Raw genomic sequence first — 55775 nt, 5'->3', positions numbered from 1 at the left:
GTGGATGCAGGCAACGCAGCAGGCACATCAGCAGCAGCGAGCCGCCCAGGGCGAGCGCAGCCACCCAAAGTTCAGGCCCAAGGCACTGGCGCAGCACAAGGCCAAACGCACCTGCCACGGCATAGCTGCCCACGACCGGCCAGGGCTGGGCCAACGGCCCGGAATGCACGGCGAACACCAGCACCGCCGAGGCGGCCAGCGGCCCCAACAGGTGTAACGCGATGCCAGGCCCGTAGGCAAGGCTGGTCAGCCAGCCGGCGAGAAACAGGCCAAGCGACGCACCGATACCGGCGCGTAACCACTGTTTCGGTGGAATGTTCAACGGCGCCGGCAACAGCCGCTGCAGACGACTTTGGGGATGCATGGCAGACATTTGCTCATCGAGATCTGTAGTTTTTTTGCTGAAAAAAGCCCAGCCGAATCGCACTGGGCGTCGTACCCCAAGGCGATACTTAGAGGGGCTCCGTCCTTGGAGAGATGGAAACCGCAGGGTTTCGCGAGAACGGAGTGTGCCGAGCGCAGCGGCTGAGGGCTAATTCAAAAAAATGCCGATCAAATGCAATTTTTTTGATGGAGGCGTCAGGATTTTCCCCAATGGCCCTAGCCCAGTTACACAGCCCGCTGAACACGACGATCCGGCAGCTCGAGGCTGACCCGCAAGCCGCCCAAGGGGCTTTGCTGCAGTGCCAGTTGGCCGCCCCAGGCTTCGACGATATCGCGCACGATGCCCAATCCCAGGCCATGACCGTCGACTTGCTCATCGAGCCGAGATCCTCGCTCCAGCACCTGCGAGCGCTGGGCCTCAGGAATCCCCGGGCCGTCGTCATCGACCCACAGTCGATACCCCTCCGCGCTCGTGGCGATACCCAGGCGAACCTCGCTGTCAGCCCATTTACAGGCGTTGTCCAGCAAGTTGCCAAGCAGCTCCAGCACGTCCTCACGGTCCCACGGCAATAGCAGGCCAGGCGGCACGTCGCGTTGAAGCTGCAGGCCGTCGCCGTGGATCATGCCCAGTGTCGCCAGCAGCCCTGGCAACTCGGCGTCGCAGTCGAACTGCGCACCGGGCAAGGCATCGCCCGCCAGCCGTGCGCGGTTCAGCTCGCGGGCCAGGCGCTGCTGAATCTGCTCAAGTTGCTCGCGCAATTGCGCTTGCACTTCGGGGCGATCACGCAGGCGCTCGCTGGAGGCCAGGCTGAGCAATACCGCCAGCGGCGTCTTCAGCGCATGGCCGAGGTTGCCCAAGGCATTGCGCGAGCGGCGCAGGCTGTCTTCGGTGTGGGCGAGCAAGTGGTTGACTTGATCTACCAGCGGCGCCAATTCAATCGGCACGGCAGCGTCCAGCTGCGAGCGCTGGCCCTGTTGCAATTGGGCGATCTGCCGACGTGCGCGTTCCAGCGGGCGCAGCGAACGGGTGACGGTGATGCGTTGCAGCACCAGGATGATCAGCAAGGCCACCAGGCCCATGCCCAGGCCGATCTGCTGCAGGCGGCGAAAACCGTCGCGCACGGGCGAGTAATCCTGGGCGACGCTGATCGAGATGTCCTGGCCCAGGCGTCGGTAATCCGCGCGCAGGGCCAGCAGCTGTTGCCCTTCGGGGCCTAGCACATGGCTGTCGGAAAGGCCGGGGGCAGCCGGCTTGGGCATGTCCAGGTCCCACAATGAACGCGAGCGCCAGGTGCCGTGCTCGAAATCGATACGAAAGTAATAGCCGGAGAACGGTCGCTGGTAGGCTGCCGACACCCGGCGCTCATCCAGCTGCAGGCCGGACGGCCCCCGTACCAAGGCCACCAGCAGGTTTTCGCTTTCCTTGCGCAGGCCGTTTTCCAGATAGCGCTGCAAACCGGCCTCGAACAACCACAAGGTCAGCTGCGCGAGGACCACGCCAACCACCACCAGCACGGCCACCAGACCCAGGCTCAGACGTGCCTGGATCGATTTCATCCGCCGCTCCCGGCATAGCGGTAACCCTGGCCACGGCGCGTCTCGATCACGCTGCGGCCAAGCTTGCGGCGCAGGTGATTGACGTGCACTTCGAGCACGTTGGAATCGCGCTCGGTTTCACCGTCGTAAAGGTGCTCGGCCAAATGGCTTTTGGAAAGGATCTGCTGTGGGTGCAGCATGAAGTAGCGCAACAGGCGGAATTCGGCGGCCGTCAGCTGGATGTCGACGCCCTCGCGGCTCACGCACTGGCGGCTCTCGTCCAGGTGCAGGCCGGCAGCCTCCAGCTTTGGCTGATTGGCCAGCCCCCTGGCGCGGCGCAGCAATGCCTGGATGCGCAATTGCAGTTCTTCAGGATGAAACGGCTTGCTCAGGTAATCGTCAGCGCCGGCTTTGAGCCCCTCGATGCGTTCGGCCCATGACCCGCGCGCGGTAAGGATCAATACCGGCGTCGCCAGGCCAGCGGCGCGCCACTGCGCCAGCACCTCCAGGCCCGGCACCCCCGGCAGGCCAAGGTCGAGAATGATCAGGTCGTACGGTTCGCTCTGGCCCTGGTACACCGCATCGCGGCCATCGGCCAGCCAGTCCACGGCATAACCCTGACGCTGCAAGGCGGTACTCACTTCGTCGGCCAGCGGCACATTGTCTTCGACAAGCAACAAGCGCATGTCAGTCGTCTTCCTCGTCTTTGAGCAGCGCCCCGGTGCTGGCGTCGAGCTTGACCTCGCGCACCACGCCATCTTTGGTCAGCAGCTCGACTTCATATTCGTAGCGCTCGTCATCTTCTTCCAGCTCTGCCTCCAGCAAACGCGCCCCGGGGTGACGCCCCAGGGCGGTTTCAAGCAGTTGCTCGAGCGGCAGGATGACGCCCTTCTGGCGCAGCTTCAGGGCCTCGTCCTGGTCGAGATCCCGGGCCGCGGCCAGCGAGCAGACGGCCAGCAACGTCAGTGCCAGGTAGCGTGCAGGCCGCAGCAGGCTGATCATCAGTTGTCGCGCTCGTCCTTGAGGACTTCACCGGTCTTGGCATCCATGTCGACATCCCACTCGACGTTCTGCGCGTCACGCAGTTCGACCTTGTAGATGTAGCGGCCGTATTCGTTCTCCAGCTCCGAATCGGTGACAGTGGCGCCTGGGTGCTTGGCCACGGCGGCGGCCTTGAGCTCGTCGAGCGACTTGATAGTCTTGGCGTTGACCAGCTTGACCACTTCGTCAGGCTGCACATCCTTGGCGAAGGCAGCGTTGGCGCCCAGGGTCAGGGCAGCGGCAGTGAACAGGGCAGTCAGGGTTTTCATAGGTGTTCTCCGTAAGAGACGTTGGAAGTTGTCTACGGGGTTAAGACTATCCAGCGGTCCTTAATTCAACCTGAAAGCAACGGCCGGCATGATAACGTACGTCACCCGGCCTGTCGGCCACCCGCCTTCGAGATTTGCCATGAGCGCCATTCACATCAAGTTTCCCGCCCTGACCTTCAAGGCCGGACAGCGGGCGTTGCAGCACATTCGTGACAAAGGCCTGCTGGCAGCGGATGTCGGCGTGCTGCCAGGCGCCGCCGGTGGGCCCAAGCCGCTGGGCATCCAGGGCCTGGACCTGGCGCTGTTTGGGCACTGGTTGCCGTCGGCGCCGCGCCAGCGCGCCTTGATCGGGGCCTCGATCGGCTCGTGGCGCTTCGCCAGTGCCTGCCTCGAGGACCCGGTGGCGGGTATCCGGCGGCTGGGCGAGTTGTATACCGAGCAGGACTTCGCCAAAGGCGTCACCCCGGCGCAGATCAGCCAAAGCTGCCAGCGCATGCTCGACGAGCTGTTGCAGGGGCGCGATCAGCAGATTCTCGACAACCCGCATTACCGCTTGAACATTCTGGTAGTCAAAAGCCATGGCCAGCTCGCCCACGACCACCGTGGCCGCCTGGGCGTGGGCCTGGGTTCGGTGATCGCCAGCAACCTGCTGGGGCGCTCGCGCCTGGCCCGGCACTTCGAGCGCATCATCCTGCACGATGCGCGCAGTGCGCCGCCGCTCGACACCCTGACCGACTTCCCTTCGCGCTGCCTGCCATTGGGCCTGGATAACCTGCGCCATGCATTGCTGGCGTCAGGCTCGATCCCGATGGTGATGCAAGGGGTGCGCGATATTCCTGGCGCAGGCTCTGGCACCTATCGCGATGGCGGCCTGCTCGACTATCACCTGGATTTGCCTTACCAAGGCAATGATCTGGTGCTGTATCCGCACTTCACCGACAAGGTCGTGCCGGGCTGGTTCGACAAGGCACTGCCCTGGCGCAAGGGCGATGCCACGCGCCTGCAGAATGTGCTGTTGATGACGCCATCGCCGCAGTACCTGGCTGCACTGCCCTACGGCAAGTTGCCCGACCGTAACGACTTCAAGCGCTTCATGGGTGATGCGGCAAGCCGCAAGCGCTATTGGTACAAGGCCATCGCCGAAAGTCAGCGTTTGGGCGACGAGCTGCTGGAGTTGATCGCCACCGGGCGCTTGCACCAACAGCTGCAAGCCTTGTAGCGGGCATGCTGGTAGACTGCGCGCATTAACGATTCACAAAGAGTTGAAAAGCGTGGAAATCTTCAAGGAATTTACCTTCGAATCGGCGCATCGCCTGCCTCATGTTCCTGACGGCCACAAATGCGGCCGTTTGCACGGTCACTCGTTCAAGGTGGGTCTGCACCTGACCGGCCCGCTCGACCCGCATACTGGCTGGATTCGCGATTTCTCGGAAATCAAGGCGGTGTTCAAGCCGATCTACGAGCGCCTGGACCACAACTACCTGAACGACATCCCTGGTCTGGAAAACCCAACCAGCGAGGTGCTGGCCAAATGGATCTGGGATCAGGTCAAGCCATTGCTGCCTGAATTGTCGAAAGTGCGTATCCACGAAACCTGCACCAGTGGCTGCGAGTACACCGGCGACTGAAGCCCGGTGCAGCAGGCATTGCGCCGGCCTGCTGCACAGCGCGGCGGTTCAGGACTGGCTGGTGACATGGGGCTTGCTGATGATCTGCATGGCGACCATGCCCTCTTCGCCTTGATGGACATTGAGGAAGATCGCGCCATCGCGCTCATGCCGACGCAAGGGTTTGCCGCCGGGGACCAGTAGCCGCATGTTGTAGCGGCGCTGGCCTGAGGTCGGGCCCAGGCGCGGCATGCCATCGATCGTCCACAGCCGCGCTTCGGGCGCAAGCTCGGCGCCACGAACGTGCGACGCCTGCCAGATGCCCGCATACCCGGAGGCTTTCGACGCGCTGTAGTCCAGCGTCCATGCGCCGATGCTCCAGACCCGATCCACAGGGCGGATCTCGTAGTAGCGCGGCTTGTCGTCAGTCGGCGTACCGCGCGTGTACGCGCCGAACCAGAAAAGCTCCCAGAACTGCAGGGTCGGTGTGGTGTAGAGGTTGGGCTCGAGGTTTTTCACCCATCGACCTTGTGCTTCGCACTGCAGGTAGCGGTCGTGGCTGTCGCGTGCATGACGCCCACCGGTCTGCACCCAGACGGCGGCAAGCTGGTGTTTCACCTGCTCCCAGGCGTCCACGTTGATGCGCTGGCTACCCTGCCACCAGCAGCGGGCAAGAAAGGTGTCGTTCGGGCTGTAGATGAAGTTGCTCATGCTGACTCTCCACGTCAGATTCGAGAACCTCAACGCTAAGCGCCCCGCGCCGGCCTTATCAGCCGGAAGCCATCACTCGAGCGTCTGCTGAAGGAACGCCGGAGCGATATAGCGCTGGTAGTGGGCTTCGGAGAGCAGGAAGAACTCACGGTCGATGGCGTCGCGCAACTGCGGCAGTTCCCACTCGCGAAACTCCGGCAGCAAGGCCATGCCGTAGGCTTCAAGGTCGCGAATCATGCGGGCACCGCGCGCAATCAGCTGATACGCCCAGCAGTACTCGGACTGCTGCTCGACGAAACGGATCGAGCGCTGCTGCAATTGCTGACGCAGCAGGCCTTTGTCGAACACCTCGAGCTTGGCCATCATCACCTGCACCAACAGCTGCTCCAGGCGCAGCCAGACCGCACGTTTCTGCTGGTCGTCGTAGCCGTTCCAGTGGATCACTTCGTGGTGAAAGCGCTTGCAACCGCGGCACACGGTGTCGCCGTAGACGGTTGAGCAAAGGCCGACGCACGGCGTCTTGATGGACTGGTTGGACATTGGAAAACAACGGCTTGGCGGGGGAACACCGGGCCATGTTAGCCCTTTGTCTAACCAGGGTCACCCGTTAAAGTGATGCCCTGCGCCTTACCTTGGCGATTTTTTTGCCGTAGAATCATCCGGCCTTTTCAAAGGCAACAATGTCCGTTGGAAGCTGTTTTCAAAGCGTCACGAGCACAGTTCATCCGGTAGAACGGCGTTGGCCCGGGCCATGCAACCCTCGCATGCCCGCGCCAGCCCTCATCAGCTCCCGTTCTGCAGGCGTAAAACTTTGAAAGCAGCTTCTGTAAGGATTCTTTGCGACCCAGGCTGGGCGGCCCACAAAGCCGTCACTGCGCATGGGTGCATCGAATGCTGGATGAGCGTCCCGGACCCCCTTTAGGGACCACTGATGAGGGTAATAACTGTGCTTGAAGCCTACCGCAAACACATCGAAGAGCGTGCCGCCCTGGGTATCGTGCCCCAGCCGCTGAACGCCGAACAAACTGCAGGCCTGGTCGAGCTGCTGAAAAACCCGCCGGCCGGCGAAGAAGCCTTCCTCGTAGACCTGATCACCAACCGCGTACCGCCAGGGGTCGACGAAGCTGCCTACGTCAAGGCCGCTTTCCTCTCCGCCGTGGCCAAGGGCGAAGCCCAATCGCCGCTGATCGACCGCAAGCATGCCACCGAACTGCTCGGTACCATGCAGGGCGGCTACAACATCGAGACGCTGGTCGCGCTGCTGGATGACGCCGAATTGGGCGCCGTCGCGGCCGAGCAGCTCAAGCACACCCTGCTGATGTTCGACGCCTTCCACGATGTGGCCGAAAAAGCCAAGGCCGGCAATGCCCACGCCAAGGCCGTGCTGCAGTCCTGGGCCGCTGGCGAATGGTTCACCTCGCGTCCTGCCATCGCCGACAAGTACACCCTGACCGTGTTCAAGGTGCCTGGCGAAACCAACACCGACGACCTGTCCCCTGCCCCGGACGCCTGGTCGCGCCCTGACATCCCGCTGCACGCCCTGGCCATGCTGAAAATGGCCCGTGACGGCATCGAGCCGCAGCAACCAGGCTCGGTCGGCCCGCTGGCGCAGATCGAAGCCATGCGCGCCAAGGGCTACCCAGTGGCCTACGTTGGCGACGTGGTCGGTACCGGTTCTTCGCGTAAATCGGCCACCAACTCGGTGCTGTGGTTCTTTGGCGACGACATCCCGAACGTGCCGAACAAGCGTGCCGGTGGCTTCTGCTTCGGCACCAAGATCGCCCCGATCTTCTACAACACCATGGAAGACGCCGGCGCCCTGCCGATCGAATTCGACTGCACCGACCTGGCCATGGGCGACGTCATCGATGTCTATCCGTTCAAGGGCGAAGTCCGTCGTCACGGCAGCGATGAGCTGGTTACCACCTTCGCGCTGAAGACCGAAGTGCTGCTTGACGAAGTCCGTGCTGGCGGCCGTATTCCGCTGATCGTCGGCCGTGGCCTGACCGAAAAAGCCCGTGCCGAGCTGGGCCAGGGCCCATCGGAGCTGTTCAAGAAGCAAGAACAGCCTGCCGACACCGGCAAGGGCTTCACCCTGGCGCAGAAGATGGTCGGCCGTGCCTGCGGCCTGCCTGAAGGTCAGGGCGTACGCCCAGGCGCCTACTGCGAGCCGAAGATGACCACCGTCGGCTCCCAGGACACCACCGGCCCGATGACCCGCGACGAGCTCAAAGACCTCGCCTGCCTGGGCTTCTCGGCTGACCTGGTCATGCAGTCGTTCTGCCACACCGCGGCGTATCCGAAGCCGATCGACGTCACTACCCACCACACCCTGCCAGACTTCATCCGCACCCGTGGCGGCGTGTCGCTGCGTCCAGGCGACGGCATCATCCACAGCTGGCTGAACCGCATGCTGATGCCCGACACCGTGGGTACCGGTGGCGACTCGCACACCCGCTTCCCGATCGGCATCTCGTTCCCGGCAGGTTCCGGCCTGGTCGCGTTCGCCGCTGCCACCGGCGTCATGCCGCTGGACATGCCGGAGTCGATCCTGGTCCGCTTCAAGGGCAAGCTGCAGCCTGGCATCACCCTGCGTGACCTGGTACACGCCATCCCTTACTACGCGATCCAGCAGGGCCTGCTGACCGTCGAGAAGAAGGGCAAGAAAAACGCCTTCTCCGGCCGCATCCTGGAGATCGAAGGCCTGGACGAGCTGACTGTCGAGCAAGCGTTCGAGCTGTCCGACGCGTCCGCCGAGCGTTCCGCTGCTGGCTGCACCATCAAGCTGCCGGAAAAAGCCATCGCCGAATACCTCAAGTCCAACATCACCCTGCTGCGCTGGATGATCGGCGAAGGCTACGGCGATGCCCGGACTCTGGAGCGTCGTGCCCAGGCCATGGAAGCCTGGCTGGCCAACCCTGAGCTGCTGTCGGCCGACGCCGATGCCGAATACGCTGAAATCATCGAAATCGACCTGGCCGACGTCAAGGAGCCTGTGCTCTGCGCCCCGAACGACCCGGACGATGCCCGCCTGCTGTCTTCGGTCCAGGGCGAGAAGATCGACGAAGTGTTCATTGGCTCGTGCATGACCAACATCGGTCACTTCCGCGCTGCCGGCAAGCTGCTGGAGAAGGTCAAGGGTGGCATTCCAACCCGTCTGTGGCTGGCCCCGCCGACCAAGATGGACGCCCACCAGCTGACCGAAGAAGGCTACTACGGTATCTACGGCAAGGCCGGTGCGCGCATGGAAATGCCAGGCTGCTCGCTGTGCATGGGTAACCAGGCGCGCGTGCAGACCGGTTCGACGGTGGTGTCGACCTCGACCCGTAACTTCCCGAACCGCCTGGGCGATGCGACCAACGTGTACCTGGCCTCGGCCGAACTGGCCGCAGTCGCCTCGATCATCGGCAAACTGCCGACCGTCGAGGAGTACATGCAGTACGCCAAGGACATCGACAGCATGGCTGCCGACGTCTACCGCTACCTGAGCTTCGACCAGATCGCCGAGTTCCGCGAAGCGGCTGCCAATGCGCAGATCCCGGTGGTTCAGGCCTAAGGGCAGCGGCGAGCTTCAAGCTGCAAGTTGTAAGTAAAGGCCCCGGCGAATGCCGGGGCTTTTTTATGCGCGTTATCTAGAAGCTGTCTTGGGGGATGCGCACCCAGCCTTCCATCAATACGCGTGCGCTTCGGCTCATGATCGCCTTGGTGACAGTCCACTGGCCGTCGACCTGGCGCGCTTCGGCGCCGACGCGCAGGGTGCCGGAGGGGTGACCGAAGCGCACGGCGCTGCGCTCGCCGCCGCCAGCGGCAAGATTGACCAGCGTGCCTGGGATAGCGGCGGCGGTGCCGATGGCTACAGCAGCGGTGCCCATCATCGCGTGGTGCAGCTTGCCCATCGACAGGGCACGGACCAACAAGTCGATGTCGCTGGCGTTCACCACCTTGCCGCTAGAGGCCGTGTAGTCGCTCGGCGGCGCCACGAACGCGACCTTGGGGGTATGCTGGCGCCCTGCTGCCTGATCGATGTGCTCGATCAGGCCCATGCGCACGGCGCCATGGGCGCGAATGGCCTCGAAGCGCTGCAATGCCAGGGCATCGCCGTTGATCGCCTCTTGCAACTCGGTACCGCTATAGCCGAGCGCGGCAGCGTCGATGAACACGGTTGGGATACCGGCATTGATCAGGGTCGCTTTGAACGTACCAACACCAGGCACCTGCAAATCGTCCACCAGGTTGCCAGTGGGGAACATCGCCCCGCCTGCGCCCTCTTCATCGGCCGCTGGGTCGAGGAACTCCAGTTGTACTTCTGCGGCTGGGAAGGTCACGCCATCGAGCTCGAAATCGCCGGTTTCCTGCACCTCACCCTCGACGATCGGCACATGGGCGACGATCGTCTTGCCGATGTTGGCCTGCCAGATACGCACCACCGCCACGCCGTTGCGCGGGATCCGCGCCGGGTCGAGCAGGCCGTTGGCGATGGCGAACGAGCCGACCGCCGCCGACAAGTTGCCACAGTTGCCGCTCCAGTCGACGAAGGGCTGGTCGATGGCAACCTGGCCGAACAGGTAGTCGACGTCATGATCGGCCCTGGTGCTTTTGCACAGGATTACCGTCTTGCTGGTGCTCGAGGTGGCGCCGCCCATGCCATCGATCTGTTTGCCATAGGGATCAGGGCTGCCGATGACGCGCAGCAGCAGCGCGTCGCGCGCAGGGCCTGGCGTCTGCGCAGGCTCCGGCAAGTCTTGCAGGCGCAGGAAAACGCCCTTGCTGGTGCCGCCACGCATGTAGGTGGCGGGAATCTTGATCTGCGGTGCATGTGCCATGGTGAGCTGTTCTCTTTGCAATGGATAGGCGCAAAGGGCTGCCAGGCAGCCCTCTGCGCGCCGCTACACGGTCGATTCGAGGAAATCCTGGGCAAAGCGTTGCAACACCCCGCCCGCCTCGTAGATCGAGACTTCCTCGGCGGTGTCCAGCCGGCAGGTGACCGGCACCTGCAACTGCTCGCCCGTGCGCCGGGTGACCACCAGGGTCAAGGTCGCCCGCGGCTTGCGCTGGCCAAGCACGTCGTAAGTCTCGCTGCCATCCAGGCCCAGGGTGTTGCGATCGGTGCCCGGCTGGAACTCCAACGGCAGCACACCCATGCCTACCAGGTTGGTGCGGTGGATGCGCTCGAAGCCTTCGGCAACGATCGCCTCGACGCCGGCCAGGCGCACGCCTTTGGCCGCCCAGTCACGCGAGGATCCCTGACCATAGTCGGCCCCGGCAACGATGATCAGCGGTTGCTTGCGCTGCATGTAGGTTTCAATGGCCTCCCACATGCGCGTCACCTGGCCTTCGGGCTCGATGCGCGTCAACGAGCCCTGCTTCACGCTGCCGTCGGCGTTGCGCACCATCTCGTTGTACAGCTTGGGGTTGGCGAAAGTGGCGCGCTGGGCGGTCAGGTGATCGCCACGGTGGGTGGCGTAGGAGTTGAAGTCTTCCTCGGGCAGGCCCATCTTCGCCAGGTATTGCCCGGCTGCGCTGTCGAGCAGAATGGCGTTCGAAGGCGACAAGTGATCGGTAGTGATATTGTCCGGCAACACCGCCAACGGCCGCATGCCGCGCAAGGTTCGCTCACCGGCCAAGGCGCCCTCCCAGTAAGGTGGGCGGCGAATATAGGTGCTCATTGGCCGCCAATCGTACAGCGGCGCCACTTGCGGCCCGCGATCCTCTTCGATGGCGAACATCGGGATATAGACCTGGCGGAACTGCTCAGGCTTGACCGCCGCGCGCACGACTGCATCGATTTCCTCGTCGCTGGGCCAGATATCCTTGAGGCGGATCGGCTGGCCATCGACCACGGCCAGCACGTCTTTTTCAATGTCGAAGCGGATGGTGCCGGCGATCGCGTAGGCCACCACCAGTGGCGGCGAGGCGAGAAACGCCTGCTTGGCGTAAGGGTGGATGCGGCCGTCAAAGTTACGGTTTCCCGACAACACGGCGGTGGCGTACAGGTCGCGGTCGATGATCTCCTGTTGGATCTGCGGGTCGAGCGCACCCGACATGCCGTTGCAGGTGGTGCAGGCGAAAGCGACGATGCCAAAGCCCAACTGTTCGAGCTCGCGTTCAAGCCCTGCCTCCTGCAGGTACAGCTGCACCGCCTTGGAACCCGGCGCCAGCGACGACTTGACCCAGGGCTTGCGCACCAGGCCCAGGCGGTTGGCGTTGCGCGCCAGCAAGCCGGCGGCGATGACATTGCGTGGGTTGCTGGTGTTGGTGCAACTGGTGATCGCCGCGATGATCACGGCGCCATCGGGCATCTGCCCCGGCACATCCTGCCAGGCACCGGCGATGCCCTTGGCCGCCAGGTCGCGGGTGGCGACACGGGCATGCGGGTTGGACGGGCCGGCCATGTTGCGCACCACGCTCGACAGGTCGAAGCTCAGGGTGCGCTCGTATTCGGCCTGGGCCAGACTGTCGGCCCACAGGCCGGCGACCTTGGCGTAGGTTTCGACCAACTGCACCTGCTGATCATCGCGACCGGTCAGCCTGAGGTAATCGATGGTCTGTTGGTCGATGGCGAACATCGCGGCGGTGGCGCCGTATTCCGGGGCCATGTTGGAGATCGTGGCGCGGTCGCCCAGGGTCAATGCGCTGGCTCCGTCACCGTGAAACTCCAGGTACGCACCGACCACCTTCTGCTGACGCAGAAACTCGGTCAGGGCCAACACCAGGTCCGTGGCCGTGATGCTGGGCGCCAGCCGGCCGGTCAGGGTCACGCCAACGATTTCCGGCAAGCGCATCCAGGAGGCGCGACCGAGCATGACGTTTTCTGCTTCAAGGCCGCCGACACCAATGGCGATTACCCCCAAGGCATCGACATGGGGCGTGTGGCTGTCGGTGCCGACACAGGTGTCGGGGTACGCCAGGCCATGATCGCCATGGATGACCGGCGACATCTTCTCCAGGTTGATCTGGTGCATGATGCCGTTGCCTGGCTGGATCACGTCGACGTTCTTGAAGGCTTTCTTGGTCCAGTTGATGAAGTGGAAACGGTCCTCGTTGCGGCGGTCTTCGATGCTGCGATTCTTCTCGAAGGCTTGCGGGTCATAACCGCCGCATTCCACCGCCAGCGAATGATCGACGATCAGCTGCACTGGCACCACGGGGTTGACCTGGGCCGGATCGCCGCCCTTGTCGGCAATGGCATCGCGCAGACCGGCCAGGTCGACCAGGGCGGTCTGCCCGAGAATGTCGTGGCACACCACGCGTGCCGGAAACCACGGGAAGTCCAGGTCGCGCTTGCGCTCGATCAGTTGGCCCAGCGAGGCATCGAGCGTGGCCGGATCGCAGCGTCGTACCAGGTTCTCGGCCAGGACTCGGGAGGTATAGGGCAAACGGTCGTAGGCGCCGGGCTTGATCGCATCGACCGCCGCACGGGCATCGAAATAGTCCAGGGCAGTACCTGGCAGGGGCTTGCGGTATGCAGTGTTCATAGGCTTCAGGCTCGGTCACGGTATTCGGTATGCAGGTCTGGCCCCCAGGGCTGCTGCGCAGCCCCGGGAGCCTATGCCTTAGCGCTGCTCGATTGGCACGAACTGGCGCTGCTCGACGCCCACATACTCGGCGCTTGGGCGGATGATGCGGTTGTTGGCGCGCTGCTCGAAGACATGCGCGGCCCAGCCAGTCAGGCGCGAGCAGACGAAGATCGGCGTGAACAGCTTGGTCGGGATGCCCATGAAGTGGTACGCCGAGGCGTGATAGAAGTCGGCGTTGGGGAACAGGCGCTTCTGCTCCCACATGGTCCGGTCAATGGCCTCGGACACCGGATACAGCACGGTGTCGCCAGCCTCATCGGCCAGCTGCCTGGCCCAACCCTTGATCACCTCGTTGCGGGGATCGGACTCTTTGTAGATCGCGTGGCCGAAGCCCATGATCTTGTCCTTGCGTTCGAGCATGCGCAGCAGTTCATTGGTGGCCTGCTGTGGGCTCTGGAAGCGCTCGATCAGCTCCATGGCCGCCTCGTTGGCACCGCCGTGCAACGGCCCGCGCAACGTGCCAATGGCGGCCGTGACACAGGAATACAGGTCCGACAAGGTCGAGGCGCAGACCCGCGCAGTGAAGGTCGAGGCATTGAATTCATGCTCTGCATAGAGGATCAGCGACACGTTCATTACCTTGACGTGCAACTCGCTCGGCTGCTTGCCGTGCAGCAGATAGAGGAAGTGGCCACCCAGGGTTGGCTCGTCACTGCTGCAATCGATGCGCACCCCGTGGTGACTGAAGCGATACCAGTAGCACATCACTGCCGGGAACAGCGCCAGCAGGCGGTCGGTTCTGTCGCACTGGGCCTCGAAGGTCAGCTCCGGCTCCAGGGTACCGAGCACCGAACAACCGGTGCGCATCACGTCCATCGGATGCGCATCGCGCGGGATGCGCTCGAGCACCTCCTTGAGCGCCTGCGGCAATTCGCGCAGGCTCTTGAGCTTGTGCTTGTAGTCGGCAAGCTCGGCCTGGCTGGGTAGTTCGCCGTACAGCAGCAGGTAGGCGACCTCTTCGAATTCGGCACCAGCGGCCAAGTCACGAACATCGTAGCCACGGTAGGTCAGGCCGGCGCCGGCCTGGCCGACGGTGGACAGTGCAGTCTGGCCGGCCACCTGGCCGCGCAGGCCTGCACCACTGAGAACTTTTGCTTCGGCCATGGTGTTTCTCCTTTCTTGAACTTGTTATGGAAAATCGGGCTTATCGGCAGTTGCTGCCTGGCTTGCTCGCGGGTTGGTGGCGCGCAAGCCAGAACCGGTTCAGGCTTTTTTCTGGGCGAACAACGCATCCAAACTCTGCTCGAAGGCGTGGTAGCCGATGGCGTCGTACAGCTCCATGCGCGTCTGCATGGTGTCGATCACATTCTTTTGCGTGCCATCCCGGCGCAAGGCGCTGTAGACATTGTCTGCGGCCTTGTTCATGGCGCGAAACGCCGACAGCGGGTAGAGCACCAGCGACACATCGACCGACGCCAGCTCCTCGGTGGTAAACAGCGGCGTGGCACCGAACTCGGTGATGTTGGCCAGAATCGGCGCCTGCACCCGCTCGGCGAAGGTCTTGTACATGGCAAGCTCGGTAATCGCTTCGGGGAAAATCATGTTGGCCCCGGCTTCGACGCACGCTGCAGCGCGATCCAGAGCAGCGTTCAAGCCCTCCACCGCCAGCGCATCGGTGCGCGCCATGATCACGAAGCTGTCATCGCTGCGGGCATCGACCGCTGCCTTGATGCGGTCGACCATCTCCTGCTGCGAGACGATTTCCTTGTTTGGCCGATGACCGCAGCGCTTGGCCCCGACCTGATCCTCGATATGGATGGCCGCCGCGCCGAACTTGCTCATCGAGCGCACGGTACGGGCCACGTTGAAAGCCGAGGCGCCGAAGCCGGTGTCGACATCAACCAGCAACGGCAGGTCGCAGACATCGGTGATGCGCCGCACATCGGTGAGCACATCGTCCAGGTTGCTGATGCCCAAGTCCGGCAGCCCCAGCGAGCCTGCTGCCACACCGCCGCCGGAGAGGTAGATGGCCTTGAAGCCGGCACGCTTGGCCAACAGGGCATGGTTGGCGTTGATCGTGCCCACCACTTGCAGCGGATGTTCGGCGGCAACGGCGTCACGAAAACGCTGTCCAGGGGTGCTGTGCTGAGTCATTGATCACCTCGAAGGTCATTGTTGTTGGCGTCCTGGTAGTGACGCTCGATGTTGCGCTTGGATGCGCCGATATGACGGCGCATCAGCAGCTCGGCCAGCTCGCCGTCACGGCTTTCGATGGCATCGAGGATGCGGTGGTGTTCGCTGAAGGCCTGGCGGGGCCGGTTGGGCGTGGCGGAAAACTGGATTCGGTACATGCGCACCAGCTGATACAGCTCGCCGCAGAGCATCTTCACCAGGGTCTGGTTGCCACTGCCGTGGATGATCCGGTAGTGAAAATCGTAGTCGCCTTCTTGCTGGTAGTAACCCAGCCCGGCCTGGAACGCGGCGTCGCGCTCATGGGTCTGCAGTACCGCCCGCAACTCGTCGATGTCGGCCTGGCTCATGCGCGCGGCGGCCAGGCGGCAGGCCATGCCTTCAAGCGATTCGCGAATCTCATACAATTCGATCAGCTCGGCGTGGCTCAGTGACACCACCCGCGCGCCGACATGTGGCACCCGGACCAACAGGCGCTGACCTTCCAGGCGGTGGATCGCCTCGCGCAGCGGTCCGCGGCTGATGCCGTAGGTACGCGCAAGCTCTGGCTCGGAAATCTTGCTGCCCGGCGCGATGTCGCCTTTGACGATAGCCGCCTGGATGCGCCGGAAGACATGCTCGGACAAGGTTTCCGTATCGTCAGACGCGGCGGGTCTGGGGGTGGTGAGGTCCAGCATATTGTCGACACCTTGAAGCACACTTTTACTGAAACTAGCGAATCAGAGGCTTGCAGTCAAAGGCAAAATCGACATTGTCGACAATCGTCTAATCGCGAACTAAGCCCGCCCCGGCGTTGTCTGAACGCGGCGCGCTGGCGTCAAGACGTCGGCGTGATAGAATGCCGCGCTTCCAACGGAGCAGGGAGCGCGTTTCTGTCGCCGATTCATGTTGTCGACAGATGAACGAGCAAGCGTGCGCAGTCGTTGCCAGTCACCTTTGCCCCACAATCTGCCCAGCTCACCGCGCCAGGACTATGAGACTTACACCCGTCATTCTGCTGTTATGCCTGACCCTGCTACCGGCCCTTGGCCAGGCAGCAGGCAAGACCGTGTACGGTCTGAACGAATACGCCCGGCTGGGCGATCTTGACCTGGAGGTCGCTGCCAAGCTCGACACCGGGGCCAAGACCGCCTCGCTCAGCGCCCGCGATATCAAGCGCTTCAAACGCAACGGCGAAAGCTGGGTACGCTTCTACCTGGCCATCGATGCCGCCCATTCGCACCCGATCGAGCGCCCGTTGGCACGCGTCAGCAAGATCAAGCGCCGCGCTGGCGATTACGATGCACAGTCCGGCAAGGCCTACACCGCGCGCCCAGTCATCGAGCTGGCTATCTGCATGGGCCAGGCCCGGCGCACCATCGAGGTCAACCTCACTGACCGCAGCGCCTTCCAGTTTCCGCTGTTGATCGGCTCCGAGGCGCTCAAGCACTTCGACGCGCTGGTCGACCCAAGCCTCAAATACGCGGCCGGCAAACCTGCCTGTGCCACCGACGCTCCCAAAGCAGAGTAATCCCGATGCGCTCTCTTACCCTCCATTTGAAAGTCCTGATCACCGTGCTGGTGCTGCTCGGCGTGGCGGTCACGGCTTATCAGATCCTCGTGCTGGGCATTCCGGTCACCGAAGACGAAACCGACGACCTGTGGAACATCGACGCCAAGGTCGAGTTCGTCGCCAGCACCAAGGATCCGGTGAAGATCCAGATGTTCGTGCCGCCGCTCAATCGCGACTACGTGAGCCTCAACGAGAGCTTCATCTCCAACAACTACGGGGTCAGCGTCAACCGCGCCGACGGTAACCGCAAGGTAACCTGGTCGGCACGTCGCGCCAGCGGCAACCAGACCCTCTACTACCGTTTGGTGCTGACCAAGCGCTACAGCAAGGAAAAGGCCACGGTCAAAGGCCCGACCTTCCGCGACAGCCTGGCCATCGAAGGCCCCGAGAAAATCGCCGCCGAGGCGCTGATGGCGCCGATCCGCCAGCATTCGGCGGATGTCGAGACCTTCGTCAGCGAAACCATCAAGCGGGTCAACAACCTCAACGACGACAACGTCAAGCTGTTGCTGGGCGGCGACACTTCGCCGATGAAGAAGGCTCAGGTGATCGACCTGTTGCTGTCGATCGCCCACGTGCCGATGGAAAAAGTCCATACCATCCGCCTGGTCGCCGATACCCCGCAAACCCCAGAATTGTGGCTGCGCAGCTTCAACGGCAGCGACTGGCTGTACTTCAACCCCGACACCGGCGAGCAGGGCCTGCCGAACGATCGCCTGCTGTGGTGGACTGGTGACGACAACCTGATCACCGTCGATGGCGGCAAGAAGGCCAATGTCACCTTCAGCATGAACAACAGCGAGATGAACGCCATCCGCCTGGCCAAGCTGACCGACGAGAACACCGACGCCGATTTCCTCGAGTATTCGCTCTACGGCCTGCCCCTGCAGACCCAGCAGACCTTCATGATCATGGTGATGATCCCGATCGGCGTGCTGGTCATTCTGGTGCTGCGCAACCTGATCGGTATCCAGACCCTGGGCACCTTCACCCCGGTGCTGATCGCGCTGGCCTTCCGCGAAACGCAGTTGGGCTTTGGGATCGTGCTGTTCACGGTGATCACCGCCCTGGGTCTGTCATTGCGCTCGTACCTCGAGCACCTGAAGCTGCAAATGCTGCCGCGCCTGTCGGTGGTGCTGACCTTCGTCGTGGTGCTGATCGCCGCCATCAGCCTGTTCAGCCACAAGCTGGGCCTTGAGCGCGGGCTGTCGGTGGCGCTGTTCCCGATGGTGATCCTGACCATGACCATCGAACGCCTGTCGATTACCTGGGAAGAGCGCGGCGGTGGCCATGCCATGAAGGTCGCGATCGGTACCTTGTTCGCCGCCTCGCTGGCGCACCTGTTGATGATGGTGCCGGAGCTGGTGTACTTCGTCTTCACCTTCCCGGCCGTGCTGTTGATCCTGGTGGGCTTCATGCTGGCGATGGGTCGCTACCGCGGCTATCGCCTGACCGAGCTCGTACGCTTCAAGGCATTCCTGAAGAAGGCTGACGCCTGATGTATGGCCTGATCAAGACCTGGAAAGCCCTGGAGGCCCGGGGCATCATGGGCATCAACCGGCGCAACGCGGACTATGTGCTCAAGTACAACAAGCGCAGCCTGTACCCGATCGTCGACGACAAGATCATCACCAAGGAGCGCGCCCTGGCGGCCGGTATCCATGTGCCGGAAATGTACGGCATCATCGAGACCGAGAAGCAGATCGACAAGCTGCACGAGATCATCGGCGGGCGCAGCGACTTCGTCATCAAGCCGGCCCAGGGTGCCGGCGGTGACGGCATCCTGGTGATCGCCGACCGCTTCGAGGACCGTTACCGCACGGTATCGGGCAAGATCATGAGCCACGAGGAAATCGAGCACCAGGTCTCGAGCATCCTCACCGGCTTGTACTCGCTGGGCGGCCACCGCGACCGCGCGCTGATCGAATACCGGGTGACCCCCGACCAGATCTTCAAGAGCATCAGCTATGAGGGGGTGCCTGACATCCGCATCATCGTGCTGATGGGCTATCCGGTCATGGCCATGCTGCGCCTGCCGACCCGCCAGTCCGGCGGCAAGGCCAACCTGCACCAGGGCGCCATCGGTGTCGGCGTCGACCTGGCCACAGGGGTGACCTTGCGCGGCACCTGGTTGAACAACATCATCAGCAAGCACCCGGACACCACCAATGCGGTGGACGGCGTGCAGCTGCCAAACTGGGACGGCTTCATGAAGCTGGCCGCCGGTTGCTATGAGTTGTGCGGGCTGGGCTACATCGGCGTGGACATGGTGCTGGATCAGGACAAAGGCCCGTTGATTCTCGAACTCAACGCCCGCCCCGGCCTGAACATCCAGATCGCCAACGACACCGGCCTGACCCAGCGCACTCACGCTGTCGAGGCGCACATCGAGGCGCTGGCCAAAGACGGCATCAGCGAAGATGCCGAGCAGCGGGTGCGCGTTGCGCAGAGCCTGTTCGGCCACGTGCATCCACACTGACCACTGGCGGCCGCTTCACCGGGTTGGCATGCACCCGGTGAAGCGGCCCGGTGAAACAGGCCGCTTAATGTCGTCCTGACGCTAGGCGCCATCCATGCACGGGTCTACAATCGGCCTCTTCGCTTTTACATCGCCGTCCCTACTGATGCCGACCTGCACGCTTCACCCCCTGCCCTACCAGCCTGACCCCGCCGTCTATTTCGCCCGCCTGCGCCAGGCGCCAGGGGCGATCCTGCTCGACAGCGCTCGCCCTGACGCGACGCGTGGTCGCTTCGATCTATTGAGCGCCTGGCCCTTGCAGCACCTGCAAGTCGCGTCAGAGGAAGACGGCCGCGCTTACCTGCAGCGACTGCGCGCAAGCCTGTTGCAGCTGGGTGATGCGCAGTTACCTACTGGTGTCGAGCTGCCCTTCGCGGGCGGCCTGATCGGCTACTTGAGCTATGATTTCGGCCGACGCCTTGAGCAGCTGCCGCATCAGGCGAACGACGACCTGGGCTTGCCCGATGCGCAGCTTGGCCTGTATGCCTGGGCGCTGATCACCGACCACCAGCTGTGCACCAGTCAATTGGTGTTCCATCCCGCCCTGGCGCTCACCGAACGTACTCGCCTGACGACGCTGTTCGACGCTGCCGACACCTCGAGCTGCGGGGATTTCCACCTGCTGGCGGCGATGCGGGGCGACCTGCAGGCCGAGCAATACAAGATGGCTTTCGATCAGGTGCAGCGCTACATTCAGGCCGGCGACTGTTATCAGATCAACCTCACCCAGCGCTTTCGAGCACCATGCCAGGGCGATCCTTGGCGGGCCTACCAGGCCTTGCGCCAAGCCTGCCCTACGCCGTTTTCCGCGTACCAGCAGCTGGCCGATGGCAGCGCGCTGCTGAGCTTTTCGCCAGAGCGCTTCATCCGCGTCAGCGAGGGCCAGGTGGAGACTCGCCCGATCAAGGGCACCCGGCCGCGCGCGGACGACCCTGCCCAGGATGCGCGCAATGCCGAGGAGCTGCTGCACAGCAGCAAGGATCGCTCGGAAAACCTGATGATCGTCGACCTGCTGCGCAACGACCTCGGACGCACCTGCGCCATCGGCTCGGTGAAGGTGCCGGAGCTGTTCAGCCTGGAGAGTTACCCCAACGTGCACCACCTGGTCAGCAGCATCACCGGGCAACTGGCCGCGGACAAAGACGCGCTGGACCTGATCGGCGACAGCTTCCCCGGCGGCTCGATCACCGGCGCCCCGAAGATCCGCGCCATGCAGATCATCGACGAGTTGGAGCCAACGCGGCGCGCCCTGTACTGCGGCTCGCTGCTGTACGTGGACGTGCGCGGCGAGATGGACAGCTCGATCGCTATCCGCAGCTTGCTGGTCAGGGACGGTCAGGTCAACTGCTGGGGCGGCGGTGCGGTGGTGGCTGACTCCAACTGGCAGGCCGAATACGAAGAATCGATCGCCAAGGTCCGCGTCCTGTTGCAGACCCTGCAAAGCCTTTGAGCCTGCCGGCCAGGCGTCTACCTGGCCATTTTTTGTTACCATCCCCTCATTACGAGCGCACAGCGCCATAGCCAAGATGGAAACCGCCTGATGAGCCTACCTTTCGACGTCGCCGCACTGGCCGCGACCTACGCCAGCAAGTCCCCGCAGGACATCCTCAAACTTGCGTTCGATCACTTCGGTGACGACCTGTGGATTTCCTTCAGTGGTGCCGAGGACGTGGTGCTGGTCGACATGGCCTGGAAGCTGAACAAGCAGGTCAAGGTGTTCAGCCTGGACACCGGCCGTTTGCACCCTGAGACCTACCGTTTCATCGATCAGGTGCGCGAACACTACAACCTGCCGATCGAGATCCTCAGCCCGGACCGCACCAAGCTCGACCCGTTCGTCAAGGAAAAGGGGTTGTTCAGTTTCTACCGCGACGGCCATGGCGAGTGCTGCGGCATCCGCAAGATCGAGCCGCTGCGCCGCAAGCTGGCCACGGTCAGCGCCTGGGCCACCGGCCAGCGCCGCGACCAGAGCCCTGGCACGCGCAGCCAGGTGGCAGCACTGGAAATCGACAGCGCGTTCTCGACCCCTGAGCGCACCTTGTACAAGTTCAACCCTCTGGCGCAGATGACCAGCGAAGAAGTCTGGGGTTACATCCGCATGTTGGAGCTGCCGTACAACAGCCTGCATGAACGCGGCTTCATCAGCATCGGCTGCGAGCCCTGCACCCGCCCGGTGCTGCCGAACCAGCACGAGCGCGAAGGTCGCTGGTGGTGGGAAGAGTCGACCCAGAAAGAATGCGGCCTGCACGCCGGCAACCTGATCGGCAAGGCTTGAAGCTGCAAGCTGCGAGTTTCACGCCTCAAGAGAAAAGCGGCCTGCGAATGGGCCGCTTTTGCTTGTAGCTTGAAACCTGTAACTGTAGCTGCCTAGTGCACAGGCAGTTCGACGCCTTCGAAGAGCTCTTCGAGCTCTTGCTTGTTGTGGCACTGGATTGCCTTGGCCATGACTTCGCGGGTCAGGTGTGGAGCGAATTTTTCGATGAAATCGCACATGAAGCCACGCAGGAACGTGCCGCGGCGAAAGCCAATCTTGGTGATGCTGGCCTCGAACAGCTCGCTGGCATCCAGCGCCACCAGGTCGCTGTCGAGCTTGGTATCGACCGCCATCTTGGCCACGATACCCACGCCCAGACCCAGGCGTACGTAGGTTTTGATCACGTCGGCATCGGCTGCGGTGAACACCACCTTCGGCGTCAGGCCACGGTGGTTGAATGCCTCGTCCAGCTTGGAGCGGCCGGTGAAGCCAAACACGTAGGTGACGATCGGGTACTCGGCAACCGCTTCGAGGGTAAGCTTCGGCAGCTTGGTCAGCGGATGGCCCTGGGGCACCACCACACACCGATTCCACTTGTAGCACGGCATCATGATCAGGTCACCGAACAGCTCCAGCGCCTCGGTGGCGATGGCGAAGTCAACGGTGCCGTCAGCGGCCATTTCGGCGATCTGCATCGGTGAGCCCTGGTGCATGTGCAGGGACACTTCCGGATACTGCTTGATAAAATTGCTGATCACCGGGGGCAGTGCGTAACGGGCCTGGGTGTGGGTCGTGGCGATCGACAAGGTGCCTTTTTTCTCGTTGGAGAATTCCTGGGCAATCTGCTTGATGCTCTCGACCTTGCGCAGGATCTCCCCGGCCGTATTGATGATGCGCTCGCCAGCAGGCGTGACGCGGGTCAGGTGCTTGCCGCTGCGCGCGAATACCTCGACCCCCAGCTCGTCCTCGAGCAAGCGGATCTGCTTGCTGATCCCCGGCTGCGAGGTGTACAGGCTCTGCGCCGTCGCGGAGACGTTGAGGTCGTGGTGCGCCACTTCCCAGATGTAGCGCAGTTGTTGAAGCTTCATAGGTATCCCTCGAATCAGCGGTAGGTCAGCGGCAGCAGGCAGCGACGGGATATAACTATATTAGTGGTTGTGGAAATAAAACTAGAACTATTTTGTTACATGCCCTTGGGAAATTTCCTACCGCCGACTTCACACTTTCCTCCTACCGAGGTGCTGGGAAAGCGGCACCATGTACACCGGAACCGGTGACAGTTGCAGCAGCCGCACCGCTGTTCGGCCAATGGGCACGTCGACACCCGCCCCGGCGCTGTGACTGCCGAAGATCAGCAGGTCGACGCTCAGCCGCTGGGCCTGGTCGAGGATGACCTGGGCCGGATCGCCCTGACGCACGCGCATCGCCTTGATCAGGGCGAGGTCAGCAGCTTCGCCCAACTCGTCACGTAAGTTCTCCAGCACCCGCTGCTCGATATTGGCCATGACGGTATTGACCCCCTCGCTGTGCAGGGTGTCCAGGGTTTGCTCATCCAGGTAACTTTGCAGCAATGACTCGGCGAACTGCCCCATCGGTTCCACGGCATGGATGACATAGAGCTCGGCGCCGAAACCGCGCGCCAAGGCCAAGGCGTGCTGCAGGACAAACGGGGCGTACACGCCCAGGTCGGTGGCGTACAGCATGGAGCGGATCATTCGACCTCCTCGACTACCGTTGCGGCAGAGCAAGCTTGAGCTTAGCAGCGCGCCGGACCCGCGTTCAGCCGTCCAGCGTACTGCTGCTGCGGCCTGAACAGACTCAGGCGCTACGCCGGGCGCGCTCGATGAAGCGCAGCGCCTGGTACAGCATGCGTACCTGCGCCAGCTCGCAACCTGCGGCCTGGGCCCTGGCAAGCGGCTCGGCGTAGATCGCCTGCAACTCCAGTGGCCGCTGCTGAACGTGATCGTGGTACATGCTTGGCCAGTAATCGGGCATCTGCTCGGTGACACGCAGCAGGTGGTCGGCGTAGCCATCAGGCAGTGGATGACCGCAGGCAGCGGCGCCTTGCGCGACTTCGGCCATCAGGGTCCGGATCAGCTGGCGGCTGTCGGCGTCACTCATCAGCGCGCTGGTGCTGGCGCCGAGCAGCACCGATAGGCCGTTGTAGGGCACGTTCCACACCAGCTTCTGCCAGCGCGCCTGGCCCAGGTCGGCCATGGCCTGGGAATCCACACCCGCGGCGCGGAACAACGCGGCACCGGCTTCGACGAGCGCCGCGCCGGCATCGGCCGCTGGCCCGCTGTGATAACCCAGGTTGACCGCACCCAGGGCCTGGTGGCGAATGACCCCCGGCGCCTGCCGGTCGACGCAGATAAAGCACAGACCGCCCAGCAGGTGCAGGTTCGCGGGCAAGTCCGCGCGCAGTTGCTCCTCCATGCCCAGGCCGTTCTGCAGCAAGACCACCTTGGCATCACGGGCAGCCGCCTGCACGATCAACGGCGCGAGCTCGGTATTGCTGGTGGCCTTGGCCCCGATCAACAGCCAATCGCAAGGCGGCATGTCTGCCGCATTGGCATAAGCCTGGACATTCAGCTGCACGCTCCCGTGCACCGCGCTGTCGATCGTCAGGCCGTGCTGGCGCACCACGCCATACTCGCTGCGCAGCAAGAAGTGCACATCGAACCCGGCGCGCGCCAGCATCACGCCGTAGAAGCCGCCAATCGCGCCGCTGCCAATGATGCCGATGCGTTGCTTACGAAGGGTCATGCTGCTCTCCATCTGGGTTAGGCTGCCTTTTTTACACCTTTTACCGTGGCTTTGCGCAAGGTGACTGTCAGTAAAGACGCCAGCGCCAGGGAAAAACCCTGGAACGCGTAGCCCAGGCCATTGTCGCGCACCCTTTAACGCGCTAAGGTTCGGCTCCCCGCTGCGAACATTCTTGCTGCTGGGCCGCACGGGGATTGCTGGCGGCCGGCACCGTGACCTGACGAGTAACACGATGGCTGATTTACCGATCGACGACCTAAACGTTGCCTCCAACGAGACCTTGATCACCCCCGATCAGCTCAAGAAGGAAATACCCCTCAGCGCCAAGGCCCTGCAGACTGTCACTGCCGGCCGGGAAGTGGTGCGCAACATCCTCGACGGCAAGGACCACCGCCTGTTCGTGGTGATCGGCCCCTGCTCCATCCACGACATCAAGGCTGCCCACGAATATGCCGAGCGCCTCAAGGTGCTGGCCGCCGAGGTGTCCGACACGCTGTACCTGGTCATGCGCGTGTACTTCGAGAAACCCCGTACCACAGTGGGCTGGAAGGGGCTGATCAACGACCCGTACCTGGATGACTCGTTCAAGATCCAGGACGGCTTGCACATTGGCCGTCAGCTGTTGCTGGACCTGGCCGAGATGGGCTTGCCCACCGCTACCGAAGCGCTCGATCCGATCTCGCCGCAGTACCTGCAAGACCTGATCAGCTGGTCGGCCATCGGTGCGCGCACCACCGAATCGCAAACCCACCGGGAAATGGCCTCCGGCCTGTCTTCGGCAGTCGGCTTCAAGAACGGCACCGACGGCGGCCTGACCGTCGCCATCAATGCCTTGCAATCGGTGTCCAAGCCGCATCGATTCCTGGGCATCAACCAGGAAGGCGGGGTATCCATCGTCACCACCAAGGGCAATGCCTACGGCCATGTGGTGCTGCGCGGTGGCAACGGCAAACCGAACTATGACTCGGTCAGCGTCGCGCTGTGCGAGCAGGACCTGGCCAAGGCCAAGATCAAGCCCAACATCATGGTCGACTGCAGCCACGCCAACTCCAACAAGGACCCTGCCCTGCAACCGCTGGTGATGGAGAACGTCGCCAACCAGATCCTCGAAGGCAATCAGTCGATCATCGGCCTGATGGTCGAGAGCCACTTGAACTGGGGCTGTCAGTCGATTCCGAAGAACCTCGACGACCTGCAGTACGGCGTGTCGGTCACTGACGCCTGCATCGACTGGTCGGCTACGGAGAAGGCGCTGCGCAGCATGCACGCCAAGCTCAAGGATGTGTTGCCGCAGCGTCAACGCGGCTGACATGAAAAGGGGCTCGCCGCCTGCGCCGATCAATCGGCGCAGGCGGCGAGCCCCTTTTGGTGATGCCTCAGGCCTTGCTGGAGTGGCGCTGCTGGCGCTCCATGTAACGCTCGACATAAGAGCACGACGGAATCACCGTATAGCCCATTTGCTCGGCGTATTCCAAGGCCTTCTCGGTCAGCGCCGCGGCGATGCCACGACCGCGCAGTGCGTTGGGCACGAACGTGCGGTAGATATCCAGCGTCTGCTTGCCCAGGTCCATATAGGTCAGGTAAGCACGATGACCGTCCACATTGGTCTCGAACTGATGACCGGCCTGGTCATGGTGGATGGTCAGCGCTTCACTCATCACTACTCCTCGCAGGCCTTTCTGGCAGACCTTGGCCTTAACCGATGTGGTTGATCCGGCGGAGGAACCTCAACGCCACCTCTTGCCCCTTGGACCCCAGGCCCACTGCAATCGTTCGACCGCGCGGGGCCACCCTGAAATAGTAGGCGGCGCAAGCGGGAATACTCAAGGTAGCAACTGTTAAAAAGTAGCAGAGTGCCGTGTCGCGGCGGGCTCTGATAACAGGACAACAGCGCCGGATGTTGTAGCAGATAAGACGATCAGAGACAGTTCGAGTCACTTTTAGTTCACACAAAAAGTTGCCGAACAACAAACGCTTGGCAGCGATGCGCGATTTTTTTGCACTTCACCGTCAGGCATGTTGTCAGGCCTGCCTCGAGGAACATTTTTTTTGCAGTTCTTGCGCTCAGTCAGTTTACTTACTACAAGTAATGGGTACTATGTACGCCGGCCAGTTTCTCTTTTCCGAGAGATGGCTCTTTAATTGAAAGTCCTTGAAGGGGAACACGATGAACAACGTTCTGAAATTCTCTGCTCTGGCTCTGGCCGCAGTTCTGGCTACCGGTTGCAGCAGCGTATCCAAAGAAACCGAAGCTCGTCTGACTGCGACCGAAGACGCAGCAGCTCGCGCTCAAGCTCGTGCTGACGAAGCCTACCGTAAGGCTGACGACGCCCTGGCCGCTGCTCAGAAGGCTCAGCAGACCGCTGACGAAGCCAACGAGCGCGCTCTGCGCATGCTGGACAAAGCCAGCCGCAAGTAATAATCCTCACGGATTGTTATACAGCCGACCCCACCTGTGGGGTCGGCTTTTTTATTGCCTGAACAGGCTCCCAGGCATGAAAAAACCCGCTGCAGGCCAGGGCCTGGAGCGGGCTCTTAGAGCGGCGCAGTAGCCTTACTGCAACTCGGGCGGGATACTCGACATCATCGGTGCTGGCGCCTCGCTACTGTTTGGCACGGCTATTTCCACGGGCATGCCATCCTCAGCTGCGACCACGTCGCGGACCATGTCCCAGTTCATGCGCAGGTTATTGGCCAAGTCCTCGCGCTTGAGCAACGCATTGATCACCGCAGTGTGCTTGTCGACCACCGATGGGTTGCCGTTATCATCCAGTGGCGTATGCGCTTCAAGATACACCTTGCCACCACTGACACCAAACTTGTAAGGCTCGTTGATGATCCGCACCGGTGTACCGACCGGGACCATCTTGGACAACTCCAGCACATTGTTGTTGAGCATACGGAAGCAGCCGTGGCTGGTGCGCATGCCAATGCCGAACTTCTTGTTCGAGCCGTGAATCAGGTAGCCTGGCACGCCGAGGGTGAACTTGAACGGCCCGAGCGGATTATCCGGCCCTGCCGGTACGACCGCAGGCAGAATGTCGCCGTCCGCGGCATGTTCGGCGCGAATCGATGCCGGAGGCGTCCAGGTGGGGTTCGGCGTCTTGGCGATGATCTTGGTGTTGGCCACAGGCGACCCCCAACCCTCGCGGCCAATCCCCAGCGGGAAGGTGTGCACCACGTTTTGATCTTTGGGGTAGTAGTACAGGCGGTATTCGGCCAGGTTGATGACGACACCTTCGCGCGGACCTGGCGGCAGGATGTAGCGGGTCGGCAGGATGATCTCGGTGCCAGCACCTGGCAGCCACGGATCGACACCAGGGTTGGCCGCGATCATCTCGAGGTAGCCGAGGTCATTGGCGGTGCCGATATCAGCGAAGGTGTCTTCGTACTTGGCCTTGATCACTTGCACCTGCCCGACAACGTCTTCACCGGGTGGCGGCAGGGGCAATTCCAGCGCGGCAGCAGGGCCTGCTACCAGCAGGGCGGCCAGGGTCAGGCGACGGGTGACGGCGGGAATGCGCGGCAACATCCGGGAAATCCTTCGAAAGCGGGTCAAGAGGCCCGATTGTACACCCGCCTCGGAGCAAGCGGGAGGCATCGGGGCCCCACATGGGTTTCAGATGATCAATGGCCGGCGGAGTTCCACCGCGCAGGCCCGTCTCACAGCTCAGGCCAGATCGGCCGCATGCCACGGCGCTGGGCATCGAGGATCGCCCGGCATAGATCACACAGCCGACCATCGCGATAGATGCCGCGCGGCACCCCGGACCAGCGCGGCTGGGCCGGCAGCAAGCCGCCGCACAGGGTGCGGTCGACCGGCACGCCGAGTTCAAGCTGACGGGCCACCAGGTGGACGCGAATTTCCTGGCAGGCGAACAGGTCGAGCTGCTCGTCAGGCTCGATCAGTTGGTAGGCATACAAGGACCAGGCAGGGCGCGGCATTGGGGGCTCTCGAAACGGGGGGCGCAACATTAGCCGAAAGCCGCCCCCGTTTAAAGCGTCACAGCAAGGGTTTTATCGCCGGCCAGGCATTTTCCAGCAAGCGCTGTTGCGCGCCTTGTGCCGGGTGAATGCCATCGGCTTGCATCATCTGCGGTACGCCGCCGACCCCTTCGAGAAAGAACGGCACCAAGGGCACCTGTTTCTGCTCGGCCAGGTGCTGGTAGACGTCGGCAAAGGCGCTGGTGTAGCGCACGCCATAGTTGGGCGGCAAACGCATACCCAGCAGCAGCACCTTGGCCCCTGCCTGACGCGCGCTGTCGATCATCGAGGCAAGATTTTGTTGCAATTGCGCGGGCGGCTGCCCTCGCAGGCCATCGTTGCCGCCCAGCTCAACCACCACCAAGCTTGGCTTGTGCACAGCAAGCAGCGCCGGCAGCCGCGCTTGCCCGCCTGCACTGGTGTCGCCACTGATCGAAGCATTGACCACCTGGGTGTCGAAACCTTCCTGGCGCAACTGGGTCTGCAACAAAGAGACCCAACCCTGACGGGTATCCAGGCCAAAACCTGCGCTGATACTATCGCCGACAACCAGCAACGTCCCCGCCGCCGCACTCTGGGCCAGGCAAAACAGGGCCAGACCGGCACTCAACCACCCTACTCGCATCGGATTCTCCATGGGCCCCAGCATTCTCGTTGCGCAGCACCTTAGCAAAGTGGTCAGCAGTGCGGAAGGTGAGCTGACCATCCTGCACGCCCTCTCGCTGGACCTGGCCCGCGGTGACAGCCTGGCTATCGTCGGCGCTTCGGGCTCGGGTAAATCCACCCTCCTCGGCTTGCTCGCCGGGCTCGACCGGCCGAGCGCCGGCAAGGTCATCCTCGCCGGCCATGACCTCGGCCCGCTGGATGAAGACCAACGAGCCAGGGTGCGCGCCGAGCACGTCGGTTTCGTCTTTCAGTCGTTTCAGTTGCTCGACAGCCTCAATGCCCTGGAAAACGTGATGCTGCCGCTGGAGCTCGATGGCCGCGACGATGCCCGCCAGCAGGCCCAGACCCTGCTCGAGCGGGTCGGCCTGGGCCAGCGCCTGAGCCACACGCCGCGCCAGCTCTCAGGTGGCGAACAACAACGGGTGGCGATCGCCCGTGCGTTCGCCGCGCACCCGGCCGTGCTGTTTGCCGACGAGCCGACCGGCAACCTCGACAGTCATACCGGCGAGCGAATCAGCGACCTGTTGTTTCAGTTGAACCAGGAACGCGGCACCACCCTGGTGCTGGTCACCCATGACGAGCGTCTGGCCCGTCGCTGTCGGCGCCAGATCCGTCTGGATGCAGGCCGCTTGGTCGGGCCGGTGGAGGCTTGATGAAGCACATGCCGCTGTCACGCCTGTGCAGCCTGGCGCTGCGCCAGTTGCTGCGCGACCTCCGCGCCAGTGAAGTGCGAGTGCTGTTCTTTGCCGTGCTGGTGGCGGTGGCCGCGAGCACTGCCATCGGCTACTTCGGCGCACGTCTCAATGGTGCGATGCAACTGCGCGCCAGCGAGTTCCTGGGCGCCGACCTGGTGCTGCAAGGAAGTGCGCCAGCCCGCCCAGAGCAGATCGATGCAGGCCAGGCAGCAGGCCTGCGCCATGCCCAGGTGGTCGAATTTACCAGTGTCGTCGGGGGTGATGACGGCATCGAGCTGTCGAGCATCAAGGCAGCCGACGGCGCTTATCCGTTGCGCGGCCAAGTGCGCAGTGCTCCGGCGCCGTTTGCCGAGGAAACCAGCGGCGGTGGCCCTGCCCCTGGTGAAGCCTGGGTCGAGCCGCGCCTGCTGGTGGCCTTGGGGCTCAAGATCGGCGACAGCATCGACGTCGGCATGAAGACCCTGCGCATGACTCGCGTACTGACGTACGAACCCGACCGCGCCAACAACTTCTACAGCCTGACCCCGCGGGTGTTGATGAACCTGGCCGACTTGCCGGCCACCGGGGTGATTCAACCGGGTAGCCGAGTGACTTACCGCGACCTGTGGCGCGGCGACAACCAAGCCTTGACGCAGTATCGCCAGGCCATGGCAGAACAGTTGGCTGCCAACCAGCGCCTGCGCGACACCCGCGACGGTAATCAGCAGATCGGCGGAGCCTTGGGCAAGGCCGAACGCTATTTGAACATGGCCAGCCTGGTAGCGGTCCTGCTGGCCGGCGTCGCCGTGGCGTTGTCAGCCAGCCGCTACGCCGCCCGGCGCCTGGATGCGAGTGCCCTGTTGCGCTGCCTGGGGCTGTCCCGGCGCCAGGCCCTGGGCCTGTATTGCCTGCAATTGGCGATGCTGGGGTTCGTCGCCGCGCTGACTGGCGCGCTGCTGGGCTGGCTGGCGCAGCTTGGGTTGTTTCACCTGCTGCAGGGCTTGCTGCCCAATGAGGTTCCGCCAGGCGGGGTAATCCCTGCACTGGCCGGCATTGCCACAGGCCTGGTGGCCTTGGCCGGCTTCGCCCTGCCGCCACTGGCCGCCCTGGGCCAGGTACCGCCGCTGCGAGTGCTGCGCCGCGACCTGTTGCCCGTCCCCACCAGCAGCTGGTTGGTGTACGGGGCCGCCCTGCTCGCCCTGGGCCTGATCATGTGGCGCCTGAGCCTGGATCTGCTGCTGACCTTCGCCCTGCTCGGCGGCGGTCTGCTCGCCGCGCTGCTGCTAGGCGGCTTGCTGCTGCTGGGCTTGCACAGTTTGCGCAAAGCACTGGCCGGCGCGCCGCTGGCCTGGCGCCTGGGCCTGGGCCAACTGCTTCGCCAGCCGCTGGCGGCGGCCGGTCAGGCGCTGGCATTCGGCCTGATCCTGCTGGCCATGGCCCTGGTTGCGCTGCTGCGCGCCGAGCTGCTCGACACCTGGCAGGCGCAACTTCCCAAGGATGCGCCCAACTATTTTGCGCTCAACATCCTGCCTGACGATCGTCAGCCGTTCGCCCAGCGTCTGCAGCAGGTCAACGCCAGCTCGGCGCCGCTGTATCCGGTCACGCCCGGTCGGCTGACGCAGATCAACGAGCAACCTGTGCAGCAGGTCGTCAGCAAGGATTCTGCCGGCGAGCGCGCCGTGCAGCGCGACCTCAGCCTGACCTGGGCAGCCGAGCTGCCTGACGGCAATCAGCTCACCGCCGGCAACTGGTGGCAGGTGCTGCCGACGGGCGATGAAGTGCCAGGGGTGTCGGTCGAAGCACAGTTGGCCGATAGCCTGAACGTGCAAATGGGTGATCTGCTTACCTTCGACATCGGTGGCGAGCAACGCCAGGCCCGCGTCAGCAGCCTGCGCAGCGTGCATTGGGACAGCTTCCAACCCAATTTCTACATGATCTTCCAACCGGGCACCCTGCAGGGCTTGCCGACGACCTACCTGACCAGCTTCTACCTCGCCCCCGGGCATGACCTCGACGTGGTCGCCCTGTCCAGGGCGTTCCCTGCCGTGACCATCCTGCAGGTCGATGCCCTGCTCGACCAGCTGCGCAGCATCCTTGCCCAGGTCACGCTGGCCGTGGAGTATGTGTTGCTGTTCGTGCTGGCAGCTGGGCTGGCAGTGTTGTTCGCCGGACTGCAGGCAACACTCGACGAGCGGATACGCCAGGGCGCCCTGCTGCGCGCATTGGGCGCAGCCAGGCCGCTGCTGGTCAAGGCGCGGCGCATTGAGTTCGGTCTGCTCGGCGCCGCCAGCGGTGCCCTGGCGGCGCTGGGCTGCGAGCTGATCACCCTGGTGCTGTACCGCTACGCCTTCGATCTGGCCTGGAGCCCCCACCCTTGGCTGCTGGTGCTCCCGGTACTGGGCGCGCTGTTGGTGGGCGGGGCCGGCATTGCGGGGACGCGCCGAGCGTTGAACGCCAGCCCGTTGGCAGTATTGCGGGAAAGCTGAAGCGCGAGGTGGGGCCTGTCAGGCAAGCGCTCCGGCTTCGGACGCCGCCTTGAAGCCCAGGCTGCGCATGAGGTCATGCGCGACCTCGAAAAACATCGACTTCAAGCTTTCGGCGTACTCTTCGGTCAATCGGCTGGCTGGGCCGGAAATCACCAAGGCGCCCATCAGCTCTCGCTGCGCACCGTATATGGGCAGCGCCATCGATGCGGCATGGGGATCGGTAGCGCCTTTGGAATAAAACGGTTTCTGCAAGGCTACGCCCACATCGAATGGCGCGCGCAGCGCCTGGGCGCCTGCGGCTTCATCCATCGGCCGCATATCACCCGGCTGCATGTTCATGCGCAATCTGTGGGACGAATTCACCCGATACTGGCACATCCGATAAGCGCCATGGCGCACATAGAACGATGCGGTTTCGCCAGACTGTTCCGCCAGATGGTGCAGGCGTGGCATGACGTGCCTTTCGAGGTCCAGCGCTTCCTGATAGACCGCGTTCAGACGCATCACCTCGCTCGCCAGCTGGTACCGGCCATCGGCCATGCGCGTGATGAAACCGTGGTCTTCCAACGAGACCATCAGGCGCATGATCGTGCTCTTGATCAAGCCTGTGCGCTCGACCAGTTCGACGAGGCTCAGGGCAGTGTCACCGATCTGAAACGCCGTCAGAACGGTCAAGACCCGGTCCGCCGATGCCACACCATTCACCGCTGGACGCGGCCGCGCTTTCACCATTTGCAAAACCCTCACAGTCTCGGAGCCCTCAGGTGCTGCTGGGCAGATGTGCGCATTATCCGTTAACGCTCGGCAGACGCCAACGCATCGTGGCCACACCGTCCGCCCGCACCTGTGCAGCAAGCCATTCATAGCCGCAGGTGCAATGGAGCCAGGAACGAACAGCGTGAGCGCTCAGACACGCCTGCGAAGGTAGTAATGAATACCCAGCGCCAATGCCAGGGCCGCGCCGGCAACGCCCAACGTCGCCGGCGCACCGCACTGGGCAGCGAGCACTCCAGCAGCCATGCCGCCCAAGGCTTCGAAGCCGAAACGCATGGCAATGTAGAAGGCGATGACCCGCCCGCGAAGATCGCTGGGCGCAGCGCTTTGCAGCTGCATGTTGGTACTGACATTGCTCAAGGTGATGCCAAAACCCACGCCTGCCAATGCCACCAGGGCTAGCGGCAGCGACCCTGCCGCGCACAAGCCGAGCAGCGCCACCGCACAGAGCATGGCGCCAACATCGGTAAACAGTCGCAGGCGTGGCAGCGCCCCACCCACCGCCAGCACCAAGGTCGCGATGAACGCGCCGGCCCCTGCTGCGCCCCAAAGCCAGCCGAGCACGCGCGCATCGCCAGCGAATACGCCTTTGGCCATGATCGGCAGCAGCGCGGCGTAGCAGGATGCCAGTAGGTTGACCATGACCACATTGACCAGCAATTGGCGGACATTGCGCGTCTGCCACATATAGGCCAGGCCCTGGCGAAAGACCTGCGCCGTGGAGCCCGTGGCCCTGGGTTGCGCACTGCCGCGCACCTTGAGCAGGCCAACCAGCAACGCCATGAAGGCCAGCGCCGTCAGGGCGAAGCAGGCCGCCTCCCCCGCCCATGCGATCAGCCCGCCAGCCAGCGGCGGGCCGACGAAGCGTGCGGCATTGATCAACATGGCGTTGAGCACCAGCGCATTGGGCAAGTCGGCCGGATCTTCCACGAAACTGGCGATCAGCGCCTGTCGCAGTGGTGTTTCCAAGGCATTGAGCAAACCCAGCAGCAGCGCCATGACAGCGATGAATGCACCGTCGATCCACTGCAACCAGGTCACAGCAGACAACACCAGCGACTGCGCAATCAGCAGCGCTTGAACGATGATCAGCAGACGACGCTTGTCGTGACGATCGATCCAGGCGCCGGCGAGCGGCCCAACCAGCAACTGCGGGGCCAAGGTCAGAAAAGTGATCAGACCCAACAGCACGGCTGATCCGGTCAGGTGATAGGCCAGCCAGGCCAGGGCAACCTGCTGCACCCATTTGCCCAAGGTGGAGATACCCTGCCCTGCGAAATACACCTGGAAGTTGCGGTGCGCCAGGGCCCGCACGGCGGCTGGCCAGGCTTTACGATGTGATGATGAAGCGGTCAAGACGACAGTCCCCTCAGGCCTGCAACCCACACCGCCTGCAAGCGCAGCGCACCCCCATCGCAAGGCGCACTGCGCAAACCGGATCAGCCTGGAAGCAGGCAGCCTTTTTTCTTCAAGGACTCCAGGACCCAGGAGCGGTCGTTGGTGCCTTGGGCGATTTTTTCCAACTGTGAAGCTTCAGCAGCGTGTTTGGCCGTGGCGGAGTCATACACCTGTGCGACATGCACATAAGGCACGCACAACAAGCCATCTTCATCACCGATCACCAGATCGCCCGGTTCGATCACCATACCATCGATGGCAATCGGCACATTGATTTCCCCAGGGCCATCCTTGTACGGGCCACGGTGCGAGATGCCGGCAGCGAACAGCGGGAAGTCGCCTGCGCCGATAGTTGCCGCATCGCGGATCGCGCCGTTGATGACAATACCGGCCACGCCACGCTTGACGGCGTAAGCCACCATCATTTCACCGATCAGCGCATTGCTCAGATCGCCACCGGCGTCGACCACGATCACGTCCCCCGGCTGCGCGATATCGATTGCGTAATGCAGCATCAGGTTGTCACCCGGGCGCGCCTTCACGGTCAGCGCCGGCCCGCACAGCATGCCTTGGCGGTGCATCGGCCTTAATCGAGCACCCCCTGCGGTCAGTCGATGCATCGAATCGCTGACATTGGCTACCGGGACCTCGCGGTAGCGTGCAACCCACTCATCGCCAACTTTGCGTGCGCGTTCAATGACTTGGAAGCCAATGCTCATGGGACCTACCTCTATTGGAATTATTAGATATCTTCGACTGCTGCCGAATCTATTTTCAGAATGTCATTTCATTTTTATTAGATCAAGAGAATTTTAAGGCCTGATCATGGCTTTATCTGGTTGCGAAATTTATTTTCTTGCAACGTCGTTTCATTATGGTAGGGTTCAGAACATGGCCGCTTCTGCGGATCACTGCCCCGTCGTCCTGATAAAAACAAGGTATTCACGATGTCGCGAACCATTCTTCTGACCGGCCCAGAGCTTGCCAGCGAGGCCATGCACCTCGCAGCCGAGCGCGGTGTCCGCATCATTCCCACTACGCCTTACCTGCCAGCTGAAGAGCTCGAAGCCATCATTCGTGCCGAACAGCCCGATGCCATCGTGGTCCGCCAAGGTCAGTTGACCCGGCCCATGATCGAGGCGTCATCCAAGCTCAAGGTCATTGCCAAACATGGCGTGGGCTACAACACCATCGATATTCAGGCCGCAGCCGATCAAGGCATCCCGGTTTCGATCGCCGTGGGCGCCAATGCGCAGTCGGTGGCGGAACTGGCGTTCGCCCTGATGTTCAGCGTCGCTCGGCAAACCGCCCTGCTCGATGCACGCATGCGCGATGGGCATTGGGACAAGGCCGAGGCGAATGGCATCGAGTTGTCCGGCAAGACCTTGGGCTTGATCGGCCTTGGCTCGATTGGCGGAATACTGCTGGACCTGGTGGCGCCGCTGCGCATGAAGGTCAAGGTCTATGACCCCTACCTCAAGCAGCTGCCGCAACGCGCCAACGTCGAGCGCGAGGAAGATTTCAATCAGTTGTTGGCGCAAAGCGATATCATCAGCCTGCACTGCCCGCTCACCGAGTCCAATCACAACTTGCTGGGCGCCGACCAGTTCGCACGCATGCGTCCCGGCGCCATCGTGATCAATACCGCCCGCGGCGAGCTGATCGATACGGCGGCGCTGGTCACCGCACTGAGCGAACGGCGTATCGCCGGGGCCGGCCTTGATACCTTCAATCCCGAGCCGCCGCCTGCCGACAGCCCGCTGTGGGGCCTCCCCAATCTGGTCGCTACACCCCACGTGGGCGCCAATACCAGCGAAGCGCGCGACCGCGTGGCCCTGGTGGCGCTGCAGCAAATCTTCGATGTCTGGGCTGGCACTGCACTGGATCCGCGTTGCGTGGTCAATCGCCACCTGTTCGCCAGCTGATCGGCAGCGCCGTGTGCCTCGTCGCCAGTCGGGGCACGTTCACCACGCGTCACTCCAGAAAAAAAACAAGTGGAGAGCACCATGACTTCAGCAACCTCCCAGCCCGATGAGCTCGAACGCAGCACCATGCGCCGCGTCGCCTGGCGCCTGCTGCCATTTCTGATCATCTGCTACCTGATCGCGATCATCGACCGCGGCAATATCGGCATGGCGTCCTTGCAAATGAACGAGGACCTGCAACTGACAGCCAAGGTCTTTGGCTTCGCCAGCAGCCTGTTCTTCTTCGCCTACTTCCTGGTCGAGGTGCCCAGCAATCTGGCGATGCAGCGCTATGGTGCGCGGATCTGGATCGCCCGGATCATGATCACCTGGGGCCTGATATCCGCTGGCACGGCGTTCGTCCAGGGCGCCAACTCGCTGTATGTGATGCGCTTTCTGCTTGGCGCGGCCGAGGCTGGCTTCTTCCCCGGCGTGTTGCTGTATCTTACCTACTGGCTGCCATCGGCCTATCGAGCGCGCATGGTCGCCCTGTTCATGGTGGCGATCCCGGCCGCCAACTTCATCGGATCGCCGCTGTCGGGCCTGCTCTTGAGCCTGGATGGCTGGCTGGGCATGCGCGGTTGGCACTGGCTGTTCATCCTCGAAGGTATTCCCGCCGTACTGTTGGGCATCGCCTGCCTGTTCGTGCTCACCGACCGTCCCGAACAGGCCAAGTGGCTGAGTAACGAGCAGCGCGGCTGGCTGATTCGACGGCTGGCCGACGAGGCGTCGAAGAAGACCGCCATCGGCCATATCTCGCTGTGGAAGCTGTTGCGGCACAAGGACATCTGGGTATTGGCGGTGATCTACTCAGGCGCCTCCGCGGCGGGCAGCACCATGAGCGTATGGGCACCTCAGTTACTCAAGACCTTCGGCCTGGACGCCATGCAGATCGGCCTGGTCAATGCGATTCCGTACGGCATCGCTTCGGTGCTGATGATCGTCTGGGGCCGCAGCTCCGACCGAACCGGTGAGCGGCGCTGGCACACTGCAATGACCATGCTGCTGATCGCTGCCGGGCTATTGATGACGCTGTTCACCTCCTCCCTGCCTGCCACGGTGGTCATGTTGACCATGGTGCTGGTAGGCGCCTACTCGATGAAAGGCCCGTTCTGGGCGCTGGTGTCCGGCTGGCTGTCCTCCTCGACCGCCGCTGCCGGGCTGGCGGCGGTGGGTGCCATGGCCAACCTGATTGGTGGCGGCATCATGGTCAATGCCTACGGTGCAATCCATGACGCTACCGGCAGCTACGCGCTGGCGCTGATGCCGCTGGCGGCGCTGTGCACCGTGGCCGGCATCGCGGTGTTGGTGATCGGGCGCAAGCGCCAGCTTGAGCGCGCATCAGTCGCCGAGGTTGCCAGCGCCAAGTAGGCAACCTCCACGGCCCACCTGCTGACGATCGATGCTCACGCGCCTGCAGCAGGCACGTGGGCATCGCCGTTTCAACACCACAGAAAAACCCGCTCACAGATGCTAGAGTCGCGCTTCAGGTATTTCAGGTAGTGACCGGCACTCCCTCGATGACAGGCGAACGATGAGCAAAACCAACCTAATCACTGAAGCAGGCTACCAATCCTTGAAAGACGAGCTGGACTGGCTGTGGCGCCAGGAGCGCCCGGAGATCACCAAGAAGGTGACCTGGGCCGCGTCGCTGGGCGATCGCAGCGAGAATGCCGACTACCAGTACAACAAGAAACGCCTGCGCGAGATCGACCGGCGTGTGCGCTACCTGCGCAAGCGCATCGAGGATCTGCGGGTCGTGCCCTACGCGCCAAGCCAGGAAGGCAAGGTGTTCTTCGGCGCCTGGGTGACCATCGCCAACGAAGACGATGAGCGCAAGACCTTCCGCGTGGTCGGCGGTGATGAAATCTACGAGCGCAAGGACTTCATCTCCATCGATTCGCCCATGGCACGAGCCTGCATCGGCAAATGCGTCGGGGATGAGATCGTGGTGCCCACGCCCACCGGCGACGCCTACTGGGAAGTGATCCACATCGAATACCAGAAGCCGGGGGCGGCGCCGCACAGTTGAGCGCCGATGCACCGACGCTGTTCAGCGCCTGGTGATCAAGCCTTGGCGGGCAATGCGGGTCAGATGAGCGATGATGTGCGCAGCCTCTTCGCGCGCCGGCGCCTGAATCACCGCCAAGTCGAACCGGTCACTGGCGAACTGCTCCAGACGCCATGGGCTGTGGGCGAACTGAATGAGAAAGGCGCGAGCCTGGCCCTTGCGGCGCGACAGGCCTTCGAGGTGGCGCAACAAGGTTGGCTGATGGTGGCCAGCTAGCAGAATGCGTGGGGTACGCGCGGCCTGGTGGGCAGGCAGAGGGCTCAGACAAACACTGGTACGTGGGCAACTCATGGAGATTTCTCCGCCTCGCAAATCCCGCTGGGCAGCGGTGGGAGGCGTCACCGAACCAGCGCTTTAGCGGTATTTCGGACGACCCACACCAGGGCGATCCCGCGCCCCGCAAGTAGCTGTTTAAATCGGCGCAAGCGGTATGCTAGAGCCACAACGCGCAAGCTGCAAGCCCCCAGGGCAAATGCATTGCACTCACCTCAGCGTCTGGCTACCCGCTCAAGCGCTGCGCGTTCGCGATTGAAGGCCAGAAAGTACTTGTTGACGCTGTTGACGAAGTTCACCGGCCCCATGCCCACCTGCTCCATGGCAACCCGTTCGGTCTGGAAAAACCACTGATTGCCATTGAGTCCGCGCTTGCGCGCTTCGGCGCGCATGGCTTGCACCCGCTCCGGGCCGAGATTGTAGGCGGCCAGGACGAAGGCCATGCGTTCGCGCTCGTTGATCTTCGGGCTGGCGAAGAACTTGCGGCGGATCAACGCCAGATAACGCGCACTGGCCTGGACGTTGCCGTCGACCGAAGCGGTATCGCTGACGCCCACGCGCTGCGCTGCCGCCGGGGTGATCTGCATCAGCCCATGCGCCCCGCCACGCCCCCGTGCGGCAGGGTTCAGGGTCGACTCCTTGAACGCCAGCGCCGCCAGGTTGAGCCAGTCGATCTGCTGTGCCTGACCGTGTTTCTGCAGCACCGCGCGCACGGCCTGCAGGCGTTGCCGGTCCTTGCTGGCCAAAGGGTTGTGCACCCGGTACTGGCGCCGGTAGATACGCTCGAAGGCCGCATCCTGGTTTTCCGGGGCACGGTAGCCTTGCAAGAACCGATCGACCGTGGCCAGCAGCAAGGTCGCATCGCGCCGCACATACCAGCGCATGGCCTGCGGGGCGCCCAGTTGCAGGCGCGTGTCCAGGCGCAGGCGCGGCATCACCCGCGCCCAGCGCTGGGCGATCGGCCGCTCGACGATGGTCGATGCATAGATCCCGGCCTGCACCATCTCCAGCACATCCTCCACCGCCAGGGTCGAATCGACCCATTCGATCTTGATCGGCGCGCGCTTGCGCAGGGCGAGCTGCTGGTTGGCTTGCTCGATCAGCGCACCCGCCGCGCTGGCGCTGGTCAAGGCCACGGTGCGCCCCGACAGCTGTTCGATACGGGTGAAACTGCGCCCGCCCTTGCGCCCGACCAGCACCAGGGGCACCTGATCGAGCACCGGCGCGCTGCGGTTGACCGCGCCGACCACCGCCGGGTCAAGCAGCTCACCCGGAGCCGCGAGGTCGCCCTCGCCACGCTGCAAGGCCCCCAGCAGCTGTTCCTTGGCCCGGGGAATGATCTGCAAGCGGATCTGCTGGCCTTCGCCAGCGCGGGCATTGAGGTAATGCTCGAGCGCCCGCAGCCGGTAGTATTCGACCCCCACCGGCTCACCCTTGATTTCACCTGAGCTGTTGCGACTCTGATTGACCAGCACGCGCAGCACCTTGCTGCTGCGGATCTGCCCAAGGTCGCGCAGCGTGCTGGTCGCCACCGTGTGCTGAGGCCCAGGCACACGCGCGTAGGCCAGGTCGGCCTGCGCCAAGCCGAGTACCGCCAGCAGGCTCAGCAGGCTCAGCAGGCAGCGCAGCATGCGCGGGAACATCCCTGATCGAAAGGCGACAGCCATAAACGTGCGTGCACATGTGGGAAATGAACGCAAAAGACCATCGCAAGCCCCTGAAGTTTTGGGTTTTTTCCGAAAATCTTAGCTTTTGTTATGCTGGCCGACCTTGCAGCACGAGTGAGCACCATGCAATTGATCGATATCGGCGTCAACCTGACCAACCGCAGTTTCCATGACCAGCAGGCAGCCGTCGTCGAGCGCGCCATCGAAGCCGGCGTGGTGCAGATGGTTCTGACCGGCACCAGTCTGGACGTAAGCGAGCAGGCACTGGAGCTGTGCCAGCAGCTCGACCCGCAAGGGACGCACCTGTTTGCCACCGCCGGTGTGCATCCGCACGATGCTCAGAGCTGGGACAGCAGCAGCGAACAGTGCCTGCGCCAGATGTTGGGAGAATCGAGGGTACGCGCAGTGGGTGAGTGCGGGCTGGACTTCAACCGCGACTTCTCCCCTCGCCCACTGCAAGAAAAAGCCCTGCATGCGCAGCTGGCGCTGGCCGCCGAACTGAAGCTGCCGGTGTTCCTGCATGAGCGCGATGCCAGTGCACGGCTTTTGGCCATTCTCAAGGACTACCGCGATCACTTGTCGGCTGCCGTGGTGCACTGTTTTACCGGTGAGCGCGATGCCTTGTTTGCCTACCTCGACATGGACCTGCACATTGGTATCACAGGCTGGATCTGCGATGAGCGCCGTGGCACCCACCTGCATGCGTTGGTGGGCAGTATCGCCCAAGGCCGGCTGATGCTCGAAAGCGATGCGCCTTACCTGCTGCCGCGTAGCTTGCGGCCAAAACCCAAGCACGGGCGTAACGAACCGGCTTTTCTTGCCGAGGTGCTGCGCGAAGTCGCCCAACATCGCAACGAAACCCCGGAACAGTGCGCTCAGCACACCACGGCCACGGCCAGAGCGTTTTTCCAGCTGCCTTGATCCAGGTCAGCATCCATCTGCAGGTGCGCGCGCACAATGATGGCAACTTGCCAATATTGTTTTCGCTCAACTCACGGATGACCGACACATGGGTGCCTGGCTCAGCAACATTTCACTGAAATACAAGTTCTGGGCCGTCAATGCGGTGGCCTTCGTCATCACACTGTTGTTCGTGGTCTATGCCCTGTACCTCGAACAAGGGGCGCGCGCCGATGGGGCCCAGCAGCAGGCGCAGGCGCAGGCAGAACTGCTGGGCGCCTGGCCTGCCACCCAGCCGCTGCCGCGCCTGACCAACCTGCTGGTGTGGCCAGCCGGGCAGACCCCGCGCTACGCCGATCAAGACCTGCAGCCGCTGGCCGAGGCCGAGGGCTGGGTAAGCCTGCCGTCCGCCTGGATCCTGGGGAGCCAGCCACTGCGCGGTGCGCAGGTACTGCGCCACGGCAACCAGCGCGTCGCGGTGCTGGCCACCAGCCCAAGCCTGCGTCAGGTGTTTCTCGACCGCTTCGTCAACTACGCGCTGTGCGTGCTGGTCCTGATGCTGGCGATGCTCGCGGCCTCGCAGCTGCTGATCCGCTTTCTACTCAGCCAGCTCAACACCCTCAAGGATGTCATGCTGCACGTGGAGAAGACCGGCGACTTATCTGCTCGCGTGCCGTTGGCGTGCGGCGATGAGGTCGGCCAGATGGCCGGCGCGTTCAATGCCATGCAAAGCACCTATCACCGTGTGGTCAGCACCGTGGCGTCAACCGCCGCACAACTCGACAGCGGCGCTGCGCGCCTGGCCAGCAGCATGAGCGACGTGCGCCATGGCATGCTCGGCCAGCAGAGCGAAACCGATCAAGCTGCCACAGCGATCAACCAGATGTCGGCCACCGTGCACCACATCGCCCAGCACGCCAGCGAGACTCGCGACCTCTCGCAAACCGCCGACACCCTCGCCGGCAGCGGCCAGCGGGTAGTGAGTCGGGTGCAGGACTCGATCGCCGGGCTGTCCAGCGGCGTGCAGCAGACTGCCGAAATGATTCGGCAGCTGGCCGATGACAGCCAGAAGATCAACGGCGTCGTCGCCGTGATCCACAGCATCGCCGAGCAGACCAACCTGCTGGCCCTCAATGCCGCGATCGAAGCCGCTCGCGCCGGCGACCTGGGACGCGGCTTCGCCGTGGTCGCAGATGAAGTCCGCAACTTGGCCAAGCGGGTGCAGACCTCCACCGACGAAATAACCCACATGGTCGCCGACCTGCAAGCCGGCACGCGCGATGCAGTGGAATTCATGCAGGAAAGCTCGTACAAGGCCGACGACTGCGTCAAGCAGGCCCGTGAAGCGGGCGCGGCGCTGGCTGAAATCACCGGCGCGGTCGCGCAGATGCGCCAAAGCAATACCCAGATCGCGGTGGCCGCGCAGCAGCAAAGCCAGGTGGCTGAAGAGATGAACCGCGCGGTGGTGTGCATTCGTGATGTCACCGAGCAGACCGTTCAGCAGACCGTCGGCTCGGCAACCACCAGCACTGAACTGGCAACCCTGGCCGGGGAGCTGAACAAGGCCATCGGCCAGCTCAAGCTATAGTCGCCATAGCCAGCTTCGATTGGCTGCGCAGGTGCAGGCACACTAAGCTTTGGGCATGACTGCGAGGATCTGTTCATGAGCAAACGACTGCCTAACCTGCACGCCTGGCAATGGCGTGGCTATCACAACAACCATCAGCATCCGGCCAACCTGGTGTTGCACCTGATCGCGGTACCGCTGTTCATCCTTGGCGCCTTGCTCGTGCTCTCGGGGCTGTTTGGCCTGGACTTGGTACAGCTGGCCGTGGGCGTGATCGCATTGATCGCAGGGCTCGGCCTGCAACGCCACGGGCATCGCCTGGAGGCCGAGCAGCCCGAGCCGTTCGCCAATCGTCAGGATGCCGTGCAACGCCTGCTCACCGAACAGTTCATCACCTTCCCCCGCTTCGTGCTCAGCGGCGCCTGGTGGAAGGCATGGCGGGCCCGGCACAAGCACAAGCACAAGCGCTGAGATCAGGCGAAGACCGTCACGGTTTGGCGGCTCAACGCCAACAGTTCGCCCTTGGCGCTCCACAACTTCGCAGCCGCATGCCCGTAGCCGTCACGGGCATGTTCCGTTTCGACCTGGTAGTAACACCAGTCCAGGGTCGACAGCTGGGCAATCGGCTGGACGAACTCGATGGTCCACGTCAGCGTGCTACCAGCGGCAGGCTGCTTGAGCAACGGCAGCAGGCTAGGCGGCCAGGCATCGACCAAGGCCAGCAAATGTGCCTCGGTCAGCGGCGCCTCGGCGACATCGCGCAAACGTACCCAGCCACCCATGCAGCGCGAAGGGTTGCCGCTGAACGGCAGGCCGCCCACCGTCCAACGCAGCGCCACGTGGCGCATGAACTCGGGCGTGACACCTTGAATATGGAGCAGCTCTGTCACTGCCTGCTCCACGGGCGTCATCTGCGGCGCCTGCATAGCTGGCACATCGATGACAGAAGCCCGCCCGGCGCCGAAGCTGCCCTGCACCAGCGTCACCACTTGGCCACCTTGGATCGCTTTGCCAAGCAGCGTACTGACTGCCTTGCCTTCGCGCAGTACCTCCACCTCCAGACCCATGGCCACTTCGGCGGCCGCCGGTGCGACAAAGGTGATGGCCAATGAACGGGTCGGGCGATCGTCACTGAGCTGGGTGCGCATGCGTTCATGCACCAGCGCCGCCATCAGGCCGCCAAAGACTGCACGGCCCTGTGCCCAGCTTGAGGGCACGCTGAAGGCACTGGGGTCAGTGTGGACGGCGTCGAGCAGTTGCAAGAAATTCATCGGCCACCTCGTGGCATTGGCGAAGGATTGGCCAATACTAGCCAGCTCTCCTTCGCCGATCAGCCCGCATATCGGTCATTTGCCGGGCTTACGCCGCTCGAGCGCGCGGTGCAGGGCCTTGAGGGTGATGTCGGACTTCGCTTCAGCCTCGTGCAACTCCTGCTCCCATCGGGCCTTGCACGGTGCCAGATCGAGCTGCTCGTCGGCCCGTAGCAACCACTGCAGGCGGTCATGCCAGTCGCCCAGGTCGCCTTGGGCTTTCTTCAACAAACGCTGGAGTTTGTTGCCTGCATGATCAAGCTGGGGGTAGGCCTCATCACCATAGCGCGCCCGTTTGATCAGCAAGCGCAGCCGATGGCGATCGTGGGTGGGGTCGCGCAGCGCCTTGCCCAGCTTGCGCCATTGCTTGAGCAGGCGCTGGTCGACGCGCTTGTCCAGCGCCTTGACCAGCCCTTCGCGGTCAGCCGCGCGCAGAAACAACGGGAAGGCATCGAGTATCGACAGGACTCGGGTCAGTTGGGCACTGCTGGCGACGTTGGCGAAAGTCTTGCCACGTCCGGCCAGGCGCCGCTCACCGGCTTGACGCTGCCCGCGGCGAAGCAGTTCGCCGGCCAATACTTCACGATCACGCAATGGCGTGGTCAAGGTGCCCAGGGCCTTAGCCGCCTGCTCCAGCTGCTCCACCCCTGGCAAACCACGCAGTGGGCGCAGCAAACTGCGCAAGCGCCGCAAGCTGGTGCGCAAGTCATGCAGCGCTTCGCTGTCGGTATCGGCGGCCAGCCGTTCACGGCAGGCCAACAGGCGCACTTGCAAGGTCAATACTTGGGCGACGACGTGGTCAAGCATGGCGGACATGTATCACTCCTCGATCAGCGCCCGGCGCGCGACTCACGAATGTAGAAGCGCGCTTTTTCGGCTTTGTTGGAGCAATTTTCGTAGCCTTCGAACTGCTGCTGGGTCTTCGCGCCGGTCAGCAGCGAAAGCGCCTTGGAATAACTCACGGCCCCGGCAAAGCCCTCGGCCTTGGCCAGGTCGAGCTCCTTCCAGGCGGCATCGAGCTGCGTCGCACAGCTTTCACGGTAGGCGGTCTTGCCGGCACAACCGGCCAGCGCCAGGGCCATCAGCGGAAGGCAGATCCAGGCTTTCATCAGTGTCACCTCAGGGAGTGGAAGCGGTTGGCTGTTCGACGTCGGGTGGCAGCAAAAGTGCCGCTTCGCTTCGGGTTGCCTAGAGTGTTATTGAAGCACAGCAATGCTGCGTGCATTGTAGGGCCATCGTTGCATAAGCCGGGGAATGTTGATGAGCAAACGCGTGGCATTGGTACTGGGATCGGGTGGCGCTCGCGGGTACGCCCACATCGGCGTGATCGAGGAAATCGAACGGCGCGGCTATGAGATCGCCTGCATCGCCGGGTGCTCCATGGGTGCAGTGATTGGCGGTATCTATGCAGCAGGCAAGCTTCAGCAGTACCGGCACTGGATCGAAAGCCTGGATTATCTGGACGTCCTGCGCCTGGTCGACGTCAGCTTTCGCCTGGGCGCGATTCGCGGTGACAAGGTCTTCGGGCAGATCCGCAAGATCGTCGGCGAGATCAATATCGAGCAACTGCGCATCCCCTACACGGCGGTCGCTGCCGACCTCACCAACCAGCAGGAGATCTGGTTCCAGGAAGGCTGCCTGCATCAGGCGATGCGCGCCTCGGCAGCGATTCCCAGCTTGTTCACCCCGGTCATGCAGGGCAACCGCATGCTGGTCGACGGCGGCATTCTCAACCCATTGCCGATCGTGCCAGTGGTGTCTAGCCACTGCGACCTGATCATTGCCGTCAACCTCAACGCCACCAACCAGCAGCAATACCAGTTGCCAGTAATCGAGCGACCGGCTGCCTTCAAGACGCGCTTCGATGCCCTGCTCGACTCGCTGGGCTCGCACCTGCCGTTTCGCCGCAAGCCAGCTGAACGATTGGTCCGCATCGAACAAGAGATCGTTGCCGAAAGTTTGGCACCGAGCAATCCGTGGCTCGCCGACAACCCAGACCCAGCCCAGCAGCCCGCTGCAGCGCCAGAAACCCAAGGCGCGCCGAAGTCGGCGACCGGTTCTTTCATCATCGACAACGTTGGCCCCGCATCGCTGCTCGACCTGATCAACCAGAGCTTTGAAGTGATGCAGACCTCGCTTGCCCAGTACAAGATCGCCGGCTACCCACCCGATGTACTGATCAACGTACCCAAGCGGGTGTGCCGGTTCTTCGAGTTCTACAAGGCGCCAGAGCTGATCGCGCTCGGCCGCGAGATTGCCCGCGACACGTTGGACCATTACGAGGGTGAAAAGCGTTGAGGCTGCAGGTCAACGGATTTCGGAAATGAAACAGGCCGCATAGCGCGGCCTGTTTGCGGGGGCATGCAGCACTCAGTAGCGAGTGATGTCTGCAGCCCCTTCCAGTTGCTTGCGGTACGCAGCGAAGTCCTGCTGGCCAATGCGCGAAGCGAGGTAGCGGCGAATCTGCTGCTTCTCTTCGTCGCTGGCGGCAGCCCCATCGTTGACGCCCTTGAGCTGCAGCACGACCAGGCTGCCATCGGCCAGAACCACGCTGCCGTATTCTGGCTTGTCCTTGCCTTGCGGCTTGGCCAGGCGGAACAGCGCTTGCAGCTCAGCCGGGTCGATGCCGTCCTGGCCACGGGCGACGGCCTCGTACGATTTCCACTGCTGGCCGTCGTGTGCACCAGCCGCAGCGATCGAGCCATCACGCAGACCGGCAATCAACTTGTCTGCCTTGGCCTTGAGTTCGGCAGTTGCCTTGTCCTTGGCCAGCTGGTCGTGGATATTGCCGGCAACGGCCTCCAGCGGCAGCTGAGTCGGCTTGCGGTGCTCTTTGACGCGCAGCACCACGGTGGTCTCAGGGTCCAGCTCGATGGCGGTGCTGTTGGCCCCCTCATCCAGCACTTCTTCGGAGAACGCAGCCTGCACCACCCCGCGGTTGGCGGTGATGCCCTCGCCGCCTTCGCGGCCAAACGGCGCCGAAGTCTGCACCTTGAGGTTCAGGTCCTGAGCGGGCTGGCCGAGGTCGGAAGCCTCATAAGCGGCATCCTGCAACTGCTTGCTGGCATCGACGTAACGCTGCTCGACCAGTGGCGTCTTGAGGTCGCGCAGCAGCTTGTCTTTGAGGCTTGCGAAGCTCGGAACTTCCGGCGCCTGCTTGCCCAGCAGCTTGATCACATGGTAGCCGAACTGTGTACGCACCGGGGCCGACACTTGGCCATCGGCGAGTTTGTACAGCGCCTCTTCGAAGTCTGGATCGTACACACCCGGGCCTGCGAAACCGAGATCGCCGCCATTGCTGGCAGAGCCCGGGTCCTGGGAGAATTCCTTGGCCAGCTTGGCGAAGTCTTCACCCTTGGCCAGGCGCTGCTCGATCTCTTCTGCACGGGCCTTGGCCTGGGCATCGGTGACCTTGTCGTTGACCTCGATCAGGATGTGCGCCGCGCGGCGTTGCTCGGCCAGGTTGGCGATCTCTTTTTCGTACTGCGCCTTGAGCTCCTCGTCGGTGACCTTGACCTGGTCGAAGAACGCCGATTTCTTCAGCTCGACATAGTCGATGACCACCTGATCCGGCGTCATGAACTCCTTGGCGTGCTGCTCATAATGGGCCTTGACTTCGTCCTCGCTGACCGTCACCGCAGCCGGGTTGGCCTTGAAGGTCAAAGCCGCGAAGTCACGCGTCTGGTTTTCCAGGCGCGCGAAGGCATCGACCTGCTGGTCGGTGACAAAGCTGCTGCCGGCGATGCCGGTACGCAACTGGCCGATCAGCATTTCCTCGGCGAGCATCTCGCGGAACTGCATGCGCCCGTAGCCCATTTGGCGAATGACCTGGTCGAAACGGTCGGCACTGAATTTGCCGTCGACCTGAAACTCGGGCGTCTGCAAGATCACCTGATCCAACGCTGCCTCGGAGAAGGCGAACTTGGCGTCTTCAGCACCCTGCAAGAGCAGTTTGCGATCGATCAAGCCCTTGAGCGCAGCATCGCGCAGCAGCTTGTCATCGAGCAGCGCAGGATCGAAATCCTTGCCCAACTGTTGCATCAGCTGGCGGCGCTGCATGTCGGTGGCCTGGCTCAGCTCGTTCTGACTGATGGTCTGGCCGTTCACCTTGGCGGCATCCTGGCTATGGGTGGCGGCCTGGAAAATCGCTTCGAAACCGGTCAATGCCATCAACACGACGATGAGGCCGATGATGGTCTTGGCAATCCAACCCTGTGAATTGTCCCTGATATTTTGCAGCATGCGTCCCCCAGAAACGGCTGTTCCACTGCGTCGACAACCGCGGAGCGTGGGTAAAATCCTGATAAAAGAAAGGCGCATCCGAGGATGCGCCTTTTCTTAGCAAACGTGTCAGGCGGGAACGTTTGCGCCCCGCCATCAGCGTGCTCGAACCAGGGTCGGGCCTGGTTCGGCTGAAAGCGACGACTTAGTTGACGGCGTCTTTCAGGCCTTTGCCTGCCTTGAAGCCCGGAACCTTGGCAGCAGCGATCTTGATCGCCTTGCCGGTCTGCGGGTTACGACCGGTGCGCTCGGCACGATCCTTGACAGTGAAAGTACCGAAGCCAACCAGAACGACATCGTCACCTTGTTTCAGGGCGCCGGTCACGGACTCGATCACAGCGTCCAGCGCCTTGCCGGCGGCCGCTTTGGAAATATCTGCCGATACAGCGATAGCGTCAATCAGTTCCGACTTGTTCACTCGAAGTCCCCTTATGTCTCAATTGAGTATGTTTCTAAGTATGTAATGAAGGCGTATGAAACCTGCGCTGGGTGACAGCTTGACAATAGCGTGCCGCTTTATAGCAAGGCCCCGAAAAAACTGTCAAGGAATGCCACCCAAGCAAAAACTACTAATGCGTGCTGATTCTTTCCTTGGCATCGCCGTCGCGCTTGTCTTCTTTCGCGACAATCTCCGGAGCCACATCTGGCAAGGGCTCCGGGGCGTATTGCAGCGCAATTTGCAGGACTTCGTCAATCCATTTGACCGGTTTGATCTGCAGATCCTGTTTGATGTTTTCTGGAATTTCCTTCAAATCGCGAACATTCTCTTCCGGAATGATCACGGTCTTGATGCCACCCCGGTGCGCCGCCAGCAGCTTTTCTTTCAAACCGCCAATGGCCAGAACCTGGCCACGCAGGGTGATCTCACCGGTCATGGCGACGTCCGCACGTACCGGAATCTGCGTCAGTGCCGACACCAGGGCGGTGCACATGCCGATACCGGCACTTGGACCGTCCTTGGGCGTGGCACCCTCGGGCATGTGGATGTGCACGTCGTGTTTTTCGTGGAAATCAGCGGCGATACCCAAGCTGCGGGCACGGCTGCGAACCACGGTCTGCGCGGCGGTGATCGACTCAACCATGACATCGCCGAGCGAGCCGGTCTTGATCAGTTGCCCCTTGCCAGGGATCACCACCGACTCGATGGTCAGCAACTCGCCACCCACCTGGGTCCAGGCCAGCCCCGTGACCTGACCGATCTGGTCCTGCTGCTCAGCCAAGCCGTAGCGGAACTTGCGCACCCCGAGCAGGTGCTCGAGCTGATCGCCGGTAACCTTGACCTTGACCTGTTTTTGCCCGGTGTGCTCCTTGACCACCTTGCGGCAGACCTTGGCGATCTGGCGCTCGAGGCCGCGCACACCGGCTTCGCGGGTGTAGTACCGGATGATGTCGCGAATCGCCGAGACGTCGATCTCGAGCTCTTCTTTCTTCAAGCCGTTGGCCTTGACCTGCTTGGGCGTCAGGTACTTGACCGCGATATTGATCTTCTCGTCTTCGGTATAGCCCGGCAGGCGGATGATTTCCATCCGGTCGAGTAGCGCCGGCGGGATGTTCATCGAGTTCGAGGTGCACAGGAACATCACGTCCGAGAGGTCATAGTCGACTTCAAGGTAGTGGTCGTTGAAATTGTGGTTCTGCTCAGGGTCAAGAACTTCGAGCAGCGCCGAGGCCGGATCGCCACGCATGTCACTGCCCATCTTGTCGATCTCATCGAGCAGGAACAGCGGGTTGCGCACGCCAACCTTGGTCATTTTCTGGATCAGGCGGCCTGGCATCGAGCCGATGTAGGTGCGCCGGTGACCACGGATTTCGGCCTCGTCGCGCACACCGCCAAGGGCCATGCGCACGAACTTGCGGTTGGTGGCAGCGGCAATCGACTCGGCCAGCGAAGTCTTACCGACGCCAGGCGGGCCGACCAGACACAGCACCGGGCCGCGAATCTTCTTGACCCGCTTCTGCACCGCGAGGTACTCGAGAATGCGCTCCTTGACCTCTTCCAGGCCATAGTGGTCAGCGTCGAGGATCTCTTCGGCCTTGGTCAGGTCCAGGCGCACTTTGCTCTGGGCTTTCCACGGCACCTGCACCAGCCAGTCCAGGTACGAGCGCACCACGGTAGCCTCGGCGGACATCGGCGACATCTGCTTGAGCTTGTTCAGCTCGGCCTGGGCCTTGGCCAAGGCGTCTTTGGGCAGACCAGCAGCTTCAATGCGCTTTTTCAGCTCTTCCGCTTCATTGTGGCCTTCGTCGCCGTCACCGAGTTCTTTCTGAATGGCTTTCATTTGCTCATTCAGGTAGTACTCGCGCTGGCTGCGCTCCATCTGTTTCTTGACGCGACCGCGAATGCGTTTTTCAACCTGCAGCAAGTCGATCTCCGCGTCCAGCAACGCCAGCACGTGCTCGACACGGGTCGGCAGGTCGACGATCTCGAGGATCTCCTGCTTCTGCTCGATCTTCAGCGCCATGTGTGCAGCCATGGTGTCGACCAGGCGGCCAGGTTCTTCGATGCTGTTGAGCGAGGACAGGACTTCGGCCGGGACTTTCTTGCCCAGTTGCACATACTGCTCGAACTGCGACAGCAGGGTGCGCACGAAGACCTCCGACTCGCGCTCGGCGGCGTCGGTTTCGTCGATCAGGGAGACTTCGGCACGGATATGCCCATCGACCTCGTTGAAGCGCTCCACAGCGCCCCGCTGTTCGCCCTCGACCAGCACCTTGACGGTGCCGTCGGGCAGTTTCAGCAGTTGCAGCACGGTGGCCACGGTACCGACCCGATACAGCGCGTCTTCGCCTGGATCGTCATCGGCTGGATTCTTCTGGGCCAGCAGCAGGATCTGCTTTTCGCCCGTCATCGCGGCCTCGAGGGCTTCGATAGACTTCTCACGCCCCACGAACAGTGGGATAACCATGTGCGGATAAACGACGACATCGCGCAATGGCAAAAGAGGCAAGTCGAGGGTGGTCTTCATGATTTCGCCTCTACAACGGCCCTATGGCCGGAAACCGGTGGAAATGATGCTTGGACCTAATGTGGGGGCACGCCTGGGAAATTACAAGCGCTTGTACAGGAAAAGCAGAAAGGGGCCCGTAGGCCCCTTTCAGCGTGCTGCCACTACCCGGCAGGTACCTGAAGATCAGGCGTCGGGTGCAGCCTTGGCTTGCGGTTCGCTGTTTTCGTAGATCATCAGCGGCTGGGACGTACCCTCGATGACGCTCTCGTCGATCACCACCTTGCTGACCTCCTTCTGCGAAGGAATCTCGTACATGGTGTCGAGCAGCACACCTTCGAGGATCGAGCGTAGGCCACGGGCGCCGGTCTTGCGCTCCAGTGCCTTGCGCGCGACAGCCTTGAGGGCGTCGGTGCGGAACTCAAGGTCCACGCTTTCCATTTCGAACAGCTTGGCGTATTGCTTGGTCAAGGCATTCTTCGGCTCGGTGAGAATTTGCATCAGCGCAGCCTCATCCAGCTCGTCGAGTGTCGCCAAGACCGGCAAACGGCCGACGAACTCCGGAATCAGGCCAAACTTGACCAAATCGTCCGGTTCGACTTCGCGCAGCGATTCGCCAACCTTCTTGCCTTCTTCCTTGCTGCGTACTTCGGCGCCAAAACCGATGCCACCTTTGGTGGAGCGGTTCTGGATGACCTTTTCCAGGCCGGAGAAAGCGCCACCGCAGATGAACAGGATATTGCGGGTGTCGACCTGCAGGAATTCCTGTTGCGGGTGCTTGCGACCGCCCTGGGGCGGAACCGAAGCGACGGTGCCTTCGATCAGCTTGAGCAGCGCCTGCTGCACGCCCTCGCCCGAAACGTCACGGGTGATGGACGGGTTGTCCGACTTGCGCGAGATCTTGTCGATCTCATCGATGTAGACAATACCCATCTGGGCCTTCTCCACGTCGTAGTCGCACTTCTGCAGCAGCTTCTGAATGATGTTCTCGACGTCCTCACCCACGTAACCGGCTTCGGTCAGGGTGGTGGCGTCGGCGATGGTGAACGGTACGTTCAACAGGCGTGCAAGGGTTTCGGCGAGCAGGGTCTTGCCCGAGCCGGTAGGCCCGATGAGCAGGATGTTGCTCTTGCCGAGTTCGACTTCGTCGCCCTTCTTGTCACGCTGATTGAGGCGCTTGTAGTGGTTGTACACCGCTACCGACAGCACCTTCTTCGCGCGCTCCTGACCGATGACGTACTGGTCCAGGATGCCGCTGATTTCTTTCGGCGAAGGCAATTTGTGCGCGCTGCTCTCGGCCTGGGCTTCCTGCACCTCCTCACGGATGATGTCGTTGCACAGGTCGACGCACTCGTCGCAGATAAATACCGAGGGCCCGGCAATCAGTTTGCGCACTTCGTGCTGGCTTTTGCCGCAGAAGGAGCAATAAAGCAATTTGCCGCTGTCCTCGCCGTTACGGGTGTCAGTCATTCGATCGATCCAATCCGGTAGGCTTGCAACACAAGATGAAGGCAATTGCGGGCTTTTTCAAGTCCACAGGTAGGCGCTCAGCGCGCCTACCTGCTCTGGCACCTGGGTTCAGGAGGCCAGTTGCCGCTTGTCGTATACCGAGTCGACCAGGCCGTACTCGGCCGCGCGCGAGGCGCTCATGAAATTGTCACGCTCGGTATCACGCTTGATGGTCTCGAGATCCTGGCCAGTGTGGTAAGCCAGCAGCTCATTCAGGCGCGCCTTGATGCTGAGGATTTCCTGGGCGTGAATCTCGATATCGGTCGCCTGCCCCTGGAAACCGCCCAGTGGCTGGTGAATCATCACCCGCGAGTTGGGCAGGCAGTGACGCTTGCCCTTGGCACCTGCGGCCAGCAGGAAGGCGCCCATGCTGCAGGCTTGGCCGATGCAGATGGTCGAGACGTCCGGCTTGATGAACTGCATGGTGTCGTAGATCGACATGCCAGCGGTCACCGAACCGCCCGGGGAGTTGATGTACAGATGGATATCCTTGTCCGGGTTTTCCGCCTCAAGGAACAGCATCTGCGCCACCACCAGGTTGGCCATGTAGTCTTCTACGGGGCCAACCAGGAAGATCACTCGCTCCTTCAACAGGCGCGAGTAGATGTCATAGGCGCGTTCGCCACGGGCGGACTGCTCGATAACCATCGGGACCAAGCCGCCTGCGGCCTGGATGTCAGAGCTCTGCTGAATATAAGAATTGCGGGACATGTCCTGCGCTCACTCCCAAATAGTCATGGCTTGAATACGCACAAGCCAGCGCGAAGGCTGGCTTGTGGGGTTTCCTACGAAAGAAGCCCGTTACTCAGCAGCGGCAGGCGCCTCAGCTGGTTTGACGGCATCTTCGTACGAGACCGACTTGTCGGTCACAGTCGCTTTCTGCAGGACAGTATCTACAACTTGTTCTTCCAGCACAACCGAACGGACTTCGTTCAGTTGCTGGTCGTTCTTGTAGTACCAGGAGATGACCTGCTCAGGCTCTTGGTAAGCCGAAGCCATTTCTTCGATCATTTCGCGGACCTTGCCTTCGTCCGGCTTCAGGTCGTGCTGCTTGACCACTTCGGCGACGATCAGACCCAGAACCACGCGACGCTTGGCTTGCTCTTCGAACAGCTCGGCTGGCAGTTGCTCTGGCTTGATGTTGCCACCGAACTGCTGAACAGCCTGCACGCGCAGACGGTTGACTTCGTTTTCCAGCAGGGCCTTCGGCACTTCGATCGGGTTGGCGGCCAGCAGACCGTCCATGACCTGGTTCTTGACCTTGGTCTTGATCGCCTGGCGCAGTTCGCGCTCCATGTTCTTGCGAACTTCGGTGCGGAAGCCTTCCAGGGTCGATTCCTTGATACCGAACTGGGCGAAGAACTCTTCGTTCAGCTCAGGCAGCACAGGCGCCGAAACGCTGTTGACGGTGATGGTGAACTCGGCGGCCTTGCCGGCCAGGTCGAGGTTCTGGTAGTCCTCAGGGAAGGTCACGTTGACCACGCGCTCTTCGCCAGCCTTGGCGCCGACCAGGCCGTCTTCGAAGCCTGGAATCATGCGGCCGGAGCCCAGTACCAGCTGGGTGCCCTTGGCCGAACCACCGGCGAACTCTTCACCGTCGACCTTGCCGACGAAGTCGATGTTGACCTGGTCATCGTTCTGCGCAGCGCGCTCGACCGCTTCGAAACGGGTGTTCTGCTTGCGCAGCACTTCAAGCATCTTGTCCAGGTCGGCGTCGGCCACTTCGGCGCTCAGGCGCTCGACGTTGATCGAGTCGAAGCCGGCAACGGTGAACTCTGGGAACACTTCGAAGATGGCGACGAATTCCAGGTCCTTGCCTTTTTCGAAGGACTTGGGCTCAACAGCTGGAGCGCCAGCAGGGTTCAGCTTCTGCTCGACGATGGCTTCGTAGAAGGATGCCTGGACCAGATCACCGAAGGCTTCTTGACGGGCGTCAGCTTCGAAACGCTGACGAATGACGCTCATCGGCACTTTGCCTGGACGGAAGCCCGCGACCTTGGCGCGCTTGGCAGTCTGTTGCAGACGCTTGTTGACTTCGTTCTCGACGCGCTCGGCCGGAACGGCGATGGTCATGCGGCGCTCGAGAGCGGAAGTGTTTTCAACAGAAACTTGCATGGATATTCCTCGTTGCACAGACGTTAGCCGGCGATAGCCCGACTCCAGAATCAAGGGCGAACATTCTAGTGAGTCACGCTGCAGAAGTCACCCCATCCGGGGCGACGGCAAGCACACCGGTCGATTAACTAGCAAGGCCGGCACACAGGTGCGCCTGGCCACTTTATATAAAAGGCTGCGCACCACCCCAAAGGGGTGGCAGACAACCGATATACCTTGTCAAACAACTGCCAAGAGCAAGACCACACCTTACTGGGCGTCAATCTCGTTGAATTGGCAATATTCCCCCCACTCCATCCCCAGCGCCTCGGCCACTTCGCGATGCGTCTCGAGGCGCATGGCCTGCAATTGCTCGGGGTTGTCGGCGATCAGTTGCAATGCCAGTTCCCAGGGCTCGATACCCTGCTCCTGAGCTGCGTCTTCGAACGCCCAGTGGATTTGCTGGGCCTGTTCGCGCGCATCCAGCTCGCGGATTTCCTCGAGCAACTGCGGATTGCCTTCGGCGAAGCGCTGCAGCGCCAGGGCCTGGCGGGATTCTTTTGCAATCATTGGCTGCTTCCTCTGCCAGTCAAATGGGCCGGTGTTTCAACCAACTGAAATCTAACAGCTTTTATTGGGGTGCCACCAGGGGATTGCAAGGGGGAGATTGAGTTATGGCTGCAAGGTTCTTGGCTTGAGGGTTGTGGCGCCTGCGAGATCGAGCGCCGCCCGCGCGGCGCATCGCGAGCTTTGCTCGCTCCTACGTTTGTTTCGGGCCAGTAACGCCTGTGGCAGGCGCGCGCGACTGCCTTGTGGGTACGACGTAATATTGCGCCATGCACCAAGGCGTCCGCACGCAAATCCCAC

Annotated in this window: 53 protein-coding genes (1 of these 53 only partly in view); 19 read left to right on the top strand and 34 right to left on the bottom strand. The window is 62.5% G+C overall.

What is annotated here, in order from left to right:
• From FS665_RS01220 to FS665_RS01200, 5 genes are all read right to left on the bottom strand, one after another.
• Nucleotides 1-373 carry the 5' portion of an HPP family protein gene (locus FS665_RS01220; RefSeq protein WP_145182125.1) on the bottom strand. 785 nt of this gene lie to the left of the window's left edge, so the window shows 373 of its 1158 coding nt (coding positions 1-373); its start codon is at nt 371-373; its stop codon lies beyond the left edge, outside the window.
• Between the two features lie 236 nt (nt 374-609).
• Nucleotides 610-1941: a sensor histidine kinase gene (locus FS665_RS01215; protein ID WP_145182122.1), complete on the bottom strand. Its 1332-nt coding sequence runs from the start codon at nt 1939-1941 to the stop codon at nt 610-612.
• Nucleotides 1938-2606 (bottom strand): response regulator transcription factor, encoded by a 669-nt coding sequence (locus FS665_RS01210; protein ID WP_145182119.1) that lies wholly within the window; start codon nt 2604-2606, stop codon nt 1938-1940. The genes FS665_RS01215 and FS665_RS01210 overlap by 4 nt, the downstream gene beginning before the upstream one ends.
• Before the next feature lies 1 nt (nt 2607).
• Complete coding sequence (locus tag FS665_RS01205; RefSeq protein WP_145182117.1) at nt 2608-2922, bottom strand: PepSY domain-containing protein; 315 nt, start codon at nt 2920-2922, stop codon at nt 2608-2610.
• Nucleotides 2922-3230, bottom strand: a complete 309-nt coding sequence (locus FS665_RS01200) for a PepSY domain-containing protein (protein WP_145182113.1) — start codon at nt 3228-3230, stop codon at nt 2922-2924. Before FS665_RS01200 ends, FS665_RS01205 begins: the two co-directional genes overlap by 1 nt.
• Before the next feature lie 139 nt (nt 3231-3369).
• Between FS665_RS01200 and FS665_RS01195 the strand changes: the two genes are divergently transcribed.
• Together FS665_RS01195 and queD are read left to right on the top strand one after the other, a co-directional pair.
• Entirely contained in the window at nt 3370-4449 is a 1080-nt protein-coding gene (locus FS665_RS01195) for a patatin-like phospholipase family protein (RefSeq protein ID WP_145182110.1), read from the top strand.
• 52 nt (nt 4450-4501) lie between these two features.
• Nucleotides 4502-4858 carry a 6-carboxytetrahydropterin synthase QueD gene (gene queD, locus FS665_RS01190; protein WP_145182107.1) on the top strand — a complete coding sequence of 119 codons (357 nt, stop codon included), beginning with the start codon at nt 4502-4504 and terminating at the stop codon, nt 4856-4858.
• 48 nt (nt 4859-4906) lie between these two features.
• Here the strand turns inward: queD and FS665_RS01185 are convergent, their stop codons facing one another.
• A complete protein-coding gene (locus FS665_RS01185; protein ID WP_145182104.1) occupies nt 4907-5548 on the bottom strand; it encodes a hypothetical protein in 642 nt (213 codons plus the stop codon).
• Between the two features lie 72 nt (nt 5549-5620).
• Nucleotides 5621-6088 (bottom strand): DUF1289 domain-containing protein, encoded by a 468-nt coding sequence (locus FS665_RS01180; RefSeq protein WP_145182102.1) that lies wholly within the window; start codon nt 6086-6088, stop codon nt 5621-5623.
• A gap of 406 nt (nt 6089-6494) precedes the next feature.
• Between FS665_RS01180 and acnB the strand changes: the two genes are divergently transcribed.
• A complete protein-coding gene (acnB, locus tag FS665_RS01175; RefSeq protein WP_145183333.1) occupies nt 6495-9104 on the top strand; it encodes a bifunctional aconitate hydratase 2/2-methylisocitrate dehydratase in 2610 nt (869 codons plus the stop codon).
• Between the two features lie 76 nt (nt 9105-9180).
• Here acnB and prpF read toward each other — a convergent pair whose 3' ends face one another.
• From prpF to FS665_RS01150, 5 genes are all read right to left on the bottom strand, one after another.
• Nucleotides 9181-10371, bottom strand: coding sequence for a 2-methylaconitate cis-trans isomerase PrpF (gene prpF, locus FS665_RS01170; protein WP_145182099.1), 1191 nt, complete (start codon nt 10369-10371; stop codon nt 9181-9183).
• Nucleotides 10372-10434: 63 nt separating this feature from the next.
• The gene (gene acnD / locus FS665_RS01165) at nt 10435-13023 is read right to left on the bottom strand and encodes a Fe/S-dependent 2-methylisocitrate dehydratase AcnD (RefSeq protein ID WP_145182096.1); all 2589 of its coding nucleotides are present in this window, start codon (nt 13021-13023) and stop codon (nt 10435-10437) included.
• A 78-nt stretch (nt 13024-13101) separates the two neighbouring features.
• Nucleotides 13102-14229 carry a 2-methylcitrate synthase gene (gene prpC / locus FS665_RS01160; RefSeq protein WP_145182093.1) on the bottom strand — a complete coding sequence of 376 codons (1128 nt, stop codon included), beginning with the start codon at nt 14227-14229 and terminating at the stop codon, nt 13102-13104.
• Nucleotides 14230-14328: 99 nt separating this feature from the next.
• Nucleotides 14329-15219 carry a methylisocitrate lyase gene (gene prpB, locus FS665_RS01155; protein ID WP_145182090.1) on the bottom strand — a complete coding sequence of 297 codons (891 nt, stop codon included), beginning with the start codon at nt 15217-15219 and terminating at the stop codon, nt 14329-14331.
• Nucleotides 15216-15932, bottom strand: a complete 717-nt coding sequence (locus tag FS665_RS01150; RefSeq protein ID WP_145182087.1) for a GntR family transcriptional regulator — start codon at nt 15930-15932, stop codon at nt 15216-15218. Before FS665_RS01150 ends, prpB begins: the two co-directional genes overlap by 4 nt.
• A 296-nt stretch (nt 15933-16228) precedes the next feature.
• On the opposite strand from FS665_RS01150, the gene FS665_RS01145 reads away from it, so the two are divergent.
• The 5 genes from FS665_RS01145 (at nt 16229) to FS665_RS01125 (ending at nt 21600) form a co-directional block, all read left to right on the top strand.
• Complete coding sequence (locus FS665_RS01145) at nt 16229-16765, top strand: ATP-dependent zinc protease (RefSeq protein ID WP_145182083.1); 537 nt, start codon at nt 16229-16231, stop codon at nt 16763-16765.
• A gap of 5 nt (nt 16766-16770) precedes the next feature.
• Complete coding sequence (locus FS665_RS01140; RefSeq protein WP_145182080.1) at nt 16771-18306, top strand: inactive transglutaminase family protein; 1536 nt, start codon at nt 16771-16773, stop codon at nt 18304-18306.
• The gene (locus tag FS665_RS01135; protein ID WP_145182077.1) at nt 18306-19286 is read left to right on the top strand and encodes an alpha-L-glutamate ligase-like protein; all 981 of its coding nucleotides are present in this window, start codon (nt 18306-18308) and stop codon (nt 19284-19286) included. Before FS665_RS01140 ends, FS665_RS01135 begins: the two co-directional genes overlap by 1 nt.
• Nucleotides 19287-19431: 145 nt before the next feature.
• On the top strand, nt 19432-20775 hold the full coding sequence (gene pabB, locus FS665_RS01130; RefSeq protein ID WP_145182074.1) for an aminodeoxychorismate synthase component I: 1344 nt from the start codon (nt 19432-19434) through the stop codon (nt 20773-20775).
• Nucleotides 20776-20865: 90 nt separating this feature from the next.
• Complete coding sequence (locus FS665_RS01125; RefSeq protein ID WP_145182071.1) at nt 20866-21600, top strand: phosphoadenylyl-sulfate reductase; 735 nt, start codon at nt 20866-20868, stop codon at nt 21598-21600.
• Nucleotides 21601-21692: 92 nt separating this feature from the next.
• On the opposite strand, the gene cysB is transcribed toward FS665_RS01125, so the two are convergent.
• The 3 genes from cysB to FS665_RS01110 form a co-directional block, all read right to left on the bottom strand.
• Nucleotides 21693-22667 carry an HTH-type transcriptional regulator CysB gene (gene cysB, locus FS665_RS01120; RefSeq protein ID WP_145182069.1) on the bottom strand — a complete coding sequence of 325 codons (975 nt, stop codon included), beginning with the start codon at nt 22665-22667 and terminating at the stop codon, nt 21693-21695.
• A 129-nt stretch (nt 22668-22796) separates the two neighbouring features.
• Nucleotides 22797-23294 carry a universal stress protein gene (locus tag FS665_RS01115; RefSeq protein WP_145182066.1) on the bottom strand — a complete coding sequence of 166 codons (498 nt, stop codon included), beginning with the start codon at nt 23292-23294 and terminating at the stop codon, nt 22797-22799.
• Between the two features lie 103 nt (nt 23295-23397).
• A complete protein-coding gene (locus FS665_RS01110; RefSeq protein ID WP_145182064.1) occupies nt 23398-24345 on the bottom strand; it encodes a putative 2-dehydropantoate 2-reductase in 948 nt (315 codons plus the stop codon).
• A 232-nt stretch (nt 24346-24577) separates the two neighbouring features.
• On the opposite strand from FS665_RS01110, the gene FS665_RS01105 reads away from it, so the two are divergent.
• Nucleotides 24578-25654 (top strand): 3-deoxy-7-phosphoheptulonate synthase, encoded by a 1077-nt coding sequence (locus FS665_RS01105; RefSeq protein ID WP_145182061.1) that lies wholly within the window; start codon nt 24578-24580, stop codon nt 25652-25654.
• A 67-nt stretch (nt 25655-25721) separates the two neighbouring features.
• Here FS665_RS01105 and FS665_RS01100 read toward each other — a convergent pair whose 3' ends face one another.
• Nucleotides 25722-26003, bottom strand: coding sequence for a GNAT family N-acetyltransferase (locus tag FS665_RS01100; protein ID WP_084854752.1), 282 nt, complete (start codon nt 26001-26003; stop codon nt 25722-25724).
• A gap of 509 nt (nt 26004-26512) precedes the next feature.
• Between FS665_RS01100 and oprI the strand changes: the two genes are divergently transcribed.
• On the top strand, nt 26513-26764 hold the full coding sequence (gene oprI / locus FS665_RS01095) for an outer membrane lipoprotei OprI (RefSeq protein WP_003259780.1): 252 nt from the start codon (nt 26513-26515) through the stop codon (nt 26762-26764).
• Nucleotides 26765-26899: 135 nt separating this feature from the next.
• Here oprI and FS665_RS01090 read toward each other — a convergent pair whose 3' ends face one another.
• The 3 genes from FS665_RS01090 to FS665_RS01080 form a co-directional block, all read right to left on the bottom strand.
• Nucleotides 26900-27877 (bottom strand): L,D-transpeptidase family protein, encoded by a 978-nt coding sequence (locus FS665_RS01090; RefSeq protein WP_145182058.1) that lies wholly within the window; start codon nt 27875-27877, stop codon nt 26900-26902.
• 131 nt (nt 27878-28008) lie between these two features.
• The gene (locus FS665_RS01085) at nt 28009-28290 is read right to left on the bottom strand and encodes a hypothetical protein (RefSeq protein ID WP_145182055.1); all 282 of its coding nucleotides are present in this window, start codon (nt 28288-28290) and stop codon (nt 28009-28011) included.
• Between the two features lie 58 nt (nt 28291-28348).
• Complete coding sequence (locus tag FS665_RS01080; protein ID WP_178108270.1) at nt 28349-28954, bottom strand: arylesterase; 606 nt, start codon at nt 28952-28954, stop codon at nt 28349-28351.
• Between the two features lie 10 nt (nt 28955-28964).
• Here FS665_RS01080 and FS665_RS01075 point away from each other — a divergent pair, with 10 nt between their 5' ends.
• Nucleotides 28965-29648: an ABC transporter ATP-binding protein gene (locus FS665_RS01075; RefSeq protein ID WP_145182049.1), complete on the top strand. Its 684-nt coding sequence runs from the start codon at nt 28965-28967 to the stop codon at nt 29646-29648.
• Nucleotides 29648-32155 (top strand): ABC transporter permease, encoded by a 2508-nt coding sequence (locus FS665_RS01070; protein WP_145182046.1) that lies wholly within the window; start codon nt 29648-29650, stop codon nt 32153-32155. Before FS665_RS01075 ends, FS665_RS01070 begins: the two co-directional genes overlap by 1 nt.
• An 18-nt stretch (nt 32156-32173) precedes the next feature.
• Here the strand turns inward: FS665_RS01070 and FS665_RS01065 are convergent, their stop codons facing one another.
• The 3 genes from FS665_RS01065 to FS665_RS01055 form a co-directional block, all read right to left on the bottom strand.
• Nucleotides 32174-32887, bottom strand: coding sequence for an IclR family transcriptional regulator (locus FS665_RS01065; RefSeq protein WP_145183330.1), 714 nt, complete (start codon nt 32885-32887; stop codon nt 32174-32176).
• 174 nt (nt 32888-33061) lie between these two features.
• On the bottom strand, nt 33062-34243 hold the full coding sequence (locus FS665_RS01060; protein ID WP_145183327.1) for an MFS transporter: 1182 nt from the start codon (nt 34241-34243) through the stop codon (nt 33062-33064).
• Between the two features lie 125 nt (nt 34244-34368).
• The gene (locus FS665_RS01055) at nt 34369-35046 is read right to left on the bottom strand and encodes an RraA family protein (protein WP_145182043.1); all 678 of its coding nucleotides are present in this window, start codon (nt 35044-35046) and stop codon (nt 34369-34371) included.
• Nucleotides 35047-35274: 228 nt separating this feature from the next.
• Between FS665_RS01055 and FS665_RS01050 the strand changes: the two genes are divergently transcribed.
• The 3 genes from FS665_RS01050 (at nt 35275) to greB (ending at nt 38323) form a co-directional block, all read left to right on the top strand.
• Complete coding sequence (locus tag FS665_RS01050) at nt 35275-36252, top strand: hydroxyacid dehydrogenase (RefSeq protein WP_145182040.1); 978 nt, start codon at nt 35275-35277, stop codon at nt 36250-36252.
• A gap of 81 nt (nt 36253-36333) precedes the next feature.
• Nucleotides 36334-37662 (top strand): MFS transporter, encoded by a 1329-nt coding sequence (locus tag FS665_RS01045; protein ID WP_145182037.1) that lies wholly within the window; start codon nt 36334-36336, stop codon nt 37660-37662.
• A 163-nt stretch (nt 37663-37825) separates the two neighbouring features.
• On the top strand, nt 37826-38323 hold the full coding sequence (gene greB, locus FS665_RS01040) for a transcription elongation factor GreB (RefSeq protein WP_145182033.1): 498 nt from the start codon (nt 37826-37828) through the stop codon (nt 38321-38323).
• Nucleotides 38324-38344: 21 nt separating this feature from the next.
• Here the strand turns inward: greB and FS665_RS01035 are convergent, their stop codons facing one another.
• Both FS665_RS01035 and FS665_RS01030 read right to left on the bottom strand, forming a co-directional pair.
• Entirely contained in the window at nt 38345-38653 is a 309-nt protein-coding gene (locus FS665_RS01035; protein WP_145182030.1) for a hypothetical protein, read from the bottom strand.
• A gap of 197 nt (nt 38654-38850) precedes the next feature.
• Nucleotides 38851-40266: a transglycosylase SLT domain-containing protein gene (locus FS665_RS01030; protein WP_145182027.1), complete on the bottom strand. Its 1416-nt coding sequence runs from the start codon at nt 40264-40266 to the stop codon at nt 38851-38853.
• 159 nt (nt 40267-40425) lie between these two features.
• On the opposite strand from FS665_RS01030, the gene FS665_RS01025 reads away from it, so the two are divergent.
• From FS665_RS01025 to FS665_RS01015, 3 genes are all read left to right on the top strand, one after another.
• Nucleotides 40426-41223, top strand: a complete 798-nt coding sequence (locus tag FS665_RS01025) for a TatD family hydrolase (RefSeq protein ID WP_145182024.1) — start codon at nt 40426-40428, stop codon at nt 41221-41223.
• Nucleotides 41224-41311: 88 nt separating this feature from the next.
• Nucleotides 41312-42790: a methyl-accepting chemotaxis protein gene (locus FS665_RS01020; protein ID WP_145182021.1), complete on the top strand. Its 1479-nt coding sequence runs from the start codon at nt 41312-41314 to the stop codon at nt 42788-42790.
• Nucleotides 42791-42865: 75 nt separating this feature from the next.
• Nucleotides 42866-43240, top strand: a complete 375-nt coding sequence (locus FS665_RS01015) for an Mpo1-like protein (RefSeq protein WP_145182016.1) — start codon at nt 42866-42868, stop codon at nt 43238-43240.
• A gap of 2 nt (nt 43241-43242) precedes the next feature.
• Here FS665_RS01015 and FS665_RS01010 read toward each other — a convergent pair whose 3' ends face one another.
• The 3 genes from FS665_RS01010 to FS665_RS01000 form a co-directional block, all read right to left on the bottom strand.
• The gene (locus FS665_RS01010) at nt 43243-44040 is read right to left on the bottom strand and encodes an acyl-CoA thioesterase II (RefSeq protein WP_145182012.1); all 798 of its coding nucleotides are present in this window, start codon (nt 44038-44040) and stop codon (nt 43243-43245) included.
• Nucleotides 44041-44115: 75 nt separating this feature from the next.
• On the bottom strand, nt 44116-44895 hold the full coding sequence (locus FS665_RS01005) for a CHAD domain-containing protein (RefSeq protein WP_145182010.1): 780 nt from the start codon (nt 44893-44895) through the stop codon (nt 44116-44118).
• 14 nt (nt 44896-44909) lie between these two features.
• Nucleotides 44910-45188, bottom strand: coding sequence for a hypothetical protein (locus FS665_RS01000; RefSeq protein WP_145182007.1), 279 nt, complete (start codon nt 45186-45188; stop codon nt 44910-44912).
• Nucleotides 45189-45339: 151 nt separating this feature from the next.
• Between FS665_RS01000 and FS665_RS00995 the strand changes: the two genes are divergently transcribed.
• Nucleotides 45340-46377: a patatin-like phospholipase family protein gene (locus FS665_RS00995; protein WP_145182005.1), complete on the top strand. Its 1038-nt coding sequence runs from the start codon at nt 45340-45342 to the stop codon at nt 46375-46377.
• Nucleotides 46378-46449: 72 nt separating this feature from the next.
• On the opposite strand, the gene FS665_RS00990 is transcribed toward FS665_RS00995, so the two are convergent.
• From FS665_RS00990 to FS665_RS00960, 7 genes are all read right to left on the bottom strand, one after another.
• Complete coding sequence (locus FS665_RS00990; protein ID WP_145182002.1) at nt 46450-48321, bottom strand: SurA N-terminal domain-containing protein; 1872 nt, start codon at nt 48319-48321, stop codon at nt 46450-46452.
• 184 nt (nt 48322-48505) lie between these two features.
• On the bottom strand, nt 48506-48778 hold the full coding sequence (locus FS665_RS00985) for an HU family DNA-binding protein (RefSeq protein WP_145181999.1): 273 nt from the start codon (nt 48776-48778) through the stop codon (nt 48506-48508).
• Nucleotides 48779-48929: 151 nt separating this feature from the next.
• A complete protein-coding gene (gene lon / locus FS665_RS00980; protein WP_145181996.1) occupies nt 48930-51326 on the bottom strand; it encodes an endopeptidase La in 2397 nt (798 codons plus the stop codon).
• Nucleotides 51327-51491: 165 nt separating this feature from the next.
• Nucleotides 51492-52775, bottom strand: a complete 1284-nt coding sequence (gene clpX / locus FS665_RS00975) for an ATP-dependent Clp protease ATP-binding subunit ClpX (protein WP_085674682.1) — start codon at nt 52773-52775, stop codon at nt 51492-51494.
• Between the two features lie 108 nt (nt 52776-52883).
• A complete protein-coding gene (clpP, locus tag FS665_RS00970) occupies nt 52884-53525 on the bottom strand; it encodes an ATP-dependent Clp endopeptidase proteolytic subunit ClpP (RefSeq protein WP_145181993.1) in 642 nt (213 codons plus the stop codon).
• Nucleotides 53526-53615: 90 nt separating this feature from the next.
• Nucleotides 53616-54929: a trigger factor gene (gene tig / locus FS665_RS00965; protein WP_145181990.1), complete on the bottom strand. Its 1314-nt coding sequence runs from the start codon at nt 54927-54929 to the stop codon at nt 53616-53618.
• 249 nt (nt 54930-55178) lie between these two features.
• The gene (locus FS665_RS00960; RefSeq protein ID WP_145181987.1) at nt 55179-55478 is read right to left on the bottom strand and encodes a DUF6388 family protein; all 300 of its coding nucleotides are present in this window, start codon (nt 55476-55478) and stop codon (nt 55179-55181) included.
• Nucleotides 55479-55775: the final 297 nt, after the last annotated feature.

It is taken from the genome of Pseudomonas sp. URMO17WK12:I11 (genome assembly GCF_007677725.1).
Taxonomy (GTDB): domain Bacteria; phylum Pseudomonadota; class Gammaproteobacteria; order Pseudomonadales; family Pseudomonadaceae; genus Aquipseudomonas.
Note: the sequence above shows the minus strand (reverse complement) of the source record. Positions and strands in the feature narration are given on the sequence as shown.

Excerpts from the sequence above, each read along its gene's own strand:
- FS665_RS01015 (WP_145182016.1), top strand. The coding sequence starts at position 42,866 with ATGAGCAAACGACTGCCTAACCTGCACGCCTGGCAATGGCGTGGCTAT.
- FS665_RS01090 (WP_145182058.1), bottom strand. The coding sequence starts at position 27,877 with ATGTTGCCGCGCATTCCCGCCGTCACCCGTCGCCTGACCCTGGCCGCC.
- clpP (WP_145181993.1), bottom strand. The coding sequence starts at position 53,525 with ATGTCCCGCAATTCTTATATTCAGCAGAGCTCTGACATCCAGGCCGCA.
- FS665_RS01035 (WP_145182030.1), bottom strand. The coding sequence starts at position 38,653 with ATGAGTTGCCCACGTACCAGTGTTTGTCTGAGCCCTCTGCCTGCCCAC.
- FS665_RS00960 (WP_145181987.1), bottom strand. The coding sequence starts at position 55,478 with ATGATTGCAAAAGAATCCCGCCAGGCCCTGGCGCTGCAGCGCTTCGCC.
- FS665_RS01145 (WP_145182083.1), top strand. The coding sequence starts at position 16,229 with ATGAGACTTACACCCGTCATTCTGCTGTTATGCCTGACCCTGCTACCG.
- clpX (WP_085674682.1), bottom strand. The coding sequence starts at position 52,775 with ATGACTGACACCCGTAACGGCGAGGACAGCGGCAAATTGCTTTATTGC.
- FS665_RS00990 (WP_145182002.1), bottom strand. The coding sequence starts at position 48,321 with ATGCTGCAAAATATCAGGGACAATTCACAGGGTTGGATTGCCAAGACC.
- FS665_RS01140 (WP_145182080.1), top strand. The coding sequence starts at position 16,771 with ATGCGCTCTCTTACCCTCCATTTGAAAGTCCTGATCACCGTGCTGGTG.
- FS665_RS01210 (WP_145182119.1), bottom strand. The coding sequence starts at position 2,606 with ATGCGCTTGTTGCTTGTCGAAGACAATGTGCCGCTGGCCGACGAAGTG.
- FS665_RS01070 (WP_145182046.1), top strand. The coding sequence starts at position 29,648 with ATGAAGCACATGCCGCTGTCACGCCTGTGCAGCCTGGCGCTGCGCCAG.
- FS665_RS01115 (WP_145182066.1), bottom strand. The coding sequence starts at position 23,294 with ATGATCCGCTCCATGCTGTACGCCACCGACCTGGGCGTGTACGCCCCG.
- FS665_RS01030 (WP_145182027.1), bottom strand. The coding sequence starts at position 40,266 with ATGCTGCGCTGCCTGCTGAGCCTGCTGAGCCTGCTGGCGGTACTCGGC.
- FS665_RS01125 (WP_145182071.1), top strand. The coding sequence starts at position 20,866 with ATGAGCCTACCTTTCGACGTCGCCGCACTGGCCGCGACCTACGCCAGC.
- oprI (WP_003259780.1), top strand. The coding sequence starts at position 26,513 with ATGAACAACGTTCTGAAATTCTCTGCTCTGGCTCTGGCCGCAGTTCTG.
- FS665_RS01205 (WP_145182117.1), bottom strand. The coding sequence starts at position 2,922 with ATGATCAGCCTGCTGCGGCCTGCACGCTACCTGGCACTGACGTTGCTG.
- cysB (WP_145182069.1), bottom strand. The coding sequence starts at position 22,667 with ATGAAGCTTCAACAACTGCGCTACATCTGGGAAGTGGCGCACCACGAC.
- FS665_RS01100 (WP_084854752.1), bottom strand. The coding sequence starts at position 26,003 with ATGAGTGAAGCGCTGACCATCCACCATGACCAGGCCGGTCATCAGTTC.
- prpB (WP_145182090.1), bottom strand. The coding sequence starts at position 15,219 with ATGACTCAGCACAGCACCCCTGGACAGCGTTTTCGTGACGCCGTTGCC.
- FS665_RS01065 (WP_145183330.1), bottom strand. The coding sequence starts at position 32,887 with ATGGTGAAAGCGCGGCCGCGTCCAGCGGTGAATGGTGTGGCATCGGCG.
- FS665_RS01185 (WP_145182104.1), bottom strand. The coding sequence starts at position 5,548 with ATGAGCAACTTCATCTACAGCCCGAACGACACCTTTCTTGCCCGCTGC.
- FS665_RS01195 (WP_145182110.1), top strand. The coding sequence starts at position 3,370 with ATGAGCGCCATTCACATCAAGTTTCCCGCCCTGACCTTCAAGGCCGGA.
- FS665_RS01215 (WP_145182122.1), bottom strand. The coding sequence starts at position 1,941 with ATGAAATCGATCCAGGCACGTCTGAGCCTGGGTCTGGTGGCCGTGCTG.
- FS665_RS01000 (WP_145182007.1), bottom strand. The coding sequence starts at position 45,188 with ATGAAAGCCTGGATCTGCCTTCCGCTGATGGCCCTGGCGCTGGCCGGT.
- FS665_RS00995 (WP_145182005.1), top strand. The coding sequence starts at position 45,340 with ATGAGCAAACGCGTGGCATTGGTACTGGGATCGGGTGGCGCTCGCGGG.
- FS665_RS01045 (WP_145182037.1), top strand. The coding sequence starts at position 36,334 with ATGACTTCAGCAACCTCCCAGCCCGATGAGCTCGAACGCAGCACCATG.
- prpC (WP_145182093.1), bottom strand. The coding sequence starts at position 14,229 with ATGGCCGAAGCAAAAGTTCTCAGTGGTGCAGGCCTGCGCGGCCAGGTG.
- tig (WP_145181990.1), bottom strand. The coding sequence starts at position 54,929 with ATGCAAGTTTCTGTTGAAAACACTTCCGCTCTCGAGCGCCGCATGACC.
- FS665_RS01180 (WP_145182102.1), bottom strand. The coding sequence starts at position 6,088 with ATGTCCAACCAGTCCATCAAGACGCCGTGCGTCGGCCTTTGCTCAACC.
- FS665_RS01055 (WP_145182043.1), bottom strand. The coding sequence starts at position 35,046 with ATGAGCATTGGCTTCCAAGTCATTGAACGCGCACGCAAAGTTGGCGAT.
- FS665_RS01135 (WP_145182077.1), top strand. The coding sequence starts at position 18,306 with ATGTATGGCCTGATCAAGACCTGGAAAGCCCTGGAGGCCCGGGGCATC.
- FS665_RS01025 (WP_145182024.1), top strand. The coding sequence starts at position 40,426 with ATGCAATTGATCGATATCGGCGTCAACCTGACCAACCGCAGTTTCCAT.
- FS665_RS01200 (WP_145182113.1), bottom strand. The coding sequence starts at position 3,230 with ATGAAAACCCTGACTGCCCTGTTCACTGCCGCTGCCCTGACCCTGGGC.
- FS665_RS01050 (WP_145182040.1), top strand. The coding sequence starts at position 35,275 with ATGTCGCGAACCATTCTTCTGACCGGCCCAGAGCTTGCCAGCGAGGCC.
- FS665_RS01020 (WP_145182021.1), top strand. The coding sequence starts at position 41,312 with ATGGGTGCCTGGCTCAGCAACATTTCACTGAAATACAAGTTCTGGGCC.
- prpF (WP_145182099.1), bottom strand. The coding sequence starts at position 10,371 with ATGGCACATGCACCGCAGATCAAGATTCCCGCCACCTACATGCGTGGC.
- FS665_RS01005 (WP_145182010.1), bottom strand. The coding sequence starts at position 44,895 with ATGTCCGCCATGCTTGACCACGTCGTCGCCCAAGTATTGACCTTGCAA.
- pabB (WP_145182074.1), top strand. The coding sequence starts at position 19,432 with ATGCCGACCTGCACGCTTCACCCCCTGCCCTACCAGCCTGACCCCGCC.
- FS665_RS01075 (WP_145182049.1), top strand. The coding sequence starts at position 28,965 with ATGGGCCCCAGCATTCTCGTTGCGCAGCACCTTAGCAAAGTGGTCAGC.
- acnD (WP_145182096.1), bottom strand. The coding sequence starts at position 13,023 with ATGAACACTGCATACCGCAAGCCCCTGCCAGGTACTGCCCTGGACTAT.
- greB (WP_145182033.1), top strand. The coding sequence starts at position 37,826 with ATGAGCAAAACCAACCTAATCACTGAAGCAGGCTACCAATCCTTGAAA.
- lon (WP_145181996.1), bottom strand. The coding sequence starts at position 51,326 with ATGAAGACCACCCTCGACTTGCCTCTTTTGCCATTGCGCGATGTCGTC.
- FS665_RS01010 (WP_145182012.1), bottom strand. The coding sequence starts at position 44,040 with ATGAATTTCTTGCAACTGCTCGACGCCGTCCACACTGACCCCAGTGCC.
- FS665_RS01110 (WP_145182064.1), bottom strand. The coding sequence starts at position 24,345 with ATGACCCTTCGTAAGCAACGCATCGGCATCATTGGCAGCGGCGCGATT.
- FS665_RS01150 (WP_145182087.1), bottom strand. The coding sequence starts at position 15,932 with ATGCTGGACCTCACCACCCCCAGACCCGCCGCGTCTGACGATACGGAA.
- FS665_RS01080 (WP_178108270.1), bottom strand. The coding sequence starts at position 28,954 with ATGCGAGTAGGGTGGTTGAGTGCCGGTCTGGCCCTGTTTTGCCTGGCC.
- FS665_RS01105 (WP_145182061.1), top strand. The coding sequence starts at position 24,578 with ATGGCTGATTTACCGATCGACGACCTAAACGTTGCCTCCAACGAGACC.
- FS665_RS01085 (WP_145182055.1), bottom strand. The coding sequence starts at position 28,290 with ATGCCGCGCCCTGCCTGGTCCTTGTATGCCTACCAACTGATCGAGCCT.